The sequence below is a fragment of the Rhizobium sp. X9 genome (assembly GCF_018873185.1).
Lineage (GTDB): Bacteria > Pseudomonadota > Alphaproteobacteria > Rhizobiales > Rhizobiaceae > Agrobacterium > Agrobacterium oryzihabitans.
This window is the reverse complement of the sequence record NZ_CP071314.1, coordinates 1-57,359: the sequence shown is the minus strand read 5'-3', so window position 1 is coordinate 57,359 and position 57,359 is coordinate 1. Positions and strand designations below refer to the sequence as shown.

50 protein-coding genes and 8 pseudogenes (1 of these 58 running past the window's edge) are annotated in these 57,359 nt (G+C 59.4%); 29 read left to right on the top strand and 29 right to left on the bottom strand.

From position 1 onward, the window contains the following. The 4 genes from JZY08_RS27135 to JZY08_RS27120 form a co-directional block, all read right to left on the bottom strand. Positions 1-909, bottom strand: the 5' portion of a protein-coding gene (locus JZY08_RS27135; RefSeq protein WP_216333599.1) for a D-2-hydroxyacid dehydrogenase. Its footprint begins 72 nt before the window's first position; only the first 909 of its 981 coding nucleotides appear in the window; it begins with the start codon at positions 907-909; the stop codon falls past the left edge of the window. Between the two features lie 147 nt (positions 910-1,056). Beyond that, positions 1,057-2,337: a TRAP transporter large permease gene (locus tag JZY08_RS27130; protein WP_216333598.1), complete on the bottom strand. Its 1,281-nt coding sequence runs from the start codon at positions 2,335-2,337 to the stop codon at positions 1,057-1,059. Then, complete coding sequence (locus JZY08_RS27125) at positions 2,334-2,888, bottom strand: TRAP transporter small permease (protein WP_216333597.1); 555 nt, start codon at positions 2,886-2,888, stop codon at positions 2,334-2,336. Before JZY08_RS27125 ends, JZY08_RS27130 begins: the two co-directional genes overlap by 4 nt. 68 nt (positions 2,889-2,956) lie before the next feature. Then, complete coding sequence (locus tag JZY08_RS27120) at positions 2,957-3,952, bottom strand: DctP family TRAP transporter solute-binding subunit (protein WP_216333596.1); 996 nt, start codon at positions 3,950-3,952, stop codon at positions 2,957-2,959. A 187-nt stretch (positions 3,953-4,139) separates the two neighbouring features. Between JZY08_RS27120 and JZY08_RS27115 the strand changes: the two genes are divergently transcribed. Both JZY08_RS27115 and JZY08_RS27110 read left to right on the top strand, forming a co-directional pair. After that, complete coding sequence (locus JZY08_RS27115; RefSeq protein WP_047170150.1) at positions 4,140-4,952, top strand: IS5 family transposase; 813 nt, start codon at positions 4,140-4,142, stop codon at positions 4,950-4,952. Positions 4,953-5,495: 543 nt separating this feature from the next. Beyond that, positions 5,496-5,879: a VOC family protein gene (locus tag JZY08_RS27110; RefSeq protein WP_216333595.1), complete on the top strand. Its 384-nt coding sequence runs from the start codon at positions 5,496-5,498 to the stop codon at positions 5,877-5,879. Between the two features lie 96 nt (positions 5,880-5,975). Here the strand turns inward: JZY08_RS27110 and JZY08_RS27105 are convergent, their stop codons facing one another. Then, on the bottom strand, positions 5,976-6,722 hold the full coding sequence (locus tag JZY08_RS27105) for a DUF6118 family protein (protein ID WP_216333593.1): 747 nt from the start codon (positions 6,720-6,722) through the stop codon (positions 5,976-5,978). 11 nt (positions 6,723-6,733) lie between these two features. After that, positions 6,734-10,207, bottom strand: coding sequence for a Ti-type conjugative transfer relaxase TraA (gene traA, locus JZY08_RS27100; protein ID WP_216333590.1), 3,474 nt, complete (start codon positions 10,205-10,207; stop codon positions 6,734-6,736). 276 nt (positions 10,208-10,483) lie between these two features. Here traA and JZY08_RS27095 point away from each other — a divergent pair, with 276 nt between their 5' ends. The 4 genes from JZY08_RS27095 to JZY08_RS27080 are packed head-to-tail and all read left to right on the top strand — an operon-like array spanning position 10,484 to position 13,645. Next, positions 10,484-11,263, top strand: coding sequence for an NYN domain-containing protein (locus JZY08_RS27095; protein WP_094543838.1), 780 nt, complete (start codon positions 10,484-10,486; stop codon positions 11,261-11,263). A gap of 14 nt (positions 11,264-11,277) precedes the next feature. After that, entirely contained in the window at positions 11,278-11,583 is a 306-nt protein-coding gene (locus tag JZY08_RS27090) for a mobilization protein (protein ID WP_103466577.1), read from the top strand. After that, positions 11,580-13,244 (top strand): type IV secretory system conjugative DNA transfer family protein, encoded by a 1,665-nt coding sequence (locus JZY08_RS27085; RefSeq protein ID WP_103466575.1) that lies wholly within the window; start codon positions 11,580-11,582, stop codon positions 13,242-13,244. Before JZY08_RS27090 ends, JZY08_RS27085 begins: the two co-directional genes overlap by 4 nt. Positions 13,245-13,255: 11 nt before the next feature. Then, the gene (locus JZY08_RS27080; RefSeq protein WP_103466573.1) at positions 13,256-13,645 is read left to right on the top strand and encodes a hypothetical protein; all 390 of its coding nucleotides are present in this window, start codon (positions 13,256-13,258) and stop codon (positions 13,643-13,645) included. A gap of 295 nt (positions 13,646-13,940) precedes the next feature. Here JZY08_RS27080 and JZY08_RS27075 read toward each other — a convergent pair whose 3' ends face one another. From JZY08_RS27075 to JZY08_RS27050, 6 genes are all read right to left on the bottom strand, one after another. Continuing rightward, positions 13,941-14,252 (bottom strand): type II toxin-antitoxin system RelE/ParE family toxin, encoded by a 312-nt coding sequence (locus JZY08_RS27075; RefSeq protein WP_103466571.1) that lies wholly within the window; start codon positions 14,250-14,252, stop codon positions 13,941-13,943. Between the two features lie 3 nt (positions 14,253-14,255). After that, complete coding sequence (locus JZY08_RS27070; RefSeq protein ID WP_103466569.1) at positions 14,256-14,534, bottom strand: type II toxin-antitoxin system ParD family antitoxin; 279 nt, start codon at positions 14,532-14,534, stop codon at positions 14,256-14,258. Between the two features lie 95 nt (positions 14,535-14,629). Next, entirely contained in the window at positions 14,630-14,845 is a 216-nt protein-coding gene (locus JZY08_RS27065) for a plasmid partition protein ParG (protein ID WP_103466567.1), read from the bottom strand. Between the two features lie 20 nt (positions 14,846-14,865). Beyond that, positions 14,866-15,495 carry a ParA family partition ATPase gene (gene parA, locus JZY08_RS27060; protein ID WP_103466565.1) on the bottom strand — a complete coding sequence of 210 codons (630 nt, stop codon included), beginning with the start codon at positions 15,493-15,495 and terminating at the stop codon, positions 14,866-14,868. A gap of 555 nt (positions 15,496-16,050) precedes the next feature. Beyond that, complete coding sequence (locus JZY08_RS27055; RefSeq protein WP_082186265.1) at positions 16,051-16,572, bottom strand: AAA family ATPase; 522 nt, start codon at positions 16,570-16,572, stop codon at positions 16,051-16,053. After that, positions 16,569-17,198: a recombinase family protein gene (locus JZY08_RS27050; protein ID WP_082186264.1), complete on the bottom strand. Its 630-nt coding sequence runs from the start codon at positions 17,196-17,198 to the stop codon at positions 16,569-16,571. The genes JZY08_RS27055 and JZY08_RS27050 overlap by 4 nt, the downstream gene beginning before the upstream one ends. Before the next feature lie 129 nt (positions 17,199-17,327). Between JZY08_RS27050 and JZY08_RS27045 the strand changes: the two are divergent. Beyond that, a pseudogene (locus tag JZY08_RS27045) lies at positions 17,328-18,803 on the top strand (DUF4158 domain-containing protein); the annotation flags it as partial. 57 nt (positions 18,804-18,860) lie between these two features. Here the strand turns inward: JZY08_RS27045 and JZY08_RS27040 are convergent. After that, complete coding sequence (locus JZY08_RS27040) at positions 18,861-21,836, bottom strand: Tn3 family transposase (protein WP_216333635.1); 2,976 nt, start codon at positions 21,834-21,836, stop codon at positions 18,861-18,863. Positions 21,837-21,876: 40 nt separating this feature from the next. Continuing rightward, positions 21,877-24,762 carry a Tn3 family transposase gene (locus JZY08_RS27035; protein WP_001138082.1) on the bottom strand — a complete coding sequence of 962 codons (2,886 nt, stop codon included), beginning with the start codon at positions 24,760-24,762 and terminating at the stop codon, positions 21,877-21,879. A 125-nt stretch (positions 24,763-24,887) separates the two neighbouring features. Between JZY08_RS27035 and JZY08_RS27030 the strand changes: the two genes are divergently transcribed. From JZY08_RS27030 to JZY08_RS27010, 5 genes and pseudogenes are all read left to right on the top strand, one after another. Next, positions 24,888-25,502 carry a recombinase family protein gene (locus tag JZY08_RS27030; RefSeq protein ID WP_000904906.1) on the top strand — a complete coding sequence of 205 codons (615 nt, stop codon included), beginning with the start codon at positions 24,888-24,890 and terminating at the stop codon, positions 25,500-25,502. Between the two features lie 65 nt (positions 25,503-25,567). Continuing rightward, the gene (gene aph(3'')-Ib, locus JZY08_RS27025; protein WP_001082319.1) at positions 25,568-26,371 is read left to right on the top strand and encodes an aminoglycoside O-phosphotransferase APH(3'')-Ib; all 804 of its coding nucleotides are present in this window, start codon (positions 25,568-25,570) and stop codon (positions 26,369-26,371) included. Further along, the gene (locus JZY08_RS27020; protein WP_000480968.1) at positions 26,371-27,207 is read left to right on the top strand and encodes an aminoglycoside O-phosphotransferase APH(6)-Id; all 837 of its coding nucleotides are present in this window, start codon (positions 26,371-26,373) and stop codon (positions 27,205-27,207) included. Before aph(3'')-Ib ends, JZY08_RS27020 begins: the two co-directional genes overlap by 1 nt. 259 nt (positions 27,208-27,466) lie before the next feature. After that, complete coding sequence (locus JZY08_RS27015) at positions 27,467-28,060, top strand: recombinase family protein (RefSeq protein ID WP_160788063.1); 594 nt, start codon at positions 27,467-27,469, stop codon at positions 28,058-28,060. A 33-nt stretch (positions 28,061-28,093) separates the two neighbouring features. Further along, positions 28,094-28,360, top strand: a pseudogene (locus tag JZY08_RS27010) (ATP-binding protein); the annotation flags it as partial. Positions 28,361-28,575: 215 nt separating this feature from the next. On the opposite strand, the pseudogene JZY08_RS27720 reads toward JZY08_RS27010, so the two are convergent. Together JZY08_RS27720 and JZY08_RS27005 are read right to left on the bottom strand one after the other, a co-directional pair. Further along, a pseudogene (locus JZY08_RS27720) lies at positions 28,576-28,710 on the bottom strand (helix-turn-helix domain-containing protein); the annotation flags it as partial. A 27-nt stretch (positions 28,711-28,737) separates the two neighbouring features. Further along, entirely contained in the window at positions 28,738-31,710 is a 2,973-nt protein-coding gene (locus tag JZY08_RS27005) for a Tn3 family transposase (RefSeq protein ID WP_216333532.1), read from the bottom strand. A 41-nt stretch (positions 31,711-31,751) separates the two neighbouring features. Here JZY08_RS27005 and JZY08_RS27000 point away from each other — a divergent pair, with 41 nt between their 5' ends. Further along, positions 31,752-32,480 carry a recombinase family protein gene (locus JZY08_RS27000; RefSeq protein WP_216333531.1) on the top strand — a complete coding sequence of 243 codons (729 nt, stop codon included), beginning with the start codon at positions 31,752-31,754 and terminating at the stop codon, positions 32,478-32,480. Beyond that, positions 32,477-33,838 carry a hypothetical protein gene (locus JZY08_RS26995; RefSeq protein ID WP_216333530.1) on the top strand — a complete coding sequence of 454 codons (1,362 nt, stop codon included), beginning with the start codon at positions 32,477-32,479 and terminating at the stop codon, positions 33,836-33,838. The genes JZY08_RS27000 and JZY08_RS26995 overlap by 4 nt, the downstream gene beginning before the upstream one ends. Positions 33,839-33,889: 51 nt before the next feature. On the opposite strand, the pseudogene JZY08_RS26990 reads toward JZY08_RS26995, so the two are convergent. The 10 genes and pseudogenes from JZY08_RS26990 to JZY08_RS26950 form a co-directional block, all read right to left on the bottom strand. Then, a pseudogene (locus tag JZY08_RS26990) lies at positions 33,890-34,081 on the bottom strand (transcriptional regulator); the annotation flags it as partial. Further along, positions 34,074-34,448 (bottom strand): type II toxin-antitoxin system RelE/ParE family toxin, encoded by a 375-nt coding sequence (locus JZY08_RS26985; RefSeq protein WP_216333634.1) that lies wholly within the window; start codon positions 34,446-34,448, stop codon positions 34,074-34,076. The pseudogene JZY08_RS26990 and the gene JZY08_RS26985, both read right to left, overlap by 8 nt. Positions 34,449-34,500: 52 nt before the next feature. Next, positions 34,501-34,827 (bottom strand): stability/partitioning determinant, encoded by a 327-nt coding sequence (locus tag JZY08_RS26980; RefSeq protein WP_216333633.1) that lies wholly within the window; start codon positions 34,825-34,827, stop codon positions 34,501-34,503. After that, positions 34,824-35,495: a ParA family protein gene (locus JZY08_RS26975; RefSeq protein WP_216333632.1), complete on the bottom strand. Its 672-nt coding sequence runs from the start codon at positions 35,493-35,495 to the stop codon at positions 34,824-34,826. Before JZY08_RS26975 ends, JZY08_RS26980 begins: the two co-directional genes overlap by 4 nt. A 281-nt stretch (positions 35,496-35,776) precedes the next feature. Next, positions 35,777-36,487, bottom strand: a complete 711-nt coding sequence (locus tag JZY08_RS26970; RefSeq protein WP_216333630.1) for a helix-turn-helix domain-containing protein — start codon at positions 36,485-36,487, stop codon at positions 35,777-35,779. A gap of 193 nt (positions 36,488-36,680) precedes the next feature. Continuing rightward, positions 36,681-36,887, bottom strand: a complete 207-nt coding sequence (locus JZY08_RS26965) for a hypothetical protein (RefSeq protein ID WP_216333628.1) — start codon at positions 36,885-36,887, stop codon at positions 36,681-36,683. 289 nt (positions 36,888-37,176) lie between these two features. Next, on the bottom strand, positions 37,177-38,355 hold the full coding sequence (locus tag JZY08_RS27715; RefSeq protein ID WP_253204196.1) for a hypothetical protein: 1,179 nt from the start codon (positions 38,353-38,355) through the stop codon (positions 37,177-37,179). Positions 38,356-38,787: 432 nt separating this feature from the next. Next, positions 38,788-39,243 (bottom strand): ParB N-terminal domain-containing protein, encoded by a 456-nt coding sequence (locus JZY08_RS27710; protein ID WP_253204195.1) that lies wholly within the window; start codon positions 39,241-39,243, stop codon positions 38,788-38,790. 58 nt (positions 39,244-39,301) lie between these two features. Beyond that, complete coding sequence (locus JZY08_RS26955; RefSeq protein ID WP_137136510.1) at positions 39,302-39,877, bottom strand: hypothetical protein; 576 nt, start codon at positions 39,875-39,877, stop codon at positions 39,302-39,304. Further along, positions 39,874-40,080, bottom strand: coding sequence for a hypothetical protein (locus JZY08_RS26950; RefSeq protein WP_216333626.1), 207 nt, complete (start codon positions 40,078-40,080; stop codon positions 39,874-39,876). Before JZY08_RS26950 ends, JZY08_RS26955 begins: the two co-directional genes overlap by 4 nt. Before the next feature lie 475 nt (positions 40,081-40,555). On the opposite strand from JZY08_RS26950, the gene JZY08_RS26945 reads away from it, so the two are divergent. Next, on the top strand, positions 40,556-40,726 hold the full coding sequence (locus tag JZY08_RS26945; RefSeq protein WP_216333624.1) for an HTH domain-containing protein: 171 nt from the start codon (positions 40,556-40,558) through the stop codon (positions 40,724-40,726). A gap of 32 nt (positions 40,727-40,758) precedes the next feature. Beyond that, positions 40,759-41,157 carry a DUF2513 domain-containing protein gene (locus JZY08_RS26940; protein WP_216333622.1) on the top strand — a complete coding sequence of 133 codons (399 nt, stop codon included), beginning with the start codon at positions 40,759-40,761 and terminating at the stop codon, positions 41,155-41,157. A 6-nt stretch (positions 41,158-41,163) separates the two neighbouring features. Here the strand turns inward: JZY08_RS26940 and JZY08_RS26935 are convergent, their stop codons facing one another. Then, positions 41,164-41,415, bottom strand: coding sequence for a recombinase family protein (locus JZY08_RS26935; RefSeq protein ID WP_367303919.1), 252 nt, complete (start codon positions 41,413-41,415; stop codon positions 41,164-41,166). Positions 41,416-41,576: 161 nt separating this feature from the next. Here JZY08_RS26935 and JZY08_RS26930 point away from each other — a divergent pair, with 161 nt between their 5' ends. The 7 genes and pseudogenes from JZY08_RS26930 (at position 41,577) to istB (JZY08_RS26900) (ending at position 49,256) form a co-directional block, all read left to right on the top strand. Beyond that, a complete protein-coding gene (locus tag JZY08_RS26930; RefSeq protein ID WP_216333620.1) occupies positions 41,577-42,182 on the top strand; it encodes a recombinase family protein in 606 nt (201 codons plus the stop codon). A gap of 15 nt (positions 42,183-42,197) precedes the next feature. After that, a pseudogene (locus tag JZY08_RS26925) lies at positions 42,198-42,854 on the top strand (DUF4158 domain-containing protein); the annotation flags it as partial. Between the two features lie 193 nt (positions 42,855-43,047). Beyond that, complete coding sequence (istA, locus tag JZY08_RS26920; RefSeq protein WP_111794918.1) at positions 43,048-44,601, top strand: IS21 family transposase; 1,554 nt, start codon at positions 43,048-43,050, stop codon at positions 44,599-44,601. 18 nt (positions 44,602-44,619) lie between these two features. Further along, positions 44,620-45,372, top strand: coding sequence for an IS21-like element helper ATPase IstB (gene istB / locus JZY08_RS26915; protein WP_027677343.1), 753 nt, complete (start codon positions 44,620-44,622; stop codon positions 45,370-45,372). Positions 45,373-45,500: 128 nt separating this feature from the next. Beyond that, positions 45,501-47,822 (top strand): annotated as a pseudogene (locus tag JZY08_RS26910) (Tn3 family transposase); the annotation flags it as partial. Positions 47,823-47,857: 35 nt separating this feature from the next. Then, a pseudogene (locus JZY08_RS26905) lies at positions 47,858-48,454 on the top strand (IS21 family transposase); the annotation flags it as partial. Beyond that, entirely contained in the window at positions 48,444-49,256 is an 813-nt protein-coding gene (gene istB / locus JZY08_RS26900; protein ID WP_216333618.1) for an IS21-like element helper ATPase IstB, read from the top strand. The pseudogene JZY08_RS26905 and the gene istB (JZY08_RS26900), both read left to right, overlap by 11 nt. 266 nt (positions 49,257-49,522) lie before the next feature. Here istB (JZY08_RS26900) and JZY08_RS26895 read toward each other — a convergent pair whose 3' ends face one another. Both JZY08_RS26895 and JZY08_RS26890 read right to left on the bottom strand, forming a co-directional pair. Then, complete coding sequence (locus JZY08_RS26895; protein ID WP_216333616.1) at positions 49,523-50,668, bottom strand: hypothetical protein; 1,146 nt, start codon at positions 50,666-50,668, stop codon at positions 49,523-49,525. Between the two features lie 2 nt (positions 50,669-50,670). After that, positions 50,671-52,071, bottom strand: a complete 1,401-nt coding sequence (locus JZY08_RS26890; protein ID WP_216333614.1) for a glycosyltransferase — start codon at positions 52,069-52,071, stop codon at positions 50,671-50,673. 230 nt (positions 52,072-52,301) lie between these two features. On the opposite strand from JZY08_RS26890, the pseudogene tnpB reads away from it, so the two are divergent. The 6 genes and pseudogenes from tnpB to JZY08_RS26860 form a co-directional block, all read left to right on the top strand. Continuing rightward, positions 52,302-52,484, top strand: a pseudogene (tnpB, locus tag JZY08_RS27705) (IS66 family insertion sequence element accessory protein TnpB); the annotation flags it as partial. A gap of 220 nt (positions 52,485-52,704) precedes the next feature. Continuing rightward, positions 52,705-53,514 carry a phosphonate ABC transporter ATP-binding protein gene (gene phnC, locus JZY08_RS26880; protein WP_006473175.1) on the top strand — a complete coding sequence of 270 codons (810 nt, stop codon included), beginning with the start codon at positions 52,705-52,707 and terminating at the stop codon, positions 53,512-53,514. Then, complete coding sequence (phnD, locus tag JZY08_RS26875) at positions 53,511-54,359, top strand: phosphate/phosphite/phosphonate ABC transporter substrate-binding protein (RefSeq protein WP_003501103.1); 849 nt, start codon at positions 53,511-53,513, stop codon at positions 54,357-54,359. Before phnC ends, phnD begins: the two co-directional genes overlap by 4 nt. 70 nt (positions 54,360-54,429) lie before the next feature. Continuing rightward, positions 54,430-55,236, top strand: a complete 807-nt coding sequence (phnE, locus tag JZY08_RS26870; protein WP_006473411.1) for a phosphonate ABC transporter, permease protein PhnE — start codon at positions 54,430-54,432, stop codon at positions 55,234-55,236. A gap of 13 nt (positions 55,237-55,249) precedes the next feature. Beyond that, positions 55,250-56,248 (top strand): phosphonate dehydrogenase, encoded by a 999-nt coding sequence (locus tag JZY08_RS26865; RefSeq protein ID WP_003501101.1) that lies wholly within the window; start codon positions 55,250-55,252, stop codon positions 56,246-56,248. Between the two features lie 12 nt (positions 56,249-56,260). Then, the gene (locus JZY08_RS26860) at positions 56,261-57,181 is read left to right on the top strand and encodes a LysR family transcriptional regulator (protein WP_003501100.1); all 921 of its coding nucleotides are present in this window, start codon (positions 56,261-56,263) and stop codon (positions 57,179-57,181) included. Positions 57,182-57,359 lie beyond the last annotated feature (178 nt).

Genomic DNA, 57,359 nt, shown 5'->3' with positions numbered 1-57,359 from the left:
CTGGACAGCCTCGCTGCTCGCCCAAGCTACGTGCGGCGTAAGGATGAAGTCGGGCCGGTCCAGCAGGCGCATGAATGGGTGATCCGCAGCTGGCGGTTCCGCCGTGACCACATCAAAGGCAGCGCCGGAGATTTGTCCAGCTGTGAGCGCATCCGCCAGGGCAGCCTCGTCCACCAGCCCTCCGCGGGCCGTGTTGATGAGCAGGGGCCGACGCTCCATAAGGGCGAATTCCGGAGCGGCGATCATGTTGCGGGTCGATGGCATCAGCGGAGAGTGCAGCGTGATGACATCGCTCTGGCGGAGCACATCCTCGAAAGGGGTGTAGAGCGGACCCATGCCGGTTGAGCCCTTGTAGGCGGAGAACAGCACTCGCATGCCGAAGCCGCGGGCGATGTCGGCGACGGCTTGACCAAGCACGCCATCGCCGATGATACCGAGGGTCGAGCCGGCGAGATCGCAGATTGGATAGTCGAAGAAGCAGAACTGACCCGCCTCCTGCCATCGGCCTCGGCGAACAGCATCCGCATAGGCTAGGATGCTGCGCCGCAGGGCGAGGATCAGCGCGAAAGTGTGTTCGGGCACAGTGTTCACCGCATAATTGCGGATGTTGCACACGGAAATGCCGCGTTCCTGGCAGGCTGCGACGTCGATGATGTCGTACCCGGTGGCCGCAACAGCGACGAGCTTGAGCCTGGGTGCCTGCGCGATGGCATCGCGTCTTACCGGTGCCTTGTTGGTGATGACGATATCAGCATCAGCAATGCGTGTGCCTACATCGCCCGGAGCGGTCTTGCCATAGGTGATAAGCTCATGAGGGAAAGATAGCGTTCGCAGCTGCGTTTCTGGAGAGAGCGTCTCTCGATCGAGGAACACAATGCGGGCCGGCGCACCGGGCAGAGATTCAGTCATACGATACCACTTTCTGCGAGTCGGTTGTGGCGATCTATACGCGGCATGTGAGGTCAGGATCCGCCTCGACAAACCGGCTTCCACCGTCGCCAGGAAATGCAAAGGGCCTGATGTTGATACACCCTGCCCTTTCTTGACTTGTGGCCGTCAATAGAGCCCGAGGAGCCTGATCGGCCCCAGAGTCAAAACTGGAAACAGGACCAGCGCTAGGATCGCGGCGGTCAGGATCCCAACCGGGATCATAGATCCGCGGATAACGTCCTCAATCCGCATTTTCGCCACTTGAGCCACAGCGAACAGACAGACACCTACCGGCGGCGTGACAAGGCCAAGCGTGAGGGAGATCACGGTTACAATCAAAAAGTGCATCGGGTCGATGCCCATTTTCAGTGCCGGAGGTAGCAACACCGGTATCAAGATGAACATGGCCGCAATCGCATCCATGAACATCCCAACCACGATGAGGAACAGGAAGATCAGGAACAGCGCCATGGTCGGGCCGGTGCTGATGCTGCCTAGGAAATTAGCGACCTGGACTGGCAGGCCGTCGAACGCGAACACCCAGGCAGCGAGCTTCGCGGTCGCGGCAATGAAAAGAATCGTCCCAGAGGCCCGGGCCGTCTCGACCAGGATATTCCATATCTCTGCTGGAGGAATTGAGCGATAAACGATGACTGACAGAAACATCGTATAGAGCACCGCGATGGCGGCGGCTTCCGTCGGCGTGAAGAAGCCATTGACGATACCGCCGAGCAGGATGACCGGTGTCAGCATCGGCAGGATAGCGCGAAGCCCAGTCGTCACGACCAAGCGCAGATTGAACGGAGTCGGTGGATTATAGCCGTAGCGCACAGCGTAGAAATGGTTGAATACCATGAACACGAAGGCGATGAACAAGCCTGGGATCAGGCCAGCTACCAGCAGCGTGCCGATGGAGACGTTTGCGATCGAGCCTGCGATCACGACCAGGATAGATGGCGGGATGATGGAGGACAGCGTCGAGGTGACGAGCGTCATTCCGACCGCGTAACTCTTGGGGAAGCCATGCCGCTCCATAGCTTTGATCTCGATCGCGCCGACAGACGCGATGTCGGCAACGGACGATCCGGAGATGCCGCCGAAGATCACGGAGGAAACCACGTTTACGTGGCCGAGGCCGCCGGGCATCCAGCCCACCATCGCCTCGGCGAAGTCAAAGATGCGCTCGGCCACACGCCCCCGCTCCATGAAGTGCCCGACCAGGATGAAGAGTGGCACGGCTACAAGCAGGAAGGAGTTCATCGCCGAGAACATGCTCTGCGAGAGGAGATCGATCGGGGTGGACGTGAACATCATAATGACCGCCACGCTAGCCAAGCCGAGCGCCACTGCCAAAGGAACGCCAAGGGCAGACAGCCCTAGAAAGAGAAGAAGAAGCGCAATGCTCACGGCGTATGTCCTTTCGAAACAAAGACATCAGGCTCGTCGAGGTCGACCCGCGGCGCGCCAACCTCCGGAAGCGCAATCAGGTCGCGCTTCGTCCTCAGCGACTCAACGATGGCCAGGACAGCTAGAATTGCCGAAATGGGCATGATGAGACCGATCACCCACATTGGGATGGCGAGCGTCGCCGCCTCCTCGCTCATCATGATCTGCTGGCGAACGAGGCTAAGGCCAGTCCACCCCATGATGCCGAAGAACAGAACGGATGAGACCACATAAATTGGCACCGCCAATCGCCGGAATAGGCTTGGCGCCGCAGCGATGAACACCACAACCCGGGCACTTTCAACGGTGCGGAAGCCTGCAGCGAGGCCCAAGAAGACCATCCAGACGAAGAGAAAGCGGGTGGCCTCCTCAGACCAGGAGACAGGCTGCCCGATCAAGCGGCTTACAATCTGTACGACCACCACAATCAGGATCCCGGCTGCCGTGGCGCCAGCTGCAAAGTCGGCAGTGAGCTTGACGAAACGGCCGAGCAAAGACGGTTGTTGAGCCATGGGGCTTCACCTCTCAGATGGATTCTGGCCGCGGGATCGCGGCCAGGACGCCCTGTAGGACTGTCTTACTACTTGCTGACGGCTGCGATGGTGCGGTCGAAGAAGGCCTGATCTTTCACGAGCTTGGCGAAGGTCGGAAACAGCTCCTTGGCGACGTCCGCGAAAGCCTTCTGTTGCTCAGGGGTCAGGCGGTCGACCTTCATGCCCTTCTCGGTCAGCGCTGCGATCGACTTGCCCTCGTCTGCAGCGTCGTTTTCCACCTTCCAGGCCTCGGCCTCAACAGCGGCTTCTTTGATAGACTTCTTCTGGTCTTCAGGGAGTGCGTTGTACTTAGCAGGGTTGATCCCTAGCACCCAACCATCCGCCATATGGTTCGTCATGGTGGCGAAGGATTGCACTTCATAGAACTTAGCCGTGACCGGGATGTTGATCGGGTTTTCCTGGCCATCAATGACCTTCAGCTGCAGGGCATTGTAAACCTCTGCAAAGGCCATTGGGGTTGGAGCAGCGCCCATCTTCTTGAAGAACTCGACCCAAAGCGGATTGTTGGGCACGCGAAACTTCATGCCGGCCAGATCCTGCGGACCCGTGATCGGCTTGCGGGAATTGGTCATCTGGCGGAACGGACGCGGCCACAGGCCAAGGCCTTGAATACCAATCTTGTTAAGGTCAGCGATCAGCTCCTGCCCCAGCGGTCCGGACAGGTATGTGCGGAGCTGAGCCGTATCTGTAAAGAGGTACGGAACTGAGATTGCCGTGAACTTCGGATTGAAGTTGGCGTAAAGCGACGTCGAGAGCAGCAGCATGTCGAGCGAGCCACCTGAAAGCTGCTTCACTGCAGCTGAGGGATCGCCGCCATACAGCTGACCATTTGGAAATACCTTGATCGTGACCTTGCCACCTGTCTTCTGCGACACCAGCTCGGCGAACTTGTTGGCCGCCAGAGTGATCTCAGAGTTGTCCGGATCAGGTGTAGAGAGAGTAAAGTTGGTCTGAGCACTCGCTGCAGTCGCAGCAATCATTACAGCGGCGGTGGCCAAGCCACGAATCATGGACTTCAGCATTCTTTGTCTCCTCCATAAAAACGTTACGATGTTATTATTGGTTATACCAAAGGTTAGCCGAACGCGTAGCGGATGGCAAGCGCTGTCTGAATTGGCATAACCAATTATCAGAGCCCGTCCCGAAAGGATTGAGCGACTGGGGCACTCGTGATTCCAAGGGGTTGTTCAGGCCATCTTGGAGCGAGCGATGTGGACCCCAGCCACTCGCCGGCAGCATAGTCGCGCGGGACTTCGATATGAAACGGATTTGACGGATGCGGAGTGGCGGCTGATTGCGCCGTTGCTACCGGCGCCGAAGCGGACGGGCCGGCCGCTCTCCTGGCCGCTGCGCGAGATCGTCAACGCGATCTTTTACGTCATGCGCGGAGGCGTCGCCTGGCGGCTTCTGCCGAGCGACCTTCCGCCCAAGAGCACGGCCTATCGCTGGTTTGCGGCCTGGCGAGACGGGGGCGTGTTCGAGGCTCTCAACCATGCGCTGCTGATGATCGATCGCGAACGCAGCGGTCGGCCGGCCTCGCCCAGCGCCTGCATCATCGACAGCCAGAGCGTGAAAACGAACGAAGCCGGTGGGCCCCGTGGCTACGACGCCGGCAAGAAGATCATGGGTCGCAAGCGCCACGCCCTCGTCGATACCGACGGGCGTGGCCTCGTCCTCTTCGCCCATCCCGCCAGCGTGCAGGATCGCGATGGGGCGGGCCCGCTGCTGGCCGCCTCGCGCCGCCCGTTCCCCTTCATCGAGAAGGTCTTCGCGGACGCTGGCTACCAAGGCCCGCGTGTCGCGACCGCCACCCGCATCGCCGTCGAGATCGTCCGGCGCAAGCCCGATCAAATCGGCTTCGCCGTTCAGCCCCGGCGGTGGGTCGTCGAGCGCTTCTTCGCCTGGATCAATCGAAATAGACGGCTCTGGAAGGACGCCGAAGCCACCATCGCCTCCGCGACGGCCTTCCTCTACGCAGCCGCCGCCATGGTTCTTATCCGCCGCATCGCGCGAGCGTCATGAGTTCCGGGACGGACTCTGACGGCATGGGCGGATTTTATTCATCTCAGTATAGCTCCCAAGGATTGGCTCGTTCCGGGAAGAAACCCATTTGGAATCTACATTTACACGCAGGATGTAGACAACATCGCTTCTAAACTAGGCGAGCGATTGGCGCATCAACCCAAAAAACAACCATGGGGAATGTATGAATTCGCCGTATCCGACCCCGACGAAAACCTCGTGCGAATAGGCTGCGAACTCTGACCAAGCTCCACATGCCGTAGCTGTCGCGCAACTCCCGAAACATGCGAGCAGGCTTTAGGAATTTCGCGAAAGGCAGTCGGCCAGAGTCGACTCCCTGCGGCATTGGTAAGACGCTTCTCATGGCGCTCATTCTGAACGCCTGGCGCAAGGCACGACCAGTCGCAGTCTGCCCTTGCTGGCAGGAGGAGACGAAGGGAAAGGCCAATAAAAATTGGCGCAACAACCGACTGAGATGCCATCGCCGGAAGGAGGTGAGATGCCACCCATCTGCAATTCCTTCTCTTACACATGGGGAACGACATGAAAAACTACAAACCCAAAGGCCATCCGGATGTATCCGTCTATCTCATGGCAAACGAAGCAGAAGCCGTCATTGATTTTGCCAAGCGTTTTCTTGGAGGGCAGGTATTGCGCGCCGAAGAACGCGCCGATGGAACGCTAAGCCATGGCGAAATCCAAATCGGCGACAGCGTCGTCATGATCTCGCAGGCGAATGAACAGTATCCGGGATTTCCCGTATGGCTGCATGTCTATGTGAAAGACGTTGATGCGACCTTCGAGCAAGCCAAAGCGGCAGGCGCCGCTGTTATCCAAGCACCGTCATCCAGCGGTGATGGTGATAGGCGAGCCGGCCTCCAGGACAGTTCTGGCAACATCTGGTGGGTATCGACAACTGAGACTTGATTGTTCCCGATAGCCGGCGGCGGTGATCCTCCATCGCTGATCGAAGGATTCAAAACGTGTTGTCGCACAAATCCTAAAACCCGCGACAACTCTACATTACTGCTCCGGCGCTGACACGGTGATTGTGCATCGCTGATCTTTCTTCATCTTGGCGGCCGCCTCAGCGCACGCGGAAAGCGCCTCCCGATTGGCGCGCACCAGATCGCTCGCCTCCACGATGCTGCGCCAGCCTTCGGGGCTTCCCGACTGCATCAACACGCCTCCGGCCTTCCAACGATCGGCATTCATGACGGTTGCCGCAACGGCCATGTTGACCGAACCGGGCAACACGCGCGGAAGGAACAGCATCACCAGCGCGCCAACGATCAGGCCGATAGCGAAGGCGACGACCAGCCACCAATTTTGCCGCTTGCGCTCCCGTGCGCTGGCGACGTGCGCCGAAAGGTTCCGGCCGGCGCGCTCGAGGTCGGATGCCTGGCGCTCGAGCTGCTGCACGGCGGTCCTCACCAGGCCCTCGCCGCTGCGCTCGAGGCGGGCGGCATAATGCTCCGGCCCGTTGCGCAGAATGGGCGACTGCTCGACGCCCTGTAGATGCTCCGCGACAACGGCGAGCTGCTGCACGAGCTGGGCGAGCTGGGGCTTGTAGTCCTGCGCCGGCTCGATCTTTTCGAGCTGGTCGAAGGCCGCTTCCAGCCCGCGCCGCATGACGGTCATTTCCGCGCCGATCTGCGCGCCCTGCGTCTCGATCGTGCGGCGCAGCGCATCGAAGGCGGCGGCAGGATCGCCGGCGTCCTCGTCCTGCATCGGCTCGTGGGCCTGCCTGTCGTCGTCCAGTTCCGTCATGAACTCCCTTTCTACATCGATATGCCCCGGCTAAGCCGCTGGCCGCGTGTCATTTCGTCCTGAAGGGCGCGGGCAACGCTCTGCTCGCGGCGCAGCTCCTGCCCGATACCAAGCTCCCGGCTGCGGTTTCTCACGATGGATTCCGCCTGCGGGTCGCGCTCAAGGCTCTTGGCAAGGCCGCTCATCTGGCTTTCGACCTTGCCGCGCGCCTCGTCGTGCTGCCAGCCGCGCAGCTCCCGGCGCTGGCCCTGCAATTCCTGCCAGCGGTTCACGAAGCGCTCGGCCCTGACGTTCGGGTCTGCCAGCGCCGCCCGCTCCCGATCCATGCCGGCGACGAGCTGGCCGACACGATCGCGGCCGGAATGCTCCGTGATGGCTTTGGCCGTCTGCGGGTCGTGCTGCAGGGCCGACCGTATCAGGTCGTGCGATCCCGGCCGCGCCTGGTCGAGCTGCTGGCCGGCGACGTGGATTTCCTGGCGCTGCATGTCGAGAACCGGCAGGCCGTCGCGCCGGTGCTGGTCGATTGACTGATAGGCCCGCGCATAACGGTCAACGGCGGCTTCAAGCGGCGACTGCCGCCGCGCCCGATCCGCAAGCCGGTCCTGCGCCGGCCCCTCTGGCGCCGACGAAGCCCGCAAGCTCCCCTCCCTTTCCGGCCGCTGCTCCGGCGTGCCTGTGCTGCGCTCCAGAGAGGGCGCGGAACGGGCATTGAGCTTGAGGCCGGCGAACATGCCGCCCCGCTGCTTCTCGGCCTGCTGCGGCCCTTTCTGCTCGATCTGCGGGCCGTCCTCGCCGGCACGGTCCAGCTTCGGCCGCTCGGCCGTCGACTCCCGTTCCGCACGTAGCCCGGCGCGCTCGGCCGGAATCTCGATCTCGCTGCGGATGCCGATCGCTTCCGCGATTCCGCGCCGCTCGGCAAAGTCGCGGGTATAGTCGAGTGTCGTTTCCTTCACGCCAGACCGGGACAGGCGGTTTTCTAGCTGCTCATAGGCGAGCTCGCCGGCGTCCTGAACCTTCCATGTGCTCCGGTGCGTCTGCGTCCCATCCGGTAAGGTGACGGGGGTGGAGCCTAGATGCTGAAGGCCGATCTTCTCCCCGATCTCCGGCGCGGCCTCCTTCATGGCGCGCTCTAGATCGACGCCCCATAGGGTGCGCTGCTCGCCCTTGTCGTTTTCCAGCGTCACGAAATAGCTGCCGGACTTCTGCGGGTCATGCTCGAACGGCGCAGCTCCGTACTCGACCAGGCGGCCGGCATTGGTGAACTCGTCCTGTGCCGCGTAGAGCTGCACGCCGTCACGATGCCGGGTCATGGCGACATAGGTTAGATGCCGATCCATCGTCCCCGACGCCATCACATAGGAACGATCGACCGTCGCCCCCTGATTTTTGTGAATCGTCGTCGCATAGCCGTGGTCGATCGCCTGATAATCGCCCATCGGCACGCTGACGCTCTCGCCGCCCCGGCCGTCGAGCTGCGCGACGATCCGGCCGGCCTCGACATGCTCGACGGTGCCAAGCATCCCGTTTTTCACGCCAAGGTCGCGGCTGTTCTCCAAGAACACGATACGGTCGCCCGGCGCGAAGTCCCGCTTGCCGTCATTGGTCTGGAAAGTCAGCGCACCGGCATCCTCGCCCTGCGCCAGCTCGCCCCGGTCCTGTAGCTCGGCCCGGATCGCGTCATTGATGGCGCGAACATCGGCCCGGCGATGCGCCATCGCAACGCGCGTCCCCTCCGGCCGCTCATCGCGATCGGCAAGGTAATCGCGCACGATCTGGCCGCGCGCGTCCTCGCCAGTTTCCGCAAAGCTGATAGCGCCGCGATCCCGATAGGCCGCCAAGCCCTCGGCCGTCCGGTGCGTGGCGAAGTCAACGGACGCCTCGCGCTGCCAGTCCACGCGCTGCCGGCGGATTTCGGAAAGCTCGGCATGGCCGATTTCCTCCGTGATCACCCGGAACGGTGCGCCGGCCCCGATCGCCTGCAACTGCTCGTGATCGCCTACAAGGACGATCTTCGCCCCGCGCGCCTCGGCCTCGCCAACGAAGCGGGCGAGCTGGCGGCTCCCGACCATGCCCGCCTCGTCGATCACGAAGACGTCGCCGCGGCCGATCGTGCCGCGGTCGTTCTCCCAACCACGGGACCATGACGCGAGGGTGCGGCTCTGGATGCCGGAACTTTCCTCCAAGCCCTCGGCCGCCTTGCCCGACAGCGCCGCGCCGTGGACCTGATAGCCCTCGGCCTCCCACGCCTCGCGCGCGGCCGCGAGCATGGTGGACTTGCCAGCGCCGGCATAACCGACAACGGCCGCGATCCGCTCCGGGCCGGTGATATGCTCGATCGCCCGGCGCTGCTCGTCCGACAGCCGGGCCGAAGCATCGCCGGCGCTGCGCTGAATGGCGGCGTCCTGCCGCTCTATGGCGCGATCGACATGCCGGCGATCGACACCATGAGATTGCACCTGGTGCATCCGCTGCGCGCTCTCGATCATGCCGGATTCAATCTCGACCATTTCGCGGGTTGAGAACCGTGCAAGCTCGATCTCCCCCGTAGCCTGGTCGATCCGCTCCGGCTGAAGCTCCACAAGCGCCGGCGAGGCCATCACCTTCGCAAAGGCGCTCTGGAACTCCTGCGGGTCGTCGTTGATGTAGCGATGCAGCGCCCGCGCAACGTCGTGGCGATCGAACACGCTCTTTTCGCCGGTGATGAGGGTTAGAACCTGCTCGGGCTTCTCCCGGATCAGCTCGGCATTGCGCCGCGCCGCATCCTCGTCCAGCCGCGTGCGCGACACGTCGAGGCCGCGCCGCTCCATCTGCGAGGCATGGACGCCCATATGCTCGGTCGGCGCGATCTCTAGCCCGCGCTCCATGTGTGAACGATGGTCGATCCGAATATCAAGCCCGGCCATCGCAAGCCGCTCGTTCGCGATCCCCTCCCACCGCTGGCGAAGGTCGCGGAGCTGCATGTCGGTCGTGGGCAGGTCGTGCGCCAACAGCCATTTGTTTTCGCGCTCAAGATAGGTCTTCTCGCCTAGACCACTCTCGCCAACCTGCCGCGTCGTCATCATCACATGCGCATGATGATTGCGAACGTCGCTGGCGTCGTGAGGCGAATGGATCGCGAAATCCACCGCCGCGCCATATCGGTTCGCCAGCTCCTGCGCGAACTCCCGCGTAGCCTCTAGCCGCTGCTCGGCCGAAAGCTCATGCGGCAAGGCAATCTCAAATTCGCGGGCTACACGCGCGTCTTTCCGCTTCTCGGCAAACTCGGCGGCATTCCACAAGGCCGAACGATCCTTGGCCCATTCCGCGTTGACGCCTTCCGGCAAGACGATCTCCGCATGTTCCACGCCCTGCTTGGCCGTATAGTCATGCGTGATGCCGTCGCGCTCATTGGTCAGCTTCTCCCCGGCACGATAGGCCATCGAAGCGACGGCGCCCCGGCCGCTCACCCTCGAAACTGGCTTCATGCTCAAATGGTAGATCGCCAACCCGTTGCCTCGATGCCGTTTCCAATTTCCCGCCAGCCTCCTAGCTGGCGGCGCGCTGAGTTACGCAGTAACTCGTAAGTGCGCCCTTAGCAACTCAATCGCTTCGCTCTTTCGTCGCTCGGTGTGGCGCTTGCGGCTATGTCGATGCAATGAACTGAGGCCGCGATTGTGCTGCAAAACCGATGACTTTTCAAGATCACACAAGGCGATATGACGGGAAACGCTTGAGCCGGGCGTGTCTTCGTATAATCTGGCGTCCATTGGAGGGTGAAGAATATGGCAATAGAAAATAACCCGGCATTGGCGCTCCTAATCGATGGCGACAATGCTTCACCCAAGATCGTCGGTGGCCTACTCGCTGAAATCGCCAACTATGGAACTGCCAGCGTAAAACGCATTTATGGCGACTGGACAAAGCCCAATCTCAACGGCTGGAAAGAATGCCTGCTGGAACACTCGATTCAGCCAGTCCAGCAATTCGCCTACACGACCGGCAAGAATGCCACCGATGGCGCAATGATTATCGACGCTATGGACTTGCTCTATACCGGCCGCTTCTCCGGCTTCTGCATAGTCTCAAGCGATAGCGATTTCGCCCGCCTCGCAGCCCGCATCCGCGAACAGGGCGTCACCGTCTATGGCTTCGGGGAACGAAAGACACCACGCCCCTTCATTACTGCTTGCGACAAGTTCGTTTATTTCGACGTGCTCAACACGGCCGCCGGGGAACAGAAGGAAGCGGAAGCCGTTGTCGCGCCCAAGGCATCCACCGCCAAACCTGCGCCAGCGAAAGCGGCGCTCGATCGTGCTGCCCTCGACATGCTGGCGAAGGCAGTCACCGCCTCGGCCGATGAAGACGGCCGCGCCAATCTGGCCCGCGTCGGTGCGCACCTGGCGAAACAGTCGCCGGATTTCGACGCTCGCAATTTCGGTTTCCCGCGCCTCTCCGATCTGGTCGATGCGTCCGGCATTGTCGAGATCGAGCGCATTGGCGACAACCCGAAAATCATCATGGTTCGCCTCAAGGGTGAGGCTACCGCCCGCCCCGCGAAATAGGAGGGAAACGACATATGGCTCGCAAGACGATCGAACAACGGCTGGCCGAGCTGGACGCGCAGCGCGCCAGCCTCAAGGCCCGGCTCGGGAAACAGGAACGGGCGAACGATACCCGCCGCAAGGTGCTGCTCGGCGCGCTCGTCCTGCACCGGCTCGAAAACTCGAACGATCCAGATTTTACACGGCGGCTAGGCGACTGGCTACGCAAAGAGCTGCCCGACTTTTTGACGCGCGACGGCGACAAGGCTTTGTTTGCCGATCTGCTCGCCAACACGCCCAGGGGAGAAGCGGCGGGGAACGCTGGGGAAGCTGCTTCATGAGTCAGACGACGCTTGCATGGGCCGCGTTCAAGAACATGCTGCGTGAGGCCGCGCAGAATCCCCGATGGGCCTTCATCTCCCTGCTCGCCGCCCCCTTCCGTCTCGCCAAACCGCTGTTTCAGGGTTTCCTCGTCCTGCTCCTTATCCTGTTCGTGGTCGGCCTCGGCGGGCAGGCACTCTTGCGGGAATACGGCTTCGGCCCCGGCTCGATGCCCCTCATCGGCTGGTATCTCGTGACGCTGCTCATCATGCTGGCCGTCGCCTTCTACTTCCTCACACAACCCCTGATCTTCCACTTTGGCAATCTGGAGAACGACACCCACGGATCAGCCCGCTTCGCCACAAACAAGGAAACCGCCGCCCTCACCCGCACCGATAACGGGCTGCTGATCGGCCGCGATCCCAAGACAAAAAAGCTGCTGCGCTATGCCGGTCCGGCCCACCTGTTGACCATGGCACCGACCAGGACCGGCAAAGGCGTCGGCACCATCATTCCAAACCTGCTTACCGCCGACCGCTCCGTGATCTGCATCGACCCCAAGGGCGAGAATGCCAGGATCGCCGGCCGCGCCCGTGCAACCTTCGGCCCGGTCTATATCCTCGACCCCTTCGGCGTCACCGGCAAACCCTCAGCCGCCTTCAACCCGCTGGAAGGGCTCGACCCCGTCGGCCTCGACGTAGCCGAAGATGCAAGCACCCTGGCCGACGCCCTCGTGTTCGATGAACCGGGCACGGCCGGCGAGGCGCATTGGAACGAGGAGGCCAAGGCGCTCATTGCCGGCCTGATCCTCAAGATCATCGCCGCCGAGCCGACCAGCCGATGTCACCTCGGCACGCTGCGTGAATATCTGACGCTCGCCCCGGAAGCCTTCGTCGCACTCCTGAAGGACATGCAAGCGTCAACCGCCGCCAACGGCCTGGTCGCCCGCGCAGCAAACCGCCACCTCGGCAAGTCTGACCGGGAAGCAGCCGGCGTTCTCTCGGCCGCACAGCGCCATACCCATTTTCTGGATTCACCCCGAATGCACAGGGTCATGGATGAAAGCTATTTCGCCTTCGCGGACCTGAAGAAGCGCACCGGGACGGTGTTCCTCGTCCTGCCGCCCGATCGTCTCTCGACCTATTCCCGATGGCTGCGCCTGCTCGTCGCGCAAAGCCTCACCGACATGGCCCGCGATCCGGCCAAGCCCGCCGCCCCGGTCCTCTATCTGCTCGATGAGTTCGCCGCCCTCGGCTATCTGGCCCCGGTCGAGCGCGCAATGGGCCTCATGGCCGGATATGGCGTCCAGCTCTGGCCCATCCTGCAGGACGTTCACCAGCTCCGCGCCACATACGGACAGCGCGCCGGAACCTTCCTGTCAAACGCCGGCGTCCTGCAGGTCTTCGGCGTCAATGATCATGACAGCGCCCGCCTCGTCTCCGATCTGCTCGGACAGGAAACCGTCGTGTTCCAGACCATGAGCCGCGCCCTCGATGCAGAGGAAAGCGGCATCACCTACGGCGAGCAACATATAGCCCGCGCGCTGCTGACCCCGGATGAGGTCCGCAACCTGCCGCAGAACCTCGAATTGCTGTTCCTCGCCGGGCAACGGCCGATCGTCGCCGGCAAGCTCGCCTATTATGCCGATGCCGAGTTCCGGGGGCTGTTCGACCAGGCATGAAGGATGAAACCATGACCGACCCTGATATATCCGAATGGCCCGATCCCGCCGACAAAGCCCATGCCGTCGAACAAGCCAACCGGCTCCGCAACCAGGTCGCAAAAGGCGGTTTGCGGTTTGAAGCCTATCTGCCGCCGTCTCTGGCCCTGTGGCTGCTCGACCTGATTGAACAGGGCAAGTTCCTTGATCCGTCCGAAGCCGTGTTCGTGATCCTGGGCGAGCATAAGGAGCTGGAACCCCATGCCGATCTGCGCCGCGAACTGCTCAAGCGCAGCATCAAGGCGGCGGCCGATGATCCCCGGCCGGCCCTTCCTTTTGAAGAAGGAATGGCGGAGATACGCGAAATGCTGAAACAACCGCGTCCTGAACCGGCCAGATGGGAAAAGCGGTCCCGGCGCTGACGCACCGGGGCTTTGTCACGAGCGGCCCTCCGGCTCTCTACAGCGCGACATGGGGGCGCGTTCGCCTCCGGGGCGGCGCGGCGCGCGCCGCGAAACCATGACAGAAACCAACATCGCCACACCCGCAACGGTAGCCCCCCGCCGGCCCGTAGGGAACGCGCTCCCCCATTGCGCCGTAGTGACCGAAGGGACGGCCGGGGGCGGGTTTGAGGCAATGAGCGTTTGAGTATATACTCAAATACACAATTGAGTGACTGACGGACCCATGCGCAATCGGGATTCTAGGCGAGGTGAACTATTGCTCACTATCCCGCAAATCTGCCTCATAGTCCTGACCGCCGTAATAGACGCCAAGAATATTCACGGTGTCGCTTGTCACCTCAAACGCGATCGTCACGCGCCGTCGGTATCCTACAGTTCGCAGACCTGGCCTTATATCGTCGTGGCGCGTTCCTCGATGCGGGAAGGTCGAGAAGCCGAGACAATGTTTCACGATGGCGGTAGTATATCGCTCGCCAACCTCCGGCGCGGCCTTCTCGCCAATATCACTATGCAGCTTCACAAGCTGCGCTTCCGCCCTCGGCGAGAAGATGACGCGATGCGACATGCCTTAGCGGACTTTCAATTGGCGCTCGGTTTCGGCCTTCAAAGTGGCCAATACCTGTTCCGGGGTGCGGCCTATCGACGGGTCTGCCTTCAGCTCGTCATAGGCGGTCGCAACTTCCGTGCGAAGCCAAGTTTCAAGGGCCTTGTCGCGCGCCTGTAGGGCACGCAACCCGTCGCGTATAACCTCGCTCTCGCTGGCATACTCCCCCGACGAAACCTTAGTCTTGACCATCTGCGCCATTTCGTTCGGTAACGTGACGCTGAACTGTTGCGTGCTGCGCATGGGAATCTCCCTGACTTGATCGCGCTTAGTAGGATTAAACACTATCACAAATAGGCACGATCGGGAATGCCTTATCCTACACACACCTCAATCACTCATTTAAGTGATTGAGTAATCATCTCCCGCAATATCTCGGAAATGGTGCGTCCCTGCTCAACGGCCATGAGCTTGAGCCGTTTGTGTTCCTCACGGTCCAGATCGAAATTCACGCGCACGGTTCCGCCTTTATCGGAAAGGCTGGCGAGCGTGGCGGCCTTCCGCACGTTGCTCGGCCGGCCGGCGCTGAGCATACCCTTTTTTTCTTCACTCATTTGATGCTTTCCTTATTTACTCAATTGAACAATTGTTTGATTTCGTTCGCAAGCGCCGTCATTTCGCGGGCCGCTTCGCTATCCGGTTCCAAATCGAGAACGGTTGACCCTGCAGCAGCGGAGCCGGGATAACTCACGCGCTGCGTGATCCGGGTCGCCAAGATCGGCAGGCCGTAACCGTTCAGGGCGTCGGTGATCTCGTTGCCGATCCTCGTTCCCTTGATGGCGCGGGACACGACGAACGCAGCGCGCAACTTGCCGTCTGTGATCTCCATGCGCTGCTTGACCAAATCGACTAGCTCGGCCGTGGCCCAAATATCGTAGGGCGAGGGCTGCACCGGGATCAGGATAAAATTCGCGGCCTTGATCGCAGAGACGGCGAGGTCGGCCGCCTGTGGCGCTCCGTCGATCACGACGAAATCCTTGCGGGCGACATTCTTCAAATCGCGCTCGATCGTCGGCCGGTCCAGCCCGACCACGGAAACGGGCTGGTCCTCTCGCACGGCGGCCCAATCGCGGGCGCTGCCCTGTGGGTCGGAATCGATCAGCAGCACGTCAGCGCCACCGATCTGCAAGGCGCGGGCCAGGTGGGTGGCGATCGTCGTTTTCCCCGCCCCTCCCTTTTGGTTTAAAACGGCAATCACATGCACGGCCGAAGCTCCTAATTTTGATGAAATGTGTATTTACTCAAATGAGTATATCAGGTTTGAGCTTTTGAGTAAACAGGTTTTAACCTCAAGCACTCATTTGAGTAAATAGGCGCTGCCCTTGCAGCCTTCTTCTTCTCGAAAGCCCATGCGAGGTGGGCCGCAGACGCAAGCGTTGCGTTTTGAAGTTCTGAGGGTGCCGCGCCGGCCCGCCTATATGCGGGCCGGAACCGCCGCAGGGCCTCGTAAGAGGCCCGAACAGCGGCGACCGCTTATGTTTTTACATAAAGAATAGAATTAGAGGGGGATTCAGTCTGGTTATCAGACTCACGTTTCATCAAGGCTTTTGCCATGCCAACAAGAGCCGCCCCAACCGGCGTATCGCCCACGTCGAGCTGTGTCCGCTCATCGAGGGGCAAGGCCTGCCTGTAAGCGTCAATTTGCTCGCTCCAAGCCCTCTGGTCCTGTCCGTGATCCGCAGGCGGGGGAGGGGCCTTGCCGAGCCGCCCGAGGAGGCCCCTGAACATTAAAGGGGCACAGATATACGGTAGGCCGATTTCACGCCTTTTGCGCAGCCTTCTTGATGGCAGCTACGAAGCCCAACAGTTCGGCTGGCGAGGTGAACCGGAACACCCGACCGGCAAATCCTTCCATTCGAGCAAGGTCGCGCTGTCGTTGCTCCTTTCGGTAATTGATCACAAATCGGAAGAAGGCCCAATCAAAGCGTTCAGGACATCCCGGCGCGAGCTGATCACCGCGATTTCGGCCCAAACCGGATACCGTTCGTCGAATAACTCGCCACAGGCATAACGATGTTGTGTAATCGAGATGGATAAGCGTGTCCGCAGATGCCAATCGCTGCTCAAGCGTGCCGCTATAATTCCCGTCCATAATCCATTCAGATTGCGCCGCAAGCTTTTCGACGGTTTTCTGCCATGATGCGCTATCCGGCCTTTGCCAGCCCGGCTGCCAGTAATGTCTATCGAGGTGGACGACGGGCAAGCGGGTCGCTTCGGCCAGTTCTTTGGCGAGTGTGGATTTCCCGGCGCCCGGACAACCGACGATGAGGACTCGTTTCATTTCTTTGCCTTCCGCATAAGCAGCCGCTCTCCATCGGTGCGCAGCGCGCCCTTAGGATCGACAAACCGGTAGAGCGTCTGTCGTGTGATACCGAGTTCGGCGCAAAGATCGGCCACCTTGGTTTCCGGCTTCCCCATTGCTGCCTGAGCAAGGCGCAGCTTCGCCGGCGTCATTTTGAAGGGCGCTCCGCCGTTCCGGCCACGTGCGCGTGCGGCGGCGAGACCAGCTTTGGTGCGCTCAATGATCAATGCCCGCTCGAACTCAGCCAGCGCCGCGAATATGCCGAACACCAGCCGGCCATTCGCCGTCGAGGTGTCGATCGACGCCCCTTCACCTGCCAGAACCTTGAGGCCGATATGCCGTTGGGTCAGATCATCGACCAGATTGACGAGGTGGCGGAGATCGCGGCCGAGTCGATCGAGCTTCCAGACGACAAGCGTGTCACCGCGACGCAGCGCCTTCAGGCAGGCGGTGAGACCTGGACGGTCCTCTTTCTTTCCTGACGCGGCATCCTCATAGACATTGTTGGCGTCGACACCAGCCTGTGCCAGCGCGTCACGCTGAAGGTCATGGACCTGGCTGCCGTCGGCTTTCGACACTCGCGCATATCCGATCAGAGCTGTCATTTATTCGTCCGTCTGCGTGACAATTTCGATTTGGCCGCGCCAAAGCCTGTAGATTGTCACATAACCCGTCTTGCAAAGTAAGCTCCGCGAACGGTTATCTCCAGTCTTTTTGTGACATATGGAGCGCCGATGCCTCGCCGCATGATTTTGACGGATGCCGAACGGCAGAATTTCCTTGCCCTGCCCAGCGACGACGACACCCTGATCCGCCATTGGAGCCTTGATGATGAGGACCATCGTCTTCTGGAAACGCGCCGTCGCGACGATACCCGTCTTGGCTTGGCCCTTCAGCTTTGTGCGCTCCGTTATCCCGGCCGTCTCATCCAGCGCGGAGAGGTCATCCCGGAAAGCGCGCTCACCTTCCTTGCCGAGCAACTCCGCATCGAGCCGAATGCACTTGCCAGCTTCGCACGAAGAGCGCCCACACGCTACGAACAACTGACCGTCCTCCGCCAACACTACGGGTTCAGCGAGCTGAGCCACCCGTTGCGCACCGATCTGCTTGCCTTCGCGCGCGGCGTGGCGATCGCCTCGACCAAGGACAAATTCGTCGTCGCCGCTCTCGCCGATGAGATGCGCCGGCGGCGTATCGTCATTCCCGGCATCACCGTGATCGAACGGATGGCCGGACAGGCATGCACCGAGGCTGAGGAGGCGCTGTTTGCCGATGTTGCCGGAAGGCTGACGCCCGACATCATCGTCAGAATGGAAGCGCTGCTCGGTATTGGTCCACGCGTCCGCCAGAGCGGGGTCTCCTGGTTACGTGAACCTGCCGGAAAGGCTGGAGACGCAGCGATGCGGGGTCTGATCGATCGGCTTGAGGCCGTGCGCCACGTTGGCCTTTCAAGTGATGTGCTTCAGGCCGTCCCCGCCCATCGGGTGAGCCGCATGGCACAAGAGGGCCGGCGCCTGACCGCCCAGAACTTCGAGCAAATGCGGCCCGGCCGCCGATATGCTACGCTCGCAGCTTTCCTTCTGGAGATGGAAATCGCGCTCACGGATGCCGCAATCGCCATGTTCGAAGTCCTGATCGGCAAGGCGTTTCGGCGGGCCGAGGCAGAGCGCGACAAACGACTGCTGGAAACCGCCACCTCGGCGACATCGGCGCTGGATTTCTTCGTGGGCTTCGGTGAGGCGATCGCTGCCAGGCGAGAAACCGACCTTTCGCTCGATGAGGCGGTCAATGCAGTCGGCGGCTGGGAGCAGTTGATGCGGGCAACCGCGGCTGCGAAGGCAGCATCTCGTCCCCGCAAGGACGATGATCTGATTGCCTATCTGCCGGCGCAATATATGCGTATCCGGCGCTTTGCAGCACCATTCCTGGCAGCCTTCACGTTCGAGGGTAATCGTCAGAGCCGTGATTTCATCAACGTGGTGATGCAAATGACGGCCGCAGGGAAAAGCCGCCGTCGCTCTCTGGACGCGCAATGGATCAAAGCGGCGCTCGATCTGGTCGACAAGCGGTGGAGCAAGGAAATCAGAACGCCAGATGGCTCGGTTGACCGCAGAATGCTGGAAATCTTTGTCATCGTTGAGCTGAAGAACCGGATCGCTGCCAACGAGATCTGGATCAAAGGTTCTCGCACATATCGCGCCCTCGATGAGGGGGGCAGAACAAGGTCTGTTGAAAATCCTGCGCTAAGCTCGAACGGACCCTGAACATCACGCGGCGCGGAGGATTTTTCTGGCAAGTCGCAAGGGCCTGAAGCCTTCGGACATCTGCTGCTCGGTGTCCCATGAATAGATGCCGGTGAGATTTATGTGCTCCCAACTGAGGGGCGAGACGTGTTTCAGCAACTCGTCGGGGATATTTCGGCCTTGCTGGCGCAGATGAGCCGTTGCCCGGCTGAGGTAGACGGTGTTCCAATGGACGATGGCGCTGACCACCAGGTTGAGACCGGAAGCTCGGAAGGCCTGGCTGTCAAAGGAGCGATCACGGATCTCGCCGCGCTCATGGAAAAAGACGGCGCGTTTGAGCTTGTGAGCGGCCTCGCCCTTGTTGAGCCCGGCCTGGCAACGCCGACGCAGTGCCGGGCTGGAATACCACTCGATCATGAACAGGGTGCGCTCGATACGGCCGAGTTCGCGCAACGCTTTGGCGAGATCGCTGGATTTCGACGATGCGGAGAACTTCTTGAGGATCGCCGACGGCGCGACGGTGCGCGTCGTGATCGACGCGGCAAGGCGCAGGAGTTCGTCCCAATGGTCCATGATGAGGGCGGTGTTGATCGGCACGCCGATATGATTTGCCAGCGCCGGATAGATATCGGCCTTCTCGAAGGTGTGCAGTTTCCGGTCCTTGATATTGCGAAGGCGCGGCGCGAAGCGCTTGCCGATCAGGCAGAACAGCGCAAAAACATGATCGCTGGCGCCGCCGGTATCGGTGAACAGCTCTTCGATCTCCAGAACCGTGTCGTGGTCGAACAGGCCGTCGAGCACATAGACGGCCTCGCTTTCGGTCGGGCTGATCGGCAGGATGCTGTAATAGCCGTATTGGTCGGAAAGCCCGCTGTAGAACTTCGAGCCCGGCTCGCTGCCATAATGCAGGTTGATGTCGCTGCGCCTTGCGGCCCGGTCACTGGCGCGGAAGAATTGCCCATCGGATGAGGCTGTCGTTCCGTCGCCCCAAATTTGCGCATGCGGATGGCGGGTATGGGCATCGGTGACGCAGGCCTGCGCGGCCCGATAGGTTTCGGAGCGGGCATGGAAGCTGCGCATCCAGCCGATCTGGTGGGCGCTGATCCCCTTCGACGCCCCAGCCATGCGTTTCGGGCCGAGATTCGTGCCATCGGCAAGCACGCCGGCCAGCATGGCGGCGATGTTTTGCGGCGCATCTCCCGTCCGGACATGAGTGAACTGGTCGGCAAACCCGGTCCACTCATGCACTTCCCGCAGGAGATCGGGCACCTCGACCAGAGGATACATCTCCGTGATTTCGGCATTGATGGCTTCCGCCGCGGCGGGAGCATCGCTGGTATGCGGCGTCACGATCAGCGTGCCGTTTTCCATCCTGACGCCATCGAGCTTGCCGAAACGGGCGCGCCAGGCCAGCCGTTTGAGGTTGACGTCCATCATCTCCCGGACGTCCGCGAGCCAGGCAGCGCAGTCGGTCTGGACACCGAGGCCAAGCTGATCTTGCCCCCTCAGGGCGACAAAGGTTGGCTTCGGCATGAGATCTTCGTCTATCGGCCGGAATGACCGGCTGCCCTCGACCCACACATCGCGCGAATGCAGCCGGTCCCGTAAATGAGCGAAGGTGGCGATTTCATAAAGCCGCCGATCCGGCTTGCCATCCTCGAAGACCAGTTTCCTTTCGTTCGCACCCAGATGGCCGACCGGCACGCGATCCGGCAGAACACGGCGTCCCTCCACATAAAGCATTTTCAGGGTCGCGACCGCCGCAAGCAGCGGATCGTGCCGACGGCGCGAGCGGAACGTGAATGCCTGAAGGAAAGCGCCGGCAAACTTGCGGATGTTTCCATGTTGCTCGGCCGCCAGCACCAGCGGCGAAGCGTTGGCGCTCTCCACCATCGCCTCGAGACCGGGCTTGATCTGCAGCAGCCGATGCCAGCCGACTTGCCGGTTTACCGTCTCGATCGCATCTTCATCGGCATCATTGGCGGCCTGCAAGGCAACGATCGTGTCGAGGAACAGTCGCAGCGCCTTGGACGTTTCCATGCGGGCGTTCATGTGACGCTGCTTTCTCCGGTTGTTCGCCTGGGAGAACAGCCGGCCCATCAGCTTGATGAACATGGTCATTGCATCGTCGGTGAGCTTCTGGCCGAGCTTGATAATCTGCACCACGATCGTCGCACGCCGGCGGCTGGCGCCAAATTCGCCGGCGAGCCAGGCCGGTGCTGCATCACCTTCCCGGACCATCTGGTCCCATCGTCCGGAGGGGATGCGGGCCTGTAAGCGTGGATCGATCCCGAGCGAACGCAGGAACATGATACGCTCCGTCAAACCGACCAAATTCCCCGCTCCCGGTGCATCGGGCGCGGAACGCAGCCAGTGAAAGCGCGTCTGACCTATTGCAGGATCAACGTCCAGCAGGGCATCGAGGGCTTCGAGCTTGTCCGGATCGAGATCCGAGATCAGCGCGGCCTCGGCACGGCGGCGGGCGATTGCGCGCGCTGCCAACCCCATGCGCTCGATCATGGTCACCACCGGCAGCAGAACCCGGCGCTCCCGATACATGGTGATGATTGCGTTTGCGATCACCGCTCCCTTGTCGGTCGTTGAAGCTGTTTCGATAGCTGCCAGGAGCGCCGCGCGTCGATCCTCGCCTGTCGGGCTTCTCATTTCGAGATAGCCCAACAGGCGCGCGACGTGGTTCATGCGTGTTTCTTCGCGGCGAGCATACAATTCGAATGACGCCGGGTCGGCTCCGACTTGCTCAGCAACATGGTTGAGCATCGGCATGGGAAGGGCTTCGTTGGCAATAAGCGCACGGCCGGGATAACGCATCAGGCAGAGCTGCAGCGCAAATCCCAGCCGGTTATGCTCGCGACGGCGAACCTCGATTTCGAGTCGATCTGCCGGGGACAGGGAATAATGACGGATCAGACTGTCTTCGTCAGTTGGAATACCGACAAGCTCTTGTCGATCATGAGGCTTGAGAAGCGTCCGCCGGGCCACCGTTCTTGGGGTCGTTTGCGGGAGGGGGCGGAATCCTACGCTAAGGCTTTGGCCAGCGATATTCTCCGGTGAGATTGATGTGTTCCCATCCGAGCGGCGAAACATGGGCCAAGAGATCGGGCGATAGCAGCTTTCCATCGCGTTTCTGGTTTGCAACGACCTCGCCGAGCTTCATGGTGTTCCAGAAGATGATGATGGCGGCGAGCAGATTCATGCCGGCGATGCGGTAATGCTGGCCTTCGGCGGAACGGTCGCGGATTTCACCGCGGCGGTGGAAGCTGATTGCCCGCTTCAGCGCATGATGAGCTTCGCCTTTGTTGAGCCCGATCTGGGCACGCCGTTGGAGTTCGGCATCCAGAATCCAGTCGATCATGAACAGGGTGCGCTCGACGCGACCGACTTCCCGCAGGGCTGTCGCGAGCTCGTTCTGCCGCGGATAGGAGGCGAGTTTCCGCAGAATCTGGCTTGGCGCGACGGTCCCGGCAGCAATGGTGGCGGCGATGCGCAGGATGTCGGGCCAATTGCGCTCGATCATGGCTTGGTTGACCTTTCCGCCGATCAACGCTCGCAGGTGCGCCGGGGCGGCCGACGGATTGAACGCGTAGAGCCGTTTGGATGGCAGGTCGCGGATGCGCGGAGCGAACCGGTAGCCGAGAATGGCACATGCGGCAAAGACGTGATCGGTGAAGCCGCCCGTGTCGGTGAACTGCTCGCGGATATGGCGTCCAGCATCGTTCATCAGCAGGCCATCGAGGATGTAAGGCGCTTCGCTTGCCGTTGCAGGAATCACCTGGGTTGCGAACGGCGCATATTGGTCGGAGACGTGGCTATAGGCTTTCAGGCCCGGGGTATTGCCATATTTCGCGTTGACCAGGTTCATGGCCTCACCTTGCTCTGTAGCGACGAAGAACTGTCCGTCGCTCGAAGCCGACGTGCCCATGCCCCAGAACCGGGCCATGGGTAACGCTGCCTGTGCCTCGACCACCATGGCCAGCGCCCGGTCATAGGCTTCGCCCTCGACATGCCACCGTCCAATGCGGATCAATTCCCAGAAGGTGTGGGTGTTTGTCGCATCCGCCATTTTGCGCAAGCCGAGGTTGATCCCTTCCGCCAAGATAACGTTCATTAGCCCGATCCGGTCAGCGCAGGGTGCTCCTGTGCGCAGATGGGTGAACGCTTCGGTGAAGCCGGTCGCCGCATCCACCTCCAGCAGGAGATCGGTGATGCGCGTGGGCGGGATCTGCTTGTAGAGATCGAGCACCAGATCTTCGGCGCCTGTCGGCGCGGCGGCTTCGAGTTTCTCGATATGCAGAACGCCGTTTTCAATCGACCCGCCCGGGATCGTGCCTGCGCGAGCGGCACGGCCAAGCTCGCGCAACCGCATGTCGAGGCGAGCTTGCCGGTCTGCCAGCCATTCCTCCGGCCGCAATGGCACAGCGAGACGACCGCCTTCCGCGATGGATTGTGCCGGAACGAGTGCGTGTTTCAGATCGCCATAGCGCCGGGACCTAGTAAGCCAGACATCTCCGGAGCGGAACGCATCGCGCAGATGGAACAGCACCGCGATCTCCCATAGGCGAGCGTCGCCAGCCCTCTGGGCCCGAAGGTGGCGATGCCATTTCGAGCTGGGCCGCAAGAAGCTGGTCATCGCGGCATCGTTCAAACCGGTACGAAGGGCCGTCACCGCTTCCAGAAGCGGCAGTGCAACGGGCGCAGCTCGCAGATCGAGCAGGCGCAACATGCGTGGAGCGTATCGGCGGAAGCGGTGATAACCGTCGAGCACATGATTGAGCGGATCGTCGGCCATGGTGGCGGTCAGCCTGGTTGCCATTGCAACAAGGGTTTTTAAGCCGTCCCACCCTGACCCACTCGCGATGACATCGCCCAGCGGCTGGCCATCATCCTGTGCATCGACCAGGGCGCCCCCGATCTCGGCGAAGGATTTCAGGGTGTCACGCACCACCCCCGCTTCGTCTGCGACCTTTGCATGGCAAATACGCTCCGAAGCACGGTAGAGACGGCCGACGATCCGGTCGTGGGTTTCGACCACTGCGTCGGCCAACATCGCCTGCCATTCCGAGACGCAAACAGCCAAGATCGCAAGCCGCCTGTCCTCCGGGAGATCGCGCATGCCGTCGGCATAATACCGTTCACCCTGCCTGCGCAGACGAGTCACCCGATGGGCAGGAACGCCGGCAAGCAGATCCTCGGGGAGATCGATGCGTTGCAGATATTCGAGCCGGTCGAGCAGCCGGTTGGCCGACGAAGAGTTCGAGCCAGGCTCGAACTGGCGCAGCCACACAAAACGGGTCACCCGATCATCAGCCGTCTCCTCGAGCAATGCCAGCAACTGTTCTCGGATCGACATAGGCAGCCGACTGGCGATCCTCGTCTCGATGCGTCGCTCGGCATCGACGAGAGCCGCGGCACAAAGCCGCTCGATCGTGGATGTCGCGGGAAGGACAGTGCGGGTGCGTCGGCACTCGGCTACGAAGCGACGGGCGATATCCTCGTTCGACACCGCCATCTCGGCTTCTCGGAACAACCATTCCTTCAGCTCGCTCGCACCACGTCCGGAGAAGGTGCGGAAGCCGTAGAGCCCCCGTAACTCGGCAAGATGCTCGTGCCGTGTTTCCTCGCGGGCAGCATAGTCTACGAGATCGTCGGCACCCAGGCCAAGCTGCGCTCCGATAAATTCGATGACCTCTGCAGGGATCAGTTCGCCTGGAGCCAGCACCCGGCCGGGATAGCGCAGGACACACAATTGCAGGGCGAAGCCGAACCTGTTGTGAGCGCGCCGACGCAGCCTGATATGCCCAAGGTCTTCATCACTCAGCGTATAGTGCTTGAGCAAATCCGTCTGTGAAGTCGGCAAGCGCAACAGCGCGTCTTTCTGCCGATCGGTTAGAGTGACGCGACGCGGCATACATGTTCCTTTTTCAAAATCTGATAGCGTTCAAGACGCTTTATTTATGAAGCTGGTTGAGATACATTTCCAGAGGTCAATGCAATCGTGGCCGAAGCGCCGCCTCAAACCAACGTTTGTGATACATGCTGATCGGATATGCCCGCGTCTCCAAAGCCGATGGCTCGCAGTCTCTCGACCTGCAGCACGACGCCTTGCGCGCCGCAGGTGTCGAACGGGACAATATCTATGATGATCTTGCTTCCGGCGGTCGTGATGATCGCCCTGGCTTGACTGCCTGCCTCAAGTCATTGCGTGACGGCGATGTGCTGGTGGTCTGGAAGCTCGATCGCCTCGGACGATCGCTTGCCCATCTGGTCAACACGGTGAAGGAGCTGTCAGACCGCAAGATCGGCCTGCGGGTTCTGACTGGAAAGGGCGCTCAGATCGACACCACGACTGCGTCCGGTCGCATGGTGTTCGGAATCTTCGCCACCTTGGCCGAGTTCGAGCGGGATCTGATCCGAGAGCGCACCATGGCGGGTCTCGCCTCCGCGAGAGCGCGCGGTCGCAAGGGCGGACGAAAATTCGCGCTCACCAAAGCTCAGGTGCGTCTCGCGCAAGCCGCCATGGCCCAGCGCGATACTTCAGTTTCCGATCTCTGCAAGGAACTCGGCATCGAGCGCGTCACTCTCTACCGATATGTCGGTCCCAAAGGCGAGCTCAGAGACCATGGAAAGCATGTTCTCGGACTTACGTAGCAACTCGTTTCTTTTCGCAGGTTGAGCCACCTCCGCGCTTCATCAGAAAACTGAAGGAACCTCCATTGAATCGAACTAATATTTTTTTTGGTGAATCGCATTCTGACTGGTTGCCTGTCAGAGGCGGAGAATCTGGTGATTTTGTTTTTCGACGTGGTGACGGGCATGCCTTCGCGAAAATCGCACCTGCTTCCCGCCGCGGTGAGCTCGCTGGAGAGCGTGACCGCCTCATTTGGCTCAAAGGTCGAGGTGTGGCTTGCCCCGAGGTGATCAACTGGCAGGAGGAACAGGAGGGTGCATGCTTGGTGATAACGGCAATTCCGGGAGTACCGGCGGCTGATCTGTCTGGAGCGGATTTGCTCAAAGCGTGGCCGTCAATGGGGCAGCAACTTGGCGCTGTTCACAGCCTATCGGTTGATCAATGTCCGTTTGAGCGCAGGCTGTCGCGAATGTTCGGACGCGCCGTTGATGTGGTGTCCCGCAATGCCGTCAATCCCGACTTCTTACCGGACGAGGACAAGAGTACGCCGCAGCTCGATCTTTTGGCTCGTGTCGAACGAGAGCTACCGGTGCGGCTCGACCAAGAGCGCACCGATATGGTTGTTTGCCATGGTGATCCCTGCATGCCGAACTTCATGGTGGACCCTAAAACTCTTCAATGCACGGGTCTGATCGACCTTGGGCGGCTCGGAACAGCAGATCGCTATGCCGATTTGGCACTCATGATTGCTAACGCCGAAGAGAACTGGGCAGCGCCAGATGAAGCAGAGCGCGCCTTCGCTGTCCTATTCAATGTATTGGGGATCGAAGCCCCCGACCGCGAACGCCTTGCCTTCTATCTGCGATTGGACCCTCTGACTTGGGGTTGATGTTCATGCCGCCTGTTTTTCCTGCTCATTGGCACGTTTCGCAACCTGTTCTCATTGCGGACACCTTTTCCAGCCTCGTTTGGAAAGTTTCATTGCCAGACGGGACTCCTGCAATCGTCAAGGGATTGAAACCTATAGAAGACATTGCTGATGAACTGCGCGGGGCCGACTATCTGGTATGGCGCAATGGGAGGGGAGCAGTCCGGTTGCTCGGTCGTGAGAACAATCTGATGTTGCTCGAATATGCCGGGGAGCGAATGCTCTCTCACATCGTTGCCGAGCACGGCGACTACCAGGCGACCGAAATTGCAGCGGAACTAATGGCGAAGCTGTATGCCGCATCTGAGGAACCCCTGCCTTCTGCCCTTCTCCCGATCCGGGATCGCTTTGCAGCTTTGTTTCAGCGGGCGCGCGATGATCAAAACGCAGGTTGTCAAACTGACTACGTCCACGCGGCGATTATAGCCGATCAAATGATGAGCAATGCCTCGGAACTGCGTGGGCTACATGGCGATCTGCATCATGAAAACATCATGTTCTCCAGTCGCGGCTGGCTGGTGATAGATCCCGTCGGTCTGGTCGGTGAAGTGGGCTTTGGCGCCGCCAATATGTTCTACGATCCGGCTGACAGAGACGACCTTTGTCTCGATCCTAGACGCATTGCACAGATGGCGGACGCATTCTCTCGTGCGCTGGACGTCGATCCGCGTCGCCTGCTCGACCAGGCGTACGCTTATGGGTGCCTTTCCGCAGCTTGGAACGCGGATGGAGAAGAGGAGCAACGCGATCTAGCTATCGCGGCCGCGATCAAGCAGGTGCGACAGACGTCATACTAGATATCAAGCGACTTCTCCTATCCCCTGGGAACACATCAATCTTACCGGAGAATATCGTTGGCCAAAGCCTTAGCGTAGGATTTCGCCCTCTCCCGCAAACGACCCCTTCTTACTCCTTACAATATGCGCTGGTGGCCAAACCTCTGTCCGGAAACGGACGATTGCGTACAGGGGCAAAACACCCTGTCCACAAATTATCTTGACACATTTATGAACAGAGGCGATATTTTGGACAGCCTATTCGGACAAAATTGCCCTCATGCCACGCACCTTCGCCTATGTCCGCGTCTCCACGACCGGCCAGACGACCGAGAACCAGATTCAGGAAATCGAAGCCGCCGGCTTCCAGGTCGAACCGCGCCGGATCGTCACCGAGACGGTTTCCGGCAGCACCGCCATCGCGCAACGCCGCGGCTTTTCCCAGCTCATGGACAAGCTGGAATCCGGCGATATTCTGATCGTGACAAAACTCGACCGCCTCGGCCGCGATGCGATCGACGTCAGCACCACCGTCAGAACACTGGCCGAATTGGGCGTGCGCGTCTATTGCCTCGCGCTCGGCGGCGCCGACCTCACCGGCTCGGCCGGCACCATAACCATGAATGTGCTCAATGCCGTCGCCCAATTCGAGCGGGATTTGCTGATCGAGCGGACGCAATCCGGTCTCAAGCGCGCCAAGTCGGAAGGCAAGACCCTCGGCCGACCCTTCACGCTCAGCGATGAACAGAAGCAGGGTGTCCGCAACGATCTCGCGAAGGGCATGAGCGTTTCGGCGATAGCAAGGAAATTCGCGACCAGCCGGCAGACCATTATGCGGGTTCGAGACGAGGGGTCACGGTCCGTTCGACCTTAGCGCAGGATTTTGAACAGACCTTGTTCCGACCCCTATAAGCTGCTGATCATCGATGAGCTGGGCTTCGTGCCACTGTCGAAGACCGGGGCGGAGTTGCTCTTCGAGCTGATCTCGCAACGCTACGAACGCGGCGCCACCTTGATCACCAGCAATCTCCCATTTGACGAATGGACGGAAACCTTGGGCTCCGAGCGTCTGACTGGCGCACTGCTGGATCGCATCACCCACCACGTCAACATCCTCGAGATGAACGGCGACAGCTATCGTCTCGCTCAAAGTCGTGCCCGAAAGGCCGGCTAAACTCCCCTCAAAAAATCGCCGCGCCGGCCTGAGACCACCGCTCGGGCTTAAGCCCTCCCGGCGGTCTCAGGCCGGCACCACAGTGGCCGACTTTTGCTCCGCCCCGTGGCCGGTTTTTACTCCGCCGTTGACAGTCATGAGAAGCCTCGGCTCTCTACAGCCCAATTTAAATAAGAGCGTTCGCCTCCGGGCTTGGTGCGGCTGCCGCCGCACAATCAGGCAATCGCCTGTAAGCCCTTGTTGCGGACAACCGTCAACAAGCGGAGCGCCGGGCCGCTCGGCCTCTTAACACCACGCTCCCAATCCGAAACCAGCCCCTTGCTGACGTTGAGATAGCGGGCAAAAACGGGTAGGTGCAGGATACATGTAAAAACCGGTCACAAGGGAATTTCAAACGGCAGAGGGGCCGGGTTGAGCGGTTCCGGGATATCCTCCATGTCAATTGAGTATTTCCCGAAGCGCCGGATTTTCGCTCGCGCGTAGGGGCTCAGGGAGGCTGCGAGTTCTGGTGTGACAGTCAGACCGTCGGCCGCCATGGAGTTGATGACGTCGGTCAGGTCGGCGACGTTGGACAGCATGATGGCATTGGCGACGAGGCTTGCATACTTGACCTGCTTTTCCTGCTCGACGGGATCGCCGCTCTTGATGACAGGGCCTCCGAAGGTAATCCAGTCGAGAAAGTCGTTGTAGGATTCAATCTTGGTCGTTTCAGCGCGAATGGAACGTCGGACCTGTGGGTCGGAGATATAACGCAACAGAAACAACGTTCTTTCGGCACGGCCGAGTTCTCGGAAGGCCTGGTAGAGCCGGTTTTTGCGGTTGTTTGAGCTGAGTTTTCGCAGCAACATCGAGGGCAGCACCAGACCCGCCTGAATGGAGAGGATCACTTGCATCATGTCCTGCCAGTGCGTTTCGATCAGCCGCCAGTCGATCTCGCGGCCGAAGAGCGCATCGATGTGCTGGTAGGAGACCGATTTATCGGGACGATAGAAGGTCACGTCTGCCCAGTTGCGCATGCGCGGCATCAGCTTGATCCCAAGCATACGTGCCAGCCCGAAGACGGGTTCGCTCTGGCCCTGGGTGTCGGCATGCAGCGTGTCCGGCTGGACGGTAGAGCGGTTTTTCAGGAGGCCATCGAGGATATGGATGGCTTCCCAGACACCGCAGGGAATGAAGGTGGTGAACAGCGCGACGTAATTGTCGGCGATATGGTGGTAGGCGATGCCGCCGTAGGCGCCATAGCGGATATGCTGAGAGCCCAGCAGATTGTTTTCGCGCAGCGGAATGTGAGTGCCATCTGCGATCGCTGCCTGACCGGCGCCCCACAGCTTCGGCAACTCGAAACGATCATAGGCATTGATCAGGTCGGTCATCGCGGCTTCGAGCTTGGCCGTGTCGATATGCTGGGCATTGAGCCGGCGTAGAGTGTCGGCGCTGGCGATGCCGACAGCATGACGAGCGGTCTGGACGGGGCCGAGATTGCAGCCGTAGCCGAACACCGTGAGGATGTAGCGCTGCAGCGCCCTTGCAATTTTCGGGTCGGCTCCCGATGGCGGTCCGAAGTGGCGGGTGAAGGCAGTCCAGCTTGTGCTGTCCTTCAGAATATCGAGCAGGTGCCGCTCGCGTATACGGGCATGGACTTCGGCTTCGAAGATCATCAGCCCTTCCGGCTGGCCGGATGCCTTCTGTTGCTTGAGGTGCGGCACACCGCTCGCATCGATGCTCAACTCCGTATTTTCTGGAAAGCCGGCATCCACAGCGGCGGTGGCTGCCAGCAGTTGTTCCTTCATCCATGCGGCAAATCCCTCGCCGGAACGCGGCAGCCCAAGCTCGGCGCAATAATCGGCTAGGCGTGCCTCACACTCCGTCCAGGACAGGAGCTGGGTGCGGTAATCATTGAAGGTTTCAGCCCCCACGACAAAGAGGTCACCGGCTTGCAGTGCGTCGGCCAGATGTATGAACACACAGACTTCGAGGGCACGCCGGTCCAGTATGACACCCGACTTGCGGCGCTTGATCACAAAGCTCTGCCAGCGCTGCGAGGCGAACGACAGGTCGATATCATAGGCCAGTTCGTCGCGACGGGCGTTCCTGTTATCAATGACGATGCTCAGCGCTTCCAACAGGCTGAGGTCCTGCGTTGTCGATCTGATATCCATGAGGTCGAGCAGCTTGAACAGCAGGGCGCGGACCTTGGCATGGATCGGCCAAAGGAGCGGCAAGTCATTGTTGTGGTGAAAGGCCGAGACCGTTTCGCATTGCTCGGACAGAAGATCGAGGCCGCCACGTTCCGCCAGTACGGCTCTGATCCGACGGCCAACTTCCATATCGGTTTCGCTCAGCCTGGTGTTCTCCAGCATCTGCCCCAATACCGTGATCAGTTTCTCTTCGATCTCCCGGTGCTCGTCCTGCAGGGATTTCAGCTTTTCCCTGGCGGTGTTCTGGGTCTTGCGGACCCGGCGCAACAGCATTTCGATCAACTCGTCGCGGCATTGCGCGCGAGCCTGCTGGATCAGGCATAGAAGCAGAGTATGCCGCTTGCCCGGCCGGCTGATATCGAGAAGATCGCTCACCTCCATGCTACGGGCCTCGGCGGCAAACTGACGGCGCTTGGTATGGGCGATCTCATTGAGGAGAGGATCGGGATCGAGCATGCCGGTCAGCCATCCAAGCCGTTCCGTCCAGAGCTTGATCGTTTCAGGACGGGCCGGGCCCGGGGCATGTTTGAGGCGATTGAAGCCGGTCGTCACAGCACCAGATTCAACGACCAGCAAACCATCCAGCAAGGCAACGTCTTCATCGCCCAGACGTTCCGCGGTCCGGGTGTAGATCTTCGTATGGACTTTCATGCGCAGGTGATTGGCCAGTCGATCGAGTGTGCTGAACGCCGGCAGATCAATCGATGCCTTACCCAGAACCTCGATCGCCAGATTGATCAGGTCGGCCGGATCGCTCATCGTTGAGGCCGCTTCCGTGATCGTGGTTGCCAGCAGCTCCTCGCCCCTGTCGTCATAGGTCACGACATCGAGAAAGGCACGGACCGCCGTTCGATACCGATAGAGTGTCTTTTCGCCGACGTCTTCAACCACACGTATCGGCGGATCGACAAAACCCAGTTGCGCTGCCAAATGGGCAATCGTATCACTATGGAGGTCATCAGGCGCAGGAAAGAAACCGAGAGCCTGGCGCGTCTTCAGCAAAACCGCCAGCGTCAGGCGGCCGGATGCACCGCGTGCCTTGTTCCTGATAAAGACGAGATCGGCTTCGCTCAGACCGTATCTGCGCTCCAGTTCCTCCCGGGTAAGACGCTCACTGAGCCGAGGGTAGGCAGTACGGTCGATCGATGTCATAAAGGTGTCCGGAAAAGGGTTCGCCGAAGGGGTCATGGAAAGTGCCTAAATCAAAGGCTTCGGCCCATAGCGTTTCGCTGTCCAAAAAGGAATACATTAAAGGACGCCGCCGCCCGGCACCCACGCCGCAACAGAACCATGCGGCCCTCTATCTGCGTGTCTCCACGCCCGACCAGAAGCCAGACTTGCAATATGACGGCCTGCGTGCTTACGCCGAGCGCGCCGGTCTCACCATCGTCGGCGAATATTGCGACATCGCGGTTTCCGGCCGCCGCGAAGGGCGCCCCAGGCTCAACGCCCTGATGACCCGCGCGCGCAACCGCGAACTCGATTGTGTCCTGGTCTGGAAGTTCGACCGCTTCGCCCGCTCGACCCGCCATCTCCTGACGGCGCTCGAAGAATTCGACCACCTCGGCGTGCGCTTCATCAGCCTGCAGGACCAGATCGACACCGCAAGTCCCATGGGCCGGGCGATGTTCACCATCATCGGCGCCATGGCCGAGCTGGAATCATCCCTGATCAGCGAACGGGTCACGGCCGGAATGAAAGCGGCCGCCGCTCGCGGAAAACATCTCGGCCGGCCAAGGCTCAGCTCCCGTCTGGTCGAGGAAATCGAGACCCTCGCCACCTCCACCGATCTCAGCATCCGCAAGATCCAAGAGGCTGTCGAGGGCCGGGCCAGCCGAGGTCGCGTCGGAGAGATCGTCAAGCAGGCCCGATCACGCAATAAAAACGACAGGTCAGCCCTGGCGATGGAGGATCATCCATGAACGCGAACAGTTTCAATCTGAACGCCCTCGTCAAATTCCTCGGCCGGGACGATTGGGCGCTCCAGTTCGAGGAGGTGATGGGCGACCACTTTTGGCCCGTCATGGACGAATTCGGATTGGATGACGAAGAGATTTTCGAGCTTCTCGGCAGCCATTGGGCCATGACCCTTTGGGGATGCGCCTTCGAGGATTTTCTCACCCAGGCCTTCGAACCGGACGGTCACACCTTCGTCGATATCTATCTCAAAAGCCGGGGCTTTAAGGAAACTGCCCGCAGCAAGGCCTATCTCAAGGCGATCAGTGCCTCGGTCATCAGTCTCTACGAAGTCAGTGAGATCGTGCCCGGCAAAAGCTTTCTGGCGCGCGATATCCTGCGCGGTGGCGATCCCGTGACGGTCAGCGAAGGAACCGCTACTCAAACCTTGCGGCAATGGGAAAGGATCGCCGCCCGCATCGTCCATGTCGGTGGCACGAACGTCATCACCGGTGGCCTGTTACCCTATTCGCCGGAGGCATCAGAAGCCCTGTTCGAAGGGCTCAAGGGCATGACCGGCAAGAAGCGATCCCGAAAGAAACTGATCCTCGACGACGACACTCTCCGCCTGGCAGCGCCTCTCTTCACCCATGCCTTTCTGTTTGACACCTTGCCCAGGGTGCTCGGCGAGGTTCAGCCGCTCGTCTGTAACAGCGATGGCGACGACATCGTGTTTCATGAGGTGCGCTTTCCCATGGAAACCGGCATCACGGAAAGAGACATCGCCGATCGCTTCGCCGGTATCGCCGACCTGCGCCAGGAAAATCCACTGTTCTGGAACTGGCTCGGTCGCCCGCCCGCCAAGGGAGCCGGTCGGCCCGGTCACCCGGATGCGCTTGTCGCTGGCGTCACCATGGAAGACGGTACGCCCGTCCTTGGCAATTTCGAAATCAAAGGCCGATTTCTCGTCCTGATGGTCAACTCTGCCGAGCGGGCGCAAAGAGGCGGGGAGCTGGTGCAAAATATCCTCGACAAGATGGTGCGCGCGCCGCTCACCAGCATCCAGACCATCGAACAGCTGAAAGCTGCCCAACAGGGGAGAAAGCCATCGAAGGACGATATCCCGCCGGAAGTGGCGACACCGCTCGTTCAGGCCATGCTCGACAAACAATATCGCGCCACACTCGACGAACCCGTCGGCATGCTCGGCGACAAGTCCCCGCGCGCCGCCGCCCGGACAAAGGCCGGTCGCGAAAAGGTCGCCGAATGGCTCAAATATCTCGAAATGCGATCATCGTCCGGGCCTGACCCGCACAACCCCATGGCCACCTACGATTTCTCATGGATATGGAAAGAACTCGGCGTCGAAGACCTTAGACGATAGCCTCCCAAAAACGCTTGTGACCGGTTTTTACACGTATCCTGCACCTACCCGAAAAACGGGCTGCGAAATGCTTTCGCGCTCACGGATAGTCCGAATTTCTTCCGGGGTCAGGGGCTCCACGGTTGTCAAGCAGCCTTCATCAAATTCGCGCATCGTCTTTTTGTCGATCGCTCCGGACTCGTAGAAACCTTCCATCATTTCGTGGACGGCTGCCAATGCCTCACTTTTGTAGGTCTTACTCATCGCATTTCACCTCTAACATACGCCCCGCAGCGATTTCCGCGTCCATCTGCTCATTTGTAAATCCTAGAACCAGCTTCGCGGCCTTTTTCAGATAAGCCTCATCGGCATCATCAAGATTGGCCATGTCGCTCTTGGCAAAGCCAAAGGCAAAAACAGCCCTCTGCTGCGTTCGGAAGAAAACCAACGTCCGGAATCCACCGGACTTTCCCGCACCAGACCGGGCAAGCCTCTGCTTGATGAGACCAGATCCCAGATCGGCATCGATCTGACCGCGTTCGGCGCGCGCAACAGCCTCACAAAGCATGGCGTCGGAGATTTTCTCCTTTCGAGCAAATTTCTGAAACCAGCCGTTTTTGAAAACTCTCACGCCGGTTCCTTACCCACAAATATATAACGCTGAGCGTTACCCTTCAAGAGCTTCATTCCGCCCCTCTTTTGAGAGCTTCAACTGCTCGCTCAATGGTTTCTGCCAGAGTGATCTCGTGCTGATCCGCATAATTGTAAATCGCTTCGATAGTTTCTGCGCGAAGGCGAGTCGCGAATTGCTCTGTACGTCCCGTTTTCCGACGCGTTCTGCGCATGGTCCGAATGGAAGGGGCAGCTTCAAAGCTGGCAGCCTTGGGTGTTTCTCTAAACCCCGCGGCTCTGGTCGCGGCCTTAACGGCATTATTATCAACTGGCGGCGCTGGCGTATTGTCCAGATCCCCGAAATCGAGGGTCGCGCGCTTCTTATCGTCAGTGCTCATGCTCCCTCTCCTCTCAAAGCGTTGATAACAGCCTGGGCAAAATCACGGCTATTTTCCTTGGCACTCTGCAATCCCGAAACGTCGGACGCTTCCAGATCGTGAAGTATTCCACCGAGAGAAAACAGTGCACGGTAAGCGGCGCGGTCGACCAGAGTTGCAGGCAAGACCGGTATTGCCGCGTCGGAAAACTGTCGATCGATGTCGCGAGCGGTCCGCTCGCGAATAGCTGGCGGGACGCGTGTAAAGAACACCCTGTAAGGAATATCGCGGTTGGCGACCTTCCGCATCTGGTGAACCAGCTTTACGGACTTAGCGGCTTCCGATGCATCGAGCACAGAGCTTTGGAGCGGGATTAAAACGAGATCCGAGCGGGCAATCGCAAAACCAATTCGGTCGGTCGCCGTGCCTTCCAGGTCGACGATGACAAAATCAGCATTCGCCCGGGCCTCCTCGATCGTATCGATGATGGTCTCAGCGGAATCATCGATCATAAGCTGCACGGAGTCCGGCGTGCCCTTCAGGCGTGCCCAGGCTTCAAGCGGGCGGTTGGGGTCGGCGTCGATCAGAACCACCTTGCGGCCGGCCGCAGCGAACTCGCCGGCAAGCACGACGGCAGACGTTGTTTTGCCGACCCCGCCTTTGCTCGACACGAATGAAATGACGGGCATAACGCATCTCCAAAGCTGCTAATTAGCTGAAAGCTAGCAGCTTTGTATTTATAAACAATTTACATGCAGCTTACTATAAGACAATAAACAGCTAGAAGCTTACAAGCTGCTAAATTATTTTTGCACCAAATTTTTCCTCCTCTCCTTTTCAAAAGCCATAGGACATTGGCCGCAGGTGCGAAGCTGCGTTGTTTGATGCTACAGGTGCCGAGCCGGCCCGCGCTTATTGCGGGCCGGAACCGTCGCAGGACCTCGCAAGAGGTCCGAACGGCGACGTCCGCTTATTCTTTTCTATTATTTATAGAACTAGATAGGGATTCAGTCTGTCTGACGGACTCACGTAGATTGATTGCCTTTCCAAGGCGAGCAAGCGCCTGGCCCAACGGATTATCACCAACATCGAACAGAGTTCGGGCTTCAATATCGAGCGACACCCTATGCGCTTCGATGTCAGCTGCGCGTTCTGCTTCGGCTTGAACATGATCGTCTGGAAGCGGAGGGGCCATGCCCCAACGTCCAAGGAGCTGCCGCGCCCGATCGGGCAAAGACATACGATAGGCGTTGCTGGTCTGCTTGACCTGTGGCCCGCGTCCCTCGTTGCCTGTCGGCTGATAGCGCCGCAGCCAGTCAAGGAATCCATGGGCGCGCAGGTTCTTCAGTGCCCGCACGATCGCGTCACGCGAGCGCCTGAGCTTCAGCATGAGGGTATCGATCGCCGGCTCCAGCCGACCGGTGCGGAAATCAACTAGATTGGCGAACAGCTCCAGCAGTTCGATCGCAACGCCCCCCAAGGGGCCATTGCGAGCACCAGGTTGCCGGCCTGCCAGTTCATAGCGTCGTGCCGCCAGCACGATCGCGCGCACGTCCTGTCGGTTCGTGCGCCGCCAGAATACGCCTTCGCATCGTCCGCGCGCACGGCTCTGCCGCCGAACGGGTGTACGTTCCCGCTCGGCCGCTGCCCCTGCGAGCACCGCCCCAATCTGTTCAAACATGGTCCTTTCCGCCTCCTTTTTCAGGCGGGCACGACTGTGGACAGCGGACAAAGATTCATCGTTCCGACAAGAGACACCTCTTGCAGGTTCTTGAACACTCGACTATCTTGGGACTTAGATTAGCAGGCCCAAAAGCCGATGTCGTAACTGACCGAAAACCCCTAGCCGTTACCAGCGGCGAGGGGTTTTTTCGTTATGCCCTCATTTCATTTTCGACAAACGCCTTTAAAGCTAATTCAAACACCTGCGCCCGCGACGCCAGCCCGCGTTCTGCCTTGATCTTATCAAGACAGTCCACCAGATCGGTGGGAAGATCAGTACTGACATAGATCCGCCCCGCCTCGCGCAAACGCTGGCGATGGGCTGCCACTTTTTCTCTGACTGGTTTTGCTGCGCTCATCGTTACAGGAAACTCCGATTCGCACTGATTCTGCAAGGTGCAAATCTGCAGTAGCGGCCTTTAGCAGCCGTTCACTCAAAAAGGGAAGGGTGGGGGAGAGCTTGAGAGGCGGGGCGCGGGCGCCTCTCAACTGGTTTGGGCCGGGTCGATCCCGGCTTTAACCAGCTCGCACGACCAATAATTTGCTTATAAACAGATTATAATCTGCTATCTTTTTGCATGCAGAAGCCCGACGCAAGCGCCGGGCTATATTCGTTTGTGAGAACAGCGGGCTAGTTCCGGCCTATGACTACTCAGCAGCCATAGCCTGCTGGTCGTGGTTCCGCTGTTCATCATCAACGGTCGAGCGCAACGGGCCGGGTAGCCACGCTTTTCCGGCAAGGGCTTTTTCCGCCAGCGCCACGGCCTCGGCTTTCGGGGCCTTGGCCGCCGCCTTGATCGCGGCTTTCCCGCAATCGGCCTCCTCCATCACCTCGGCAATCTGCGCCTTGGACAAGCGGGAGAGGAACGGAGCCTGCGCCTCCCAATGGCTGTTCATGTCGAGTTTTAGGACGGCGGCCAGTTGATCGGCGTGGGCGAGGCGGTCCCGGTCGTGATCGTGCTTGGCCTCGACTGCGTTGATATTGGCAGCGGTGACGACGGCCAGCAGTTCCAGAAGCTCATGTGGCGGCTGTTCCAGCAACCATTCCCACAGGTAGCCGGGATCGCCGGGGAGCTTGTAGCCCCATGTCTCGTGAATGCGGGTCCATTCGGTCAACGCCGAGCACGTTTCCGGCTTTTTGATCGACGGTGCCAAATCCTTCAACTGGCCGCTGATCTCGACGACTGCACCAACTCGCCAATAACCGTTCCCGGTCAGGAAAGTTTTCAGGATCAAGGGATAGAGCATGACGGCAAGGGCGAGGTTTGGGCGCGTCACCAGCTCGTTGCGCATGGCGGCGGTGCGGATCGCGGTCAACTCCTCAATGAGCGCGGCGGAATAGGTCATTGCCTGCTTTGCCTCGCCATCGTCATCAACATGACCAGCGGTAAGGCCATGGATGTTCCCGGCGCTGGCGGCTTCGCCGCTCTCTGTGACCTCCTCGGCCTGCTCTGCGGACTGCGGATTACGCAAGCGACGCAGCGCCGCCAAATCGTCAGGCCGGACAAGCCCCTGCTCGATCTGCAGGGTTCCACCATTGCCAATGGTGACGATGCATCCGGCCAGCGCCTTTTCCCCGGCATCGTAGACCTTGGCAGCGCTGCGGATTGCCTCCATGCGGCTTTCAATCTCCGCAAGCTCGGCCTCGTCTGCATCAATTGCCGGATCGCCTTCGGCATAGTCCTCGATGCGGCCCGCAATCTCATCGAAGCGCTCGGCCAAGGTGGAAAGCTCGGACTGCTCGGCCTGCGTCGGAACATTGTCCTTGGGGAAGATGCGAGCGAAACCGCCATTGTATATGGTTGAGGCCTCGAGTCCTGCGTCCACCCATTTCCCCCCCCTTGATTTTGAGGGTATCGGCCTCCTGTCCAAGCTGTGTGGTCGCCAGCGTCACCAGAAGAGCGCGATCCGTCAGGAACGTGGTGTCGGCCTCAGCAAACAGATCGCGCATGGTTGTACCGCCTGCGGCCTCGTAAGCCTCGATCCCGACGAACAGAGCGAGCTTGTCGGTGCTGCGGACATGATCTCGGGTCAGCATGGCGCGAAGCGAGTAGGGGTCACGGTTCCATGATTGTGTTTCGAACCATGCACGATCCTGCGCGGCGTGATCGTCGCTGATCGCCAGCGCTTTGGCCTGATCGATGCGGATTTTATCCTCGCGCAATTCCCCCAGAATTTTAGGGGAGAGATTGGCGAGCTTGAGCCTCTGGCGCACGGTAGCGACGGACTGGCCGAACCGGGCGGCGATGTTTTCCGGGATCATGCCGTCCTCGACAAGCTGGCGATAGGCCAGAATCTCGTCCACGATGTGCATGGCCTCGCGCTGCGTGTTCTCGGCAAGGGAAATCTCGGTGTCGCTGTCGTCACCGGAACGAATGTTGCAGGGAATGAGCGTGCTCTTGTCCAGTCGGCCTTGCGAGACCAGAAGGGTGAGAGCGGCGAGGCGGCGGAACCAGCGACAACCTCATATTTGTTGCCGCGCTTCGCCTTCCGGACGGTGAGGTTCTGGATCAGACCATGCGCCTCGATGCTGTCGGCCAGCTCCCCAACATTGACGGCAGCATTGAAGCGCCGAACGTTGGCAGGGCTTGGAACAAGGCGGGAAAGCGGAATTTCCTTGGCGTCCGATGACAGATAGGTGATGCCGGGGGTGTTATCCTCGGTCTCGGCGGCGACGACTTCAACGACGGTTTCGGATACAGTGATAGCGTTCATGGGAGTGGTCCTCATGTTGATGTTATAGGAAAATGTCAGTGGGGGAGGGGAGCGGCCGTCAGGCGTAGCCGGTCCAGTTGATGGGGCGTCCATCCCAGAGGAAGGCAGTTCGCACATTGTCGATGCGCACGGATTTGGAGCGTCCGTTGACACGGCGACGCATGGGCTTGCCGGTGAAGGCGTCGAGGTGGGGAACGACCTTGCCGGTCATCCACGGCTCATCGCCCTTGTCGGCGGAAATCTGGCTGACGGCGCAAACCTCGACCATGTGAGCGCCGATAATCTTCGTCACCTGATAGAAATCGATATTGGTCTGCTCGTAGCCCCATGAGGCATAGAGAACGTGGCCGACTTCGAAACCGTGGGGCTTCTTGCGCTCGTCGCGGCGTTCCTGTTTCCATTCGGCCCAGCGCCGCCGCCCCTCGAAATGCTCCCTGATCTTGCGTTCGCGGGCCTCCGCGCTGGCAAAGCTGTGATGCCAGTCGGGCTTTGCGGCCTTGCCATGGAAGGCGATGGCGGCTGGCCTGCCCTTGGCGCTGGTGTAGATGTAAACAAGGCCGTCACCCGCCTTGTCTGCGATCTTCACGGAACCTTTCGGGATATAGAAATCGCGGGAGGGGGCGAAACGCATCATTCGGCGTCCTCCCATTCGTCGGCATAGACGGCGGTCGGGCCGATCCCGGCAACCTGACGGGCGCATGTGCCGCCGCAAATGCCATTCTCATAGGCCGGGAAATACCGATCATAGGCGGCATCGAAATCCGGCAGCGCACCGCTGATCCGGGCAAGCTCGCCCGCGAAGCTGAAAAACCATTCCTCGAAAGTAGGTTCGCACATTCCCTTGTCCTTTCTTTCCTTGGACTGCGAAGCAGGACCTCGTCCTGCTTCCCGGGGCCGCGCGAGCGGTGGGATGGAGGGGGAAAATAGCCTTCGCGGGGAACCGGCTGCACGGAGCGACCGCCAAGGCGGGCGCGGAGGAAGCTGGGCGGAAGGCTATTTTGGGGGCGAGAAGGGCAAGGCCCTCGGTTCCCCCATCAGACAAACGAACTCGCGCAATCGCGCGTCATGTCCTGGCAAGCATGCCGGCTGCACGAAGGATCGTCACCGCCTGTCGGCGGAAACCCGGAACGGGGTTCCGTGGAGCCGCGCCGTGGCGGAATAGAGCCTGGCCCGGAGGGGCGTGCCTGTGGAGATCTCAACCCCTGCAGAAAACAAATGAAGAACACGCAGCACCATGATATGCCTGTATCTCAATCGTTGAGGGCGGAGATTTGCGGAATGACGGCCAATAAAGCCAGCAGAAATGCGTTGATTGAGAAGACGAAAAGACGGAGCAACCCTTGCGGCGCTGGCTCAGGAGTTCAACGTCTCGCAGACGACGATTAGCCAGGTGCTGAACAAGCTCGAATGTAACCGCCGCGTCATCAAACGCCGGCTCGAAGCACCTCTACGGCGGGTGACAAAACCATACGATGGGGAATGACAACGCCTTTTGAACAACGGCCGGGAGCCTTCATGAAGCGCGATATGGACCTTATCCGCGAGATTTTACTGGAAATCGAGGGCGGAAAACGCATGTACGACATTCGCTCAGGCGAAATGAGCCGGGCGCTGGGAATAGAAGAAGAGGGCTCTCTGTCACGCGAAGAGGCCGACAAATGGAACTATCATCTGAACCTTCTGCAGGAATGCGGTCAGGTCGAGTTTCGTAAAACTGGCGCGGGCGGCTGGTTCGTTGAGGGGATTACGTGGTCGGGGCATGATTTTCTGGATAGCGTTCGCGATCCAGATGTTTGGGAAAGAACCAAGGCAGGAGCTATGAAGGCCGGCGGGTTTACGGTCGAGCTTCTGAAAGACCTCGCCAAGGGCTTCATAAGGAAGCAGATCGAGGATCGGACCGGGATTTCGCTATAGACCGTATTATCCCGAAATGCAGCGGTATAGCGTGGCAGGATGCACCTTCAGCATCGCGGCGACGCTACGTGCCGGTTGCCCCTCATCTATCAGTTTTCTGGCAAGAGCGATTTGCTCGGCCGACAGGGCAGGGGGGCGGCCGAACCGAACGCCCTTCGCCTTCGCTGCGGCCCGGCCGCTGCTGGTGCGATCGTGGATCAGGGACCGCTCGAATTCGGCAATGCCGGCAAAGATGGGGCTCCGTGGGAATCTCTGCAATAATACCCGTTAAGGGATTTTGCGGGTGACGGGAAACATGTGTTTTCCGCACAGCACGGTCCCAGGGTGAAGTTGGCGTCGTATTATGGCAATTTTCTGTGCGACAAACCATGTCGGAATGTGTGACTGTGCGACAATTCCTGATTTGAGGTTTGTGGCACATGTTGATCGGTTACATGCGGGTGTCGAGTAGTGATGAGCGCCAATCGGTTGCCTTGCAGCGTGATGCCCTTATCGCGGCTGGGGTTGATGAGCGTCATCTGCATCAAGATCGCGCTTCCGGAGCGCGCGACGATCGGCCGGGCCTGAAGATCTGCCTCGGGGAATTGCGCGAAGGCGACGTGTTGGTTGTCTGGAAGCTCGATAGGTTAGGCCGATCGCTCTCTCACCTGATCCGTATCGTTGAAGAGTTGAAGGTACGCGGTGTCGCCTTCCGCTCGCTGACGGAGGCGATCGACACGACGAATTCGCATGGCGCATTTCTATTCAACCTGTTCGGCTCGCTTGCCGAATATGAGAGAGCGTTGATCACGGAGCGGGTCAATGCCGGCCTGGTTGCGGCGCGCCGGCGCGGCCGCAAGGGCGGCAGGCCTCCGGCGATCGATGCGGAAAGGGTCGAGCAGGTTCTGGCTGCTTTGGAAGCTGGCGCCAGCAAGGCGTCCGTGTGCCGGACGTTCAAGGTGCCGCGCTCGACGCTGATCGACACACTGAGGCGGATTGGATGGACCGGACCGGGGAAGAAAGATGCGCCCGACACCTCGCATTAAGGGCGGGTGTGACCGATGTCGTTCCTCGATGCGCAGTCACGCACCATCCTGTTCGAGCCGCCTGACATTTATGAAGAGGCCCTGGCACGCTATGCTCTGTCTGCTGAGGATCTTGCTTTCGCAAAGGCGCATCGCAGGTCGCATAATCGGCTGGGCTTTGCCATCCAGCTCGCACTGGTCCGGGATTTGGGGCGTCCGTTGCGTCCAGGGGAAGCCCCGCCTCAGGCGGTCGTCTCTATTGTCGCCGACCAGCTTGGCATCGACCCTGCGGTGTTCGGGCTCTATGCCCAACGGGAGGAAACACGCCGCGAACATGCGCGCGAGATCGTCGCTGCGTTGGACCTTCAGCCTGTTCGGGCGAGCGACTATCGCGCTCTGATCACCGTGGCTGCACGTGAGGCGGCCGCGACCGAGCAAGGCGCGCCGATCACCAAGGCGGTGATCGAAGCACTCAAGGATAGGACGCTGCTCGTTCCCGTGCCGGAACTGCTGATCCGTCTGGCACTGGCCGGCCGGGCGGCTGCACGCCGACAGGCTTATCGCGAATTGATCCGGGGCCTGGAGCAATCGTCTATCGAAGCGCTTGATCTGCTTCTCGCGGAGCGGGCCGGAGATCGGAGCCATCTCGGCTGGATCGCGGAGGCCCCCGAGGGGGCAAAACTGAAGAACCTTGCGGGTTTCGGTAATTCGCGGACAGGGATTCCATTAAATCCCGGACAGCGATTTCACTAAATCCGGGACAGCATTTCCGCTAATTCCCGGACAGCGATTCCGGTAAATCCCGGACAGTCTTTCGGCAAAAAGATCGACTTTCGCACGCGCCGTTTTGCCATTCTGGACCTCGATTTGAACGAGGGGCTGATGAATGGCGAGACGGAAGCAGGTGAGACTTACTGACGTGAAGGACATTCGATCGATATTGCGACTGACGCACGAACAGGGGCTTTCGGTTCGTGCGATATCGGAACGGCTGAAGATCAGCAAAACGACCATTTCGACCTACCTGCTGCGGGCGCGTGAGGCCGGGCTGACGGGCTGGCCGTTACCGCCTGGGCTGGACGATGATGGCATTCTGCAGCGCCGCCTGTTCCATCGTCGCGGCCGTCCGCCCCAGGACATGCACGAACCCGACTGGGGCAAGATCGCCAGTGAATTGAAGCGGAAGGGCGTGACACTGACGCTGTTGTGGCAGGAATATCGCGAACGGCACCCCAACGGTTACGGATACACGTGGTTCTGCGAGCGGTTTGCCGCTTTCGAGCAGCGCGCCAGCGCCACCTTCCGCAATCGCCACACTGCCGGCGCGGCGATGCAGACCGACTACGCCGGCCAAACCGTCCCGGTGATCGATCCGGCGACAGGCGAAATCCGGCTGGCGCAGATCTTCGTCGCGGTTCTGCCAGCCTCCTTGTACACCTTCGCCTATGCAAGCTTCACTCAACGGTTGCCGGACTGGATCGAGGGTCAGCAGCGGGCGCTGGGTTTCTTCGGTGGCGTGACGAAAGCCATCGTCTGCGACAACCTCAAGGCCGGCGTTGCCAAGCCCTTGTGGTTCGAGCCGACCATCAACGCCACTTTTGCGGCATTCGCCGAGCATTACGACACGACGATCCTGCCGACCCGTCCGAAACGGCCGAAGGACAAGGCCAAGGTCGAAGGCAGCGTTCTCATCGTCGAGCGCTGGATCCTGGCGCGGCTGAGAAACGACCGTTTCTTCAGCCTTGTCGATCTCAACGTGCGGATCAGCCAGCTTCTCGACGATCTCAATAGCCGGCCGATGCGCCGGGTTGGCAAATCCCGCCGGCAGCTCTTCGAGGAGATCGAGCAAGACGCGCTTGCGCCCTTGCCGGCAACGCCATTCGAATATTCCGAATGGAAGTCGGCAAAGGTTCATCCCGACTACCATGTCGAGGTCGACAAGGCCTTCTATTCCGTGCCGCACCGCCTGATCGGCCGCCAGGTCGATGTCCGGCTTACAAGCCGGATCGTCGAGATCCTCCATGATCACCAACGTGTCGCCAGCCACCGCCGGACGTCGCAGCGGGGCGGTCATGTCACCGTCAACGAGCATATGCCGAAGACACATCAGCATTATGCCAACACGACGCCTGCGAGCCTCATCAAGCAAGCTGCAAAGATTGGCCGCAACGCTGCAATCCTGATCGAGCGGCTGATGCGCGATAGACCTCATCCTCAGCAGGGATACCGCGCCGCTCAAGGCGTTCTATCGCTCGCGCGCCGGTACGGCCCCGAGCGTCTGGAAGCGGCGTGCGATCGGGCACTGACGATCAATGCGCTCAGCTATTCCTCCGTCAGCACCATCCTCAAATCCGGTCTCGATCAGGCCCCGCCTGGTGCTGAGCCAGTCAAGCCCACCCCGGTGCATGGCAACATCCGCGGCAGCTCCTATTACCAGTGAAGAAAGGAAGATACTCACATGCTCACACATCCAACCCTCGACCAGATGCATGCGCTCGGCCTATCCGGCATGGCGGCAGCATATCGCGACCTGGCCAATCAACCTGAGGGCAGCGATCTCAACCGCGATGAATGGCTCGGCCTGATGCTTGATCGGGAGATGGCCGTGCGCGGCGACAAGCGACTGACCAACCGGCTTGCAATCGCCAAACTGCGTTTCCCCGATGCTTGCATCGAGAACATCGACTTCGCCGCCCCTCGCGGCCTCGACCGCCGACAGCTCCTCTCGCTTGCCCAAGGCGAATGGCTCAAGGCCCATGAGCACTTGATCCTGACCGGACAAACGGGAACGGGCAAAACATGGCTCGCCTGCGCCATCGGACGGCAAGCGGCCCGCCTCGATTATTCCGTTCTCTATGTCCGCATGCCCCGTCTCTTCGAGGATTTGGCGCTAGCGCGCCTCGACGGGCGGTTTCCCCGATTGGTCGACAAGCTCGCGCGTGTTCAATTACTCATCCTTGATGACTGGGGAACCCACGCGCTCAGCGATCAGCAGCGGCTCGATCTCCTGGAAATCTTCGAAGAGCGCTACCGCCGGAAATCCACTCTGATCACCGCCCAGCTTCCCGTCGCGCAGTGGCACGAGATGATCGGCGAACCAACGATCGCTGACGCCATCCTCGATCGTATCGTCCATAACGCCCATCGAATTGCGCTCGAGGGAGACAGCATGAGGAAGCAAAAACCAAGACCGCTCTTGACCGAAGCGTAAAACGCCGAAATCAATAACCAATGACATCAACCAGGCGAACGAAAGTCAATCCCGCGAGACTGTCCGCGATTTAGTGAAACGACTGTCCGGGATTTACCGGAATCGATGTCCCGTTAATCTGAAATCCGCAGAACCTCAAGGGCCTGATCGCCCGCCTCGAGATATTGCGCTCGGCCGCCATTCCCGACGACCGTCGCAAGAGGATCCATGCCAACCGCTATGGCATCATTGCCCGTGACGCACGCATTCTGCATGGGCGTGAGATACGACGCCTGGCATCCGAGCGTCGTTACGCCACGATGACGGCCTTCGTCATTGAGAGGCAGGCGGCGATCACCGATCTTGCGATCGACATGTTTTGCAAGCTGATCGGCAGCACCCGTCGCAAGGCCGAGATCAGCCGCAAGGAGCGTCGCCTGAGGGAAGCTGACGTTCTTGATGGGGTAGCGCTCGATCATCTCAAGCTCGGCGAAGCGCTGCTTTCTGCACGTGAGAGCAACACCGATCTTGCATCGGCAATCGCAGCCTCCCTCGGCTGGGACGGATTGATCGCCAGCATGGCGGCAGCCAAATCTGTCGTGCGCCCAGATCGCAGTGACGAATTCGACGAGCTCATCGAGCGACACAAATCGCTGCGCAAGCTGGGCAGATTGATGTTCCACACGTTCTCATTCCGGTCATTCCGTCCCGACGATCCGATCCTGACGGCAGTAGACCAACTACGTGCACTGTACGACGGTCGGAAATTGCCTGCTCAGGTGCCGCTTGCATTCATGACCCGCAAATGGCGGCGGCGCGTGCGCTCGAATGGCACCCATATCGACCTGCGCGCCTGGGAAGTGGCGGTATTCGTTCACTTGCGGGAACGTCTACGGGCTGGTGACATATGGGTTGATGGCAGCCGAGCATGGCGCAGTTTCGAGGACTATCTTCTGCCGCGCGCAACCTTCGCCCTGATGCGCGCCGAGAGACGGCTCGGGCTCGCGATCCCTGATAGCTTTGCAGAATGGCAGGCCGAGCGCACCACCACGCTCAATGCCAAACTGAAAGAGCTGGCCAAGGCTGCTGCGGCCAACGCGATTCCGGATGCGGCGATTTCCGACAAGGGCCTGTCAATCTCGCCGATCCGCGAAGAGGACCGCGACAGGATCGTCGCCCTCAGCCGACGTCTTTATATCCTCGTTCCCCGGATCAGGATCACCAGCCTGCTTGCCGAGGTTCAAAGCTGGACCCGGTTCCTCGACAGCTTCACGCATTATCGTACCGGTGAGACGGCGAACGACGAGGCGGCGCTGATGGCTGCGATCCTTGCCGACGCCACGAATGCCGGCGCTGAACGCATGGCGGAAAGTTCGCGCGGCGTCACGATCCACCAGATGATGCTGATGGTGGACCGGCATCTGCGGTCGGAAACCTACGCCACGGCGACCGCCGTGCTGGTCGATGCGCAGCAGGCCCATCCCTTCGCCGCGATCTGGGGCGACGGTCATATCTCCTCCTCCGACGGACAGTTCTTTCCGGCCGGCGGGCGCGGCGAAGCCAGCCTCGACTACAATGCAAAATACGGAAAACGGCCGGGTGCGTCGATCTATGGCTTCCTGTCCAACCGCTTCGCTTCCTTCTTTTCCCGCATGATCCAGGCATCCGAGAGCGAAGCGCCCTATGTGCTCGACGGCCTCCTTCACAACGAAAGCTCCGTCGAAATCCATGAGCACGCCACCGATACCGCGGGCGCGACGGAAACCACGTTTTCCATGTTCCACGCCTTCGGCTACAGGCTCATTCCCCGTATCCGCAATCTCGGCAATCGCAGGCTGTTCGTCATCGAGCCCGATCCGGCCTACGAGCCGCTCGACGCGCTGATTGCCGGAAGCGTCAATATGGATGTCATCGAACAGCACTGGGATGAGATCTTGCGGCTGAAAGCCTCGATCGGCGCAGGCCTAGTGCCGCCGTCCGTGATCCTCAAGAAGCTGGCAGCATCACCCCGGCAAAACCGCCTCAATCAGGCCCTGCGTGAGATGGGCCGGATCGAACGCTCGATCTTCATCTGCGACTGGCTGCTCGACACCAAACTGCGCCGCAGGTCGCACGCCATCCTCAACAAGGGCGAAAGCCGCCATGCCCTCGCACGCGCCATCTTCCTCCATCAGCTCGGCGAACTGCGCAACCGCGTCGCCGAAACCATGGCTTATCGCGCGTCCGGCCTCAACCTCGTCGTCAATGCCATCATCCTGTGGAACACCGTCTATCTCAGCCGTGCCGTCGATTATGTCCGTGGTCACGGTATCATCATTCCCGACGAACTGCTCTCCCAGGTCGCACCCCTCCCATGGGTCCATATCGCACTCACCGGAGACTACCTCTGGAACGAAATTGACCGACCCCTCGAACGCTACAGGCCGATCCGTGCTAACCGCTTCAATCCAAACAACTTCAGATTCCCTTAGCGGGTATTATTGGAGAAATGCCCACGGAGCCCCGATTTGTCGAACATACCAAGCGGGTTTCCCCGACCTGCCTCGTGCACTTTGATCGTAATCGCTACAGCGTTCCGGCATCCTTTGCCAATCGGCCTGTCAGCGTCCGGGTTTACCCAGATCGTATCGCTGTTGCAGCAGAAGGTCTGATCATATGCGAGCACCGTCGCATCATCAGCCGTTCGCATGATGGTCCTGGGCAGACGATTTACGACTGGCGGCACTATCTCGCCGTCGTTCAACGCAAACCAGGTGCTCTTCGCAATGGTGCGCCGTTTATCGAGCTTCCGGAAGCTTTCAGAATACTGCAGCAGCACCTGCTCAAAAAGCCGGGCGGAGATCGCGAGATGGTCGACATTCTGGCGCTCGTCCTCCAGCATGACGAGCAGGCTGTGCTCTCGGCCGTCGATATGGCCTTGAAGTCCGGGGTTCCGACCAAGACCCATGTTCTGAACCTGCTACATCGCTTGGTCGATGGTAAATCTTCTACACCACCGACGATAGATACGCCCCAAGCTCTCACACTTGCCAACGAGCCAAAGGCCAATGTCGAACGCTACGATTCCCTGAGAAAGACAACGGAGGTGCGCCATGCGTCATAATCCTGCCAGCGGCGCAATCGTCATCATGCTGCGACAACTGAAGATGCACGGCATGGCTCAGGCAATCGGTGAACTCACCGAACAGGGATCGCCTGCCTTTGAAGCTTCCATTCCAATCCTGTCACAACTTCTCAAAGCCGAGACAGCAGAACGTGAAGTTCGTTCAACCGCTTATCAGCTCAAGACGGCTCGCTTTCCAGCTTATCGTGACCTGAACGGCTTCGATTTCTCCAGCAGCGAGATCAATGAAGCACTCGTGCGACAGCTCCATCGCTGCGACTTTCTCGATGAAGCCAACAACATCGTGCTGGTCGGCGGCCCAGGCACAGGCAAAACCCATATTGCCACCGCTCTCGGCATCCAGGCAATCGAGCATCACCACAAACGCGTCCGGTTCTTCTCGACCGTCGAGCTGGTTAACGCGCTTGAACAGGAGAAAACGCAAGGTCGCTCAGGGCAGATCGCCAATCGACTTGTCCATTCCGATCTGGTGATCCTCGATGAGCTTGGCTACCTGCCGTTCAGTGCATCAGGTGGCGCGTTGCTCTTCCATCTTCTCAGCAAACTCTACGAGCGCACCAGTGTCGTTATAACCACAAACCTCAGCTTCAGTGAATGGGCCAGCGTCTTCGGCGACGCCAAGATGACGACCGCGTTGCTCGACCGGCTCACTCATCATTGCCACATTCTCGAAACCGGAAACGACAGCTTCCGCTTCAAAAACAGCTCCGCCCACGAACCGAAAAATACAAAGGAGAAAAACAGCGGCTTGACCAAATCACAAGACCCGAAACATATCTGAAAGGCGGGTCAAATCTCGGTGGAAATACCGGGTCACTTCTCAGTGAAAATCAACAGGCTTGACTTGGACCGTCCCGTTACCGAAGTCCTGAGCCTAATCAATCTTTTTCAGGTTTTACATGTTCGTTCGCGCCCATCTTCATGCCTCTATCAACGATCAAGATGGAGGCCGCGCACGTGTTGGTCTTGGCCGGTGCAAGGCATCGTCAACACGGCGCGGAGGCAGATCAGAAAAAGATTAGAATGGGCTGGCTCAAGGCCAGCACCCTATCGAACGGGCCTTTTGCGTAGGCCGATGGCGAACAGGAAAAGCTTGATCTGCCGTTCCAGCCTTTTGCCTAGATGTAGCTGGGCTGCGGATGATTGCGGCGCCAACGCAGCCGTCGACCCAAGATTGCCCGATGAGGCCAGCGCCTCGCGCTTTTCTATCCAGCGTAGCCGCGCCTCGATTTCAAGTAGGCGGTCGGCAATTTGGGCGATCGGATAATTCACCCCGGTGAAATCCTGATAGACAGCACGGGCGCGCGGCACGATATCGCGGTTCTCAGCCCGCTGCGAGAAATATGCGATGTGCACGAAGGGAATGGATTGTCGGCAGACGATCCGCTTCTGATGCCGCTTGCAATACATATGCACCAGATGTTCGTCGTCATTCGAACTCCCGGCATCCTCGCCGATCTGGGTCCATAGTTCCTTGCGGAACAGCATGGCGCCGATCGAATAACGCTCGTTTTGATCGACATAGGCGTCAGGCAGGTCGCGGGTTGCCTCTATATAAAATTCGGGCCGTAGGGTGGTCTTTTCATGCAGCCAGCGCGCGATATGCGGCGAAGACCAGATCGTGCCATTCGAGCCGGTATAGATCTGGTCGGGAGGCAGAATTCGAAACGGATTCATATCATCGCCCGATCCGATCCGATGTGTCCTAGCCACACAGCTGTAATATTCATCGGCCAGTTCGGTCTGGTCAATGATCTGCTTGAAGCCCCAACAATTGTTGTTGAGCAGCGGCGTCACATAGCCAAGATCGATACCATGGTGTTCCTCGGCATCATTCCAGCAGGCCAAAAGGTCATCGACCCAGCCAGCCCGCACTGGGAAAGCATCATCATCTACCTTAATCACATGGCTGTAGGCTGCGAAGGTCTGTGACGCCAACAGGTTGCGGATATTGGCATACGGCGAACCCTCTCCCAGCCGATCAACAATTTCGATGCGCCCCGGATAAAGTTTTTCATAGCGCCGCGCCACCTGCAGCGTCCGCTCTGCATCGTAATCACCAAAACAGTTCTGCAACACAAAGATGCGTACCGAAGGATCACCGAATTCTAGATGGCAGGCTAGTGATACCTCCATCGCTTCGTAATCGCGGCAGGCCAGCATAAGGATGGCAATGTCGTTCTTGTTGATCAATTTTAGTTCCCCAGAATGGCCGGCGACATGCCGTCTAGATCAAGGCGCGCGTGCCAAGATTCAGCACTGCGCACGGTTTCGTTATCAGCTCGGTATCGTGCCGCGGCCTGCGCTACCAATGATTTGCGCGCCTTGTGCAGAGCCTTGATCCGGCTAGCCAGTGTCTGCTCCAGTGCCGGCTTATGGATTAAGCGGTACAAAACACCGCCCTGCTCCTCGGCTTTATAGGGACTGCCCTGTGTATGGACGCGGCGCGGAGCTACGCCGGAAGGTGCCAGAATGATAGGTAAATAACCAGAATCGGTAAGAGGCGACGGGTGGTCGAATAGCCGCTCAAGCCCCTTCTTTTTACGCCCGCGCACCAGCCGGCTTCGCTCCTCAGCCGTCAGCACAGGTAGCGGGTGGAAGGTCGCGATTTCTTTGGTTCGCGCTACCGTGCTGGGGTTACGGCTGAAATAGTCCGGCCCCTCCAGCGCATCTTCAATTGCAGCAAGGATAGCATGTGCCCGACCGTAATCCCAGTTGGCATTGCAGTGGCGGGCTTGCCGGAGCAGCCTTTCCAGCAAGATTTCGCAACGATTGGCATCGGAGTGCAGCAGCCCCAACGCCAGCCAACTACGTGCCGACAGATATTCAGTGGTATGGCCCGATTTGTCGCCAAGGTTAGGGCAAGTGGTTGCAATACCGTTCAGCGTGGTAATGGACAGATCATTGCTCAACGAGAAATCGGTATCATCCCCGCGTACGAAGAACGGGAAAGGCAGCGCCTTTACATCCTTGATAGCAAAGGCAAAGAACCACCATCCACCATAGTTGCCGTCAGTATCCAAATCGTTGCGGATACATTCCCGCCAGTTGGTCAAGTCGCGCCAAGCTCCATGGCTGCGCCAGAGCGTCGGCTCCTTGCCGCTGCGAAGGAATTCGGCAGAAGATTCATACTGAACCCAGGGGCTTTCCTCGAGCAGCATCGCACCAGCTACGGCAACTCTGTCGCCGGTTGCATGGCGTAACAGTGCAATGGTGCGGAAGATCGCCTCAGGCAGGCAATTGGCATCGTCATCCATGAACAAAACATGGGTGAATTTCCCGCTTTGCTGCGCTTCAAGCAGACCGCGGGTAAAACCGCCGGCGCCGCCCAGATTGGCATTTGGCACCACGGTGATCTGTGCTGTCGCGGGCAGATCCAGTGTCTGACCATTATCGATCAGATAAAGATGCGCTTCGGGAAGTTGCGGTAAAATCTCGTCACGATAGCGCAAATAAGTGCGGCTGGCTTCGGTCTCGCGGCGGAATGTGGTCATCACTGTCGCCAGACGCACCTGATTGCGCGGCGCATCATCGGTCAGCCACTGGCCCGCTACTTGTAGCGGCTTGCCAACATAAGCGCCTCTGCTCGCAAACATCGGCATTTTCTGCTCGAATTATCTGACAATGGAGCGGGCGTCGTGCTCACGCTCTTTGCCAATGTGCTCGCAAACATCCGGGTCTGCTTGCAAACATCCGCCACGTGCTCAGATTAATTGCCAGCGACGGCATGGTCAAACCGGGACGCCTGCCTGTCGTAGTTGCTCGGTCAGCTGACGGGAATATTCGGGATCAAGGGTGCCCGCCAGGAAGGCGCGGATATACGGACATGCGCTGTGGCTTTCCCTCCTTGGCGCTTCGGGTGCAGGAGGTTCTGCAGCATGATCCGTTGTCAGGGCATCTCTTCGTCTTCAGGGGCCGCAGATCGGATATTTTGAAGATCATCTGGCATGATGGTCTGGGCGCCTGCCTTTTTACCCGGCGGCTGGAGAAGGGCCGGTTTATCTGGCCGAATATGGGATAGCATCCGTCAAGGTGGTGTAGAATTGGGACCGGGCCGTCATGATCAGGCGGCTCTGGGTGAAATTTCTCCATCGCAGCTACGCGAGGAGGTAGAGCTGAGTTTAAGTGCTGTCATTGAAGTTTCACGAGCCTGATAAACGGACGTCATATGTCGCCCATAGTGATGCAAATATTCAATCGATGCACCACTAACGATCAGGATTATTGTGATGCTGGCTCTGAACGGAGTTGCCGTGACCTATGCCAACGGCACCCAAGCTTTGAAGACAACGACATTGACGTTCAACCAGGGTCAGTTCGTCGTGCTCCTCGGTAGATCCGGCGCAGGCAAATCTACCCTCATCCGGACACTCAACGGCTTGGTTGCGCCGACGTCTGGTTCGATCACTTCTAACGATATTGGTGCTCTGGATGCGGAAACTAAGCTTCGCATTCACCGAAGGCGAACTGGGATGATATTCCAGCAGCACCAACTCATAGGGCGCTTGAGCGCGCTCGACAACGTCATGACGGGCCGCCTGGGCTACCACTCTGGCTGGCGTACGTTGTTCCCTATGCCGCGTTCGGATCGAAGGCTGGGGTTGGAATGCCTTGAACGCGTAGGCCTTCTTGATAAGGCTCTCGTCAGGGCGGATCAACTATCCGGCGGTCAGCAGCAACGGGTGGGCATTGCGCGCGCGCTGGTCCAGAAGCCCCAACTGGTCCTTGCAGATGAGCCCGTTGCAAGTCTGGACCCTGAAACGGCTGTCGAGGTCCTGTCGCAGCTTCGCGAAATATGCACAGCCGACGGCATCACTGCTGTGATCAGCCTTCATCAGATCGATCTAGCTCGCCGGTTCGGCGACCGGGTCATTGCTATGCGCGACGGGGAAGTGGTTGCGGACGCCGCTGTCGACGAACTGACCGATCAAATGTGTGCGTCGATCTACCGCAGCGCCCCAAGAAATCCGACCACAACACAAGATTTGTCCAACTACGAGTATGATCAACCTTTAGCTGCCATGGAGGCCGCATTATGAAGAAGCTTCTGTCCCTCGCATTCCTCGCCGTTCTTGGCTGGAGTTCGTTGGCGCATGCTGGCTCAAATCCAGAGACATTGCGCGTCGCGTTGCTACCGGACGAGAACGCCGCCACTGTCATCAAAAACAATCGTCCTCTCGAGGAGTATCTTGAGAAGACACTCGGTCGGGAGATTGAACTGATCGTAACGACCGACTACTCGTCAATGATCGAAGCGATGCGTTTCGGCCGGCTTGAGTTGGCTTATTTCGGGCCGCTCTCTTACACGCTCGCGAAAACCAAGGCTGATATCGAGCCTTTCGCAGCACTTATGAAGGATGGCGAAACCACCTATCGCGCTGTAGTTGTCGCCAATGCAGAGGCTGGCATCGAAAGCCTTGAAGATGCAAAAGGGAAAAAGGTCGCGTTTGGGGACGTGGCTTCCACCTCAAGCCACCTTATCCCGAAATCTATGCTGCTTAAGGCCGGAGTTGAGGCTGGAAAAGACTATAGCGAGAACTTCGTAGGGTCGCATGATGCCGTGGCTATTGCAGTGCAGAATGGCAATGCTCAGATTGGCGGACTTTCGTTGCCCATCTACAATTCAATGGTCGCTCGTGGCACCATTGATCCTAAGAAAGTTATCGCCCTCGCCGAGTCCGATCCGTTCCCGCAGTACCCCTGGACCATGCGGTCGGATCTTGACACTTCGTTGAAAGAGGCGATCACCAAAGCCTTCATCGACCTTAAAGACGAAAAGGTATTGGCATCCTTCAAAGCCGATGGGTTCGCTCCGATCGATGACAAAGCCTACGACGTCGTCCGTGAGCTCGGTAAAGTGCTGAACTTGGACCTGAGTCAGTAAGGCGCGTTCGAGACAGTTTCTCACCTTTCGACGCAGGCGCTGGCCTGCGTCCTTTCTTCCAGGATATGTGATGACACAGCCGTCGGCCGACTACGACTCTATCCTTCAACATCAAAACAAAGCTTGGACCAGAGCTGGCGTGATCGCGTTGGCAATTGCGTGTGTGATCATTGTTAGCAGTTATCACTCCGGTCTTCTTGATCTGGAGCGTCTGGGATCTGGGTTTCCTGCGCTCTGGCAGCTCGGTACGGAAATGTTTCCCCCGGATTTCAACCGAGGCTTGGAGTGGATCAGCCCTCTCATCGACACTCTGGCGATGAGTATAGCTGGGACTGCGATCGCGGTACTGATATCACTTCCAGTTGGCTTTTTCGCCTCAGGGAAAACAGCACCCAACGCTGTCATCTATATGATCTCGCGTGGATTGTTGAATGGTCTACGGTCGATCCCGGAGCTGATTATGGGCATCGTCTTCGTGGCGGCAGTGGGATTTGGAGCGCTCCCAGGCGTGCTGGCTCTTGGTCTTCACTCGGTTGGCATGGTGGGCAAGTTCTTTGCGGAGGCGATCGAGCATTGCGATAATGCGCCTATAGAAGCCGCACGCGCAGCTGGTGCGTCGCCGTTCCAGATCGTGACGCGGGCGATCTTGCCACAAGTTCTACCGCAATTGGCCGATGTGACCATCTATCGGTGGGAGTACAACTTCCGCGCCTCGACAATCCTGGGCACTGTGGGAGCTGGTGGTATCGGTTTCGAGTTGATGACATCCCTCCGGATCATGAATTATCAGGAGGTTCTTGCGATCATGCTCGTTGTCCTTCTGATGGTCACCATCGTTGACCAGGTCGGCGCTCTCCTCCGCCGCCAGCTGCAATAGAAGGATAAATTAAATGCTCCCAAAGGTAGTAATCACCCATCGCGTCCACGAGGAGATTATCTCAAAGCTATCTCCCCACGCTCGTTTAGTTTGCAACGATACTGATGATACATGGCCCCGCGAGAAACTGCTCGCAGAATTGAGCGACGCCAAGGCGATGATGGCGTTCATGCCGGACATGATCGACGCGTCTGTACTCGCGCACGCTCCCGATCTTCAACTTGTGGCATGTGCGCTGAAAGGCTTCGATAACTTCGACATCGAAGCCTGCACGCAGCGTGGAGTCCACGTCACGATAGTGTCCGATCTTCTCACTGACCCGACAGCCGAACTTACAATCGGTCTGATGATTGCTCTTGGGCGGCACATTCTGCCAGGCGACAAGAGCGTCAGGAGGGATTACAAAGGTTGGCGCCCTCGGTTTTACGGCCTTGGGCTGCAGGGCACAGCAATCGGCATTTTAGGGATGGGAGCGATCGGAAAAGCTATAGCACAGCGCCTAAGTACCTTCGGCGCCATTGTGTCGTACTGGGATCGTCAATCCCTGGACAAAGCCGATGAGATCAGACTGAACGTAAAGCCTCTTGAATTTGACCAGTTGATCTCGTCGTCTACCTTTCTTGTGTGTGCACTCCCGCTTTCGGCCGAAACGAAGCATCTCCTCGGCGCTGAACAACTCGCCAAAATGCCCAAAGGAGCACTTCTTATCAATCCTGCACGCGGAAGCGTGGTTGATGAAGAGGCTGTTGTCGCTGCATTGCAGGCGGGGCGCTTGGGAGGCTACGCCGCTGATGTTTATGAGATGGAGGACTGGGCCAGACCCGACCGGCCTGACAAGGTCCACGGGGGTCTCCTCAATCGCGAACATGATTCGATCTTGACACCCCACATAGGCTCAGCAGTGGCGAAGTCGCGTTTGGCTATCGAGCACGAGGCTGCTGACAACATTATAGATTTTGTCCAAGGCCGAAGACCTCGTGCGGCAATTAACGAGGTTCAACTAATTCCTTGATTAGAGAAAGTAATGTTTAGCCTTTCGCATGTCGCAGCATTCATAGAGGTAATCGAAACTGGCAGCTTTCACGAGGCGTCGCGACGGCTTCAGATATCCCAACCGACTGTCTCACATAATGTGAAACGATTGGAGGATATACTAGGGGTGCGGCTGGTCGAGAGGAGGAAGGACAAGTGTGTGCCGACTCGGCAAGGGCTCGTATTCTTGCCATTCGCACGCAGCCTTTTGACCGTCACGAAGAGATCTCTGGACCGCCTGCACAGCGGCCGGATTACGTTGGGTGCCAGTACTAACATCGGTACCTATATTTTGCCAGTCCACTTGAAGCGTTTACAGGATGCTCAAGGCCGGCCACCTGAGGTGGCCGTTGCCTCAAATCCTGAAATCATCGAAAAGCTCTTGAGGAAGGAGATTGATCTAGCCTTTACCGAATGGTGGGACGATCGAAAAGGATATCAAGCCCGCCTTTGGCGGAAGGAAAAGCTGGTAATAATCGTATCCCCACAGCATAATTGGAGGACGCGAAAAACAATTGAAGCGGCAGAGTTATTTCAAGAGTCCCTCATTGGCGGAGAACGTGGAACCGGTACCGGATCCGTGCTCCGCGAGGCCTTCGGCCAAGCGGCAGAGCAATTCCCAATCTCATTCAATGTCGGGAGCACTGAGGCTGTGAAGCATGCAGTTCGAGCTGGTCTCGGCATTTCGATCGTGATGAGGAGCACTGTCCTCGATGAGCTCGCGTCGGGTAGGCTTTATGAGGTTTCTGTTGAGAATGTGGTTCTCGAAAAGTCTGTGTGGGCTGTACATCCCGTACATATGGAGGATGGTTCACCGGAAGCAATCGCGCTTAAGGTTATACTCGATGCGAGCGCCCCTCTGGGTGACCTAGAGCACGTCCACATTACTCGGGGTCATATCCGCAAGATTTGAAGTAGTTGGCGCATTCCTGCGGCTCGAACATGGTAACGGCCTGGCCGACCGCATCCTTTGGTATCGCCGCCTCAATTCCCGGAGTATCCCATACAAGGGGACAAGATCGGGGACCGCCCGATTTTCGATGCGTAAGGTTCCCTGCTCCATGTCGCGAATATTCGGCCGTCAGACACAT

Excerpts from the sequence above, each read along its gene's own strand:
- JZY08_RS27065 (WP_103466567.1), bottom strand. The coding sequence starts at position 14,845 with ATGAGTGAAGAAAAAAAGGGTATGCTCAGCGCCGGCCGGCCGAGCAAC.
- JZY08_RS27035 (WP_001138082.1), bottom strand. The coding sequence starts at position 24,762 with ATGCCGCGTCGCGTCACTCTAACCGATCGGCAGAAAGACGCGCTGTTG.
- JZY08_RS26955 (WP_137136510.1), bottom strand. The coding sequence starts at position 39,877 with ATGATGCGTTTCGCCCCCTCCCGCGATTTCTATATCCCGAAAGGTTCC.
- JZY08_RS26965 (WP_216333628.1), bottom strand. The coding sequence starts at position 36,887 with ATGAGCGCAGCAAAACCAGTCAGAGAAAAAGTGGCAGCCCATCGCCAG.
- JZY08_RS26940 (WP_216333622.1), top strand. The coding sequence starts at position 40,759 with ATGAAGCGCGATATGGACCTTATCCGCGAGATTTTACTGGAAATCGAG.
- JZY08_RS26865 (WP_003501101.1), top strand. The coding sequence starts at position 55,250 with ATGCTCCCAAAGGTAGTAATCACCCATCGCGTCCACGAGGAGATTATC.
- phnC (WP_006473175.1), top strand. The coding sequence starts at position 52,705 with ATGCTGGCTCTGAACGGAGTTGCCGTGACCTATGCCAACGGCACCCAA.
- JZY08_RS27015 (WP_160788063.1), top strand. The coding sequence starts at position 27,467 with ATGCCACGCACCTTCGCCTATGTCCGCGTCTCCACGACCGGCCAGACG.
- JZY08_RS27110 (WP_216333595.1), top strand. The coding sequence starts at position 5,496 with ATGAAAAACTACAAACCCAAAGGCCATCCGGATGTATCCGTCTATCTC.
- JZY08_RS27120 (WP_216333596.1), bottom strand. The coding sequence starts at position 3,952 with ATGCTGAAGTCCATGATTCGTGGCTTGGCCACCGCCGCTGTAATGATT.
- JZY08_RS27055 (WP_082186265.1), bottom strand. The coding sequence starts at position 16,572 with ATGAAACGAGTCCTCATCGTCGGTTGTCCGGGCGCCGGGAAATCCACA.
- JZY08_RS26860 (WP_003501100.1), top strand. The coding sequence starts at position 56,261 with ATGTTTAGCCTTTCGCATGTCGCAGCATTCATAGAGGTAATCGAAACT.
- JZY08_RS27005 (WP_216333532.1), bottom strand. The coding sequence starts at position 31,710 with ATGACATCGATCGACCGTACTGCCTACCCTCGGCTCAGTGAGCGTCTT.
- JZY08_RS26975 (WP_216333632.1), bottom strand. The coding sequence starts at position 35,495 with ATGCCCGTCATTTCATTCGTGTCGAGCAAAGGCGGGGTCGGCAAAACA.
- JZY08_RS27105 (WP_216333593.1), bottom strand. The coding sequence starts at position 6,722 with ATGACGGAACTGGACGACGACAGGCAGGCCCACGAGCCGATGCAGGAC.
- JZY08_RS27085 (WP_103466575.1), top strand. The coding sequence starts at position 11,580 with ATGAGTCAGACGACGCTTGCATGGGCCGCGTTCAAGAACATGCTGCGT.
- JZY08_RS26980 (WP_216333633.1), bottom strand. The coding sequence starts at position 34,827 with ATGAGCACTGACGATAAGAAGCGCGCGACCCTCGATTTCGGGGATCTG.
- JZY08_RS27080 (WP_103466573.1), top strand. The coding sequence starts at position 13,256 with ATGACCGACCCTGATATATCCGAATGGCCCGATCCCGCCGACAAAGCC.
- phnD (WP_003501103.1), top strand. The coding sequence starts at position 53,511 with ATGAAGAAGCTTCTGTCCCTCGCATTCCTCGCCGTTCTTGGCTGGAGT.
- JZY08_RS27075 (WP_103466571.1), bottom strand. The coding sequence starts at position 14,252 with ATGTCGCATCGCGTCATCTTCTCGCCGAGGGCGGAAGCGCAGCTTGTG.
- JZY08_RS27070 (WP_103466569.1), bottom strand. The coding sequence starts at position 14,534 with ATGCGCAGCACGCAACAGTTCAGCGTCACGTTACCGAACGAAATGGCG.
- JZY08_RS27050 (WP_082186264.1), bottom strand. The coding sequence starts at position 17,198 with ATGACAGCTCTGATCGGATATGCGCGAGTGTCGAAAGCCGACGGCAGC.
- JZY08_RS26950 (WP_216333626.1), bottom strand. The coding sequence starts at position 40,080 with ATGTGCGAACCTACTTTCGAGGAATGGTTTTTCAGCTTCGCGGGCGAG.
- istB (WP_216333618.1), top strand. The coding sequence starts at position 48,444 with ATGCGTCATAATCCTGCCAGCGGCGCAATCGTCATCATGCTGCGACAA.
- JZY08_RS26995 (WP_216333530.1), top strand. The coding sequence starts at position 32,477 with ATGAACGCGAACAGTTTCAATCTGAACGCCCTCGTCAAATTCCTCGGC.
- JZY08_RS27095 (WP_094543838.1), top strand. The coding sequence starts at position 10,484 with ATGGCAATAGAAAATAACCCGGCATTGGCGCTCCTAATCGATGGCGAC.
- JZY08_RS27090 (WP_103466577.1), top strand. The coding sequence starts at position 11,278 with ATGGCTCGCAAGACGATCGAACAACGGCTGGCCGAGCTGGACGCGCAG.
- istB (WP_027677343.1), top strand. The coding sequence starts at position 44,620 with ATGCTCACACATCCAACCCTCGACCAGATGCATGCGCTCGGCCTATCC.
- JZY08_RS27125 (WP_216333597.1), bottom strand. The coding sequence starts at position 2,888 with ATGGCTCAACAACCGTCTTTGCTCGGCCGTTTCGTCAAGCTCACTGCC.
- JZY08_RS26890 (WP_216333614.1), bottom strand. The coding sequence starts at position 52,071 with ATGTTTGCGAGCAGAGGCGCTTATGTTGGCAAGCCGCTACAAGTAGCG.
- JZY08_RS27030 (WP_000904906.1), top strand. The coding sequence starts at position 24,888 with ATGCTGATCGGATATGCCCGCGTCTCCAAAGCCGATGGCTCGCAGTCT.
- JZY08_RS27020 (WP_000480968.1), top strand. The coding sequence starts at position 26,371 with ATGTTCATGCCGCCTGTTTTTCCTGCTCATTGGCACGTTTCGCAACCT.
- phnE (WP_006473411.1), top strand. The coding sequence starts at position 54,430 with ATGACACAGCCGTCGGCCGACTACGACTCTATCCTTCAACATCAAAAC.
- JZY08_RS26930 (WP_216333620.1), top strand. The coding sequence starts at position 41,577 with ATGTTGATCGGTTACATGCGGGTGTCGAGTAGTGATGAGCGCCAATCG.
- JZY08_RS27710 (WP_253204195.1), bottom strand. The coding sequence starts at position 39,243 with ATGAACGCTATCACTGTATCCGAAACCGTCGTTGAAGTCGTCGCCGCC.
- istA (WP_111794918.1), top strand. The coding sequence starts at position 43,048 with ATGGCGAGACGGAAGCAGGTGAGACTTACTGACGTGAAGGACATTCGA.
- JZY08_RS27115 (WP_047170150.1), top strand. The coding sequence starts at position 4,140 with ATGTGGACCCCAGCCACTCGCCGGCAGCATAGTCGCGCGGGACTTCGA.
- JZY08_RS26970 (WP_216333630.1), bottom strand. The coding sequence starts at position 36,487 with ATGTTTGAACAGATTGGGGCGGTGCTCGCAGGGGCAGCGGCCGAGCGG.